Annotated in this window: 39 protein-coding genes and 6 pseudogenes; 17 read left to right on the top strand and 28 right to left on the bottom strand. The window is 69.1% G+C overall.

Translation table 11 applies throughout. The features are described from left to right. On the bottom strand, nt 1-441 hold a 441-nt coding region (locus tag CUT83_RS00325), incomplete at its 3' end, for a DUF2637 domain-containing protein (protein ID WP_143688447.1). 415 nt (nt 442-856) lie between these two features. Then, nucleotides 857-1354, bottom strand: a complete 498-nt coding sequence (locus tag CUT83_RS00320; protein WP_101253858.1) for a hypothetical protein — start codon at nt 1352-1354, stop codon at nt 857-859. 404 nt (nt 1355-1758) lie between these two features. Here CUT83_RS00320 and CUT83_RS31480 point away from each other — a divergent pair. Continuing rightward, a pseudogene (locus CUT83_RS31480) lies at nt 1759-2626 on the top strand (transposase). Nucleotides 2627-2645: 19 nt separating this feature from the next. Here the strand turns inward: CUT83_RS31480 and CUT83_RS00305 are convergent. Further along, nucleotides 2646-2900, bottom strand: a complete 255-nt coding sequence (locus CUT83_RS00305; protein WP_240958550.1) for a hypothetical protein — start codon at nt 2898-2900, stop codon at nt 2646-2648. Between the two features lie 586 nt (nt 2901-3486). Here CUT83_RS00305 and CUT83_RS00300 point away from each other — a divergent pair. The 4 genes and pseudogenes from CUT83_RS00300 (at nt 3487) to CUT83_RS00285 (ending at nt 6404) form a co-directional block, all read left to right on the top strand. Then, nucleotides 3487-3954: a hypothetical protein gene (locus CUT83_RS00300; protein WP_101253856.1), complete on the top strand. Its 468-nt coding sequence runs from the start codon at nt 3487-3489 to the stop codon at nt 3952-3954. 18 nt (nt 3955-3972) lie between these two features. Then, nucleotides 3973-4775, top strand: a pseudogene (locus CUT83_RS00295) (IS5 family transposase). A gap of 40 nt (nt 4776-4815) precedes the next feature. Beyond that, complete coding sequence (locus CUT83_RS00290) at nt 4816-5133, top strand: hypothetical protein (protein WP_240958548.1); 318 nt, start codon at nt 4816-4818, stop codon at nt 5131-5133. Nucleotides 5134-5351: 218 nt separating this feature from the next. Beyond that, complete coding sequence (locus tag CUT83_RS00285) at nt 5352-6404, top strand: ADP-ribosylglycohydrolase family protein (protein WP_240958546.1); 1053 nt, start codon at nt 5352-5354, stop codon at nt 6402-6404. 274 nt (nt 6405-6678) lie between these two features. Here the strand turns inward: CUT83_RS00285 and CUT83_RS00280 are convergent, their stop codons facing one another. Further along, nucleotides 6679-7404, bottom strand: coding sequence for a hypothetical protein (locus CUT83_RS00280; RefSeq protein ID WP_143688446.1), 726 nt, complete (start codon nt 7402-7404; stop codon nt 6679-6681). A gap of 156 nt (nt 7405-7560) precedes the next feature. Between CUT83_RS00280 and CUT83_RS00275 the strand changes: the two genes are divergently transcribed. Beyond that, complete coding sequence (locus CUT83_RS00275) at nt 7561-7749, top strand: hypothetical protein (protein WP_143688445.1); 189 nt, start codon at nt 7561-7563, stop codon at nt 7747-7749. Here CUT83_RS00275 and CUT83_RS00270 read toward each other — a convergent pair. From CUT83_RS00270 to CUT83_RS29940, 12 genes are all read right to left on the bottom strand, one after another. Then, nucleotides 7710-8345 carry a hypothetical protein gene (locus tag CUT83_RS00270; RefSeq protein ID WP_143688444.1) on the bottom strand — a complete coding sequence of 212 codons (636 nt, stop codon included), beginning with the start codon at nt 8343-8345 and terminating at the stop codon, nt 7710-7712. The two genes, CUT83_RS00275 and CUT83_RS00270, sit on opposite strands and share 40 nt — an antisense overlap. Before the next feature lie 157 nt (nt 8346-8502). After that, a complete protein-coding gene (locus CUT83_RS00265; RefSeq protein ID WP_101253851.1) occupies nt 8503-8991 on the bottom strand; it encodes a hypothetical protein in 489 nt (162 codons plus the stop codon). 205 nt (nt 8992-9196) lie between these two features. Then, complete coding sequence (locus tag CUT83_RS29720; protein ID WP_143688443.1) at nt 9197-9673, bottom strand: hypothetical protein; 477 nt, start codon at nt 9671-9673, stop codon at nt 9197-9199. 120 nt (nt 9674-9793) lie between these two features. Then, on the bottom strand, nt 9794-9979 hold the full coding sequence (locus tag CUT83_RS00260) for a hypothetical protein (protein ID WP_101253850.1): 186 nt from the start codon (nt 9977-9979) through the stop codon (nt 9794-9796). A 13-nt stretch (nt 9980-9992) separates the two neighbouring features. Further along, nucleotides 9993-10232 carry a hypothetical protein gene (locus CUT83_RS00255; protein WP_101253849.1) on the bottom strand — a complete coding sequence of 80 codons (240 nt, stop codon included), beginning with the start codon at nt 10230-10232 and terminating at the stop codon, nt 9993-9995. A gap of 142 nt (nt 10233-10374) precedes the next feature. Further along, a complete protein-coding gene (locus CUT83_RS00250; protein ID WP_101253848.1) occupies nt 10375-11229 on the bottom strand; it encodes a hypothetical protein in 855 nt (284 codons plus the stop codon). After that, nucleotides 11229-11708, bottom strand: a complete 480-nt coding sequence (locus CUT83_RS00245; protein ID WP_240958545.1) for a hypothetical protein — start codon at nt 11706-11708, stop codon at nt 11229-11231. Before CUT83_RS00245 ends, CUT83_RS00250 begins: the two co-directional genes overlap by 1 nt. Before the next feature lie 14 nt (nt 11709-11722). Next, nucleotides 11723-12757 carry a hypothetical protein gene (locus tag CUT83_RS00240; protein ID WP_101253847.1) on the bottom strand — a complete coding sequence of 345 codons (1035 nt, stop codon included), beginning with the start codon at nt 12755-12757 and terminating at the stop codon, nt 11723-11725. 89 nt (nt 12758-12846) lie between these two features. Further along, nucleotides 12847-14121: a hypothetical protein gene (locus tag CUT83_RS00235; protein WP_101253846.1), complete on the bottom strand. Its 1275-nt coding sequence runs from the start codon at nt 14119-14121 to the stop codon at nt 12847-12849. Between the two features lie 192 nt (nt 14122-14313). Further along, entirely contained in the window at nt 14314-14562 is a 249-nt protein-coding gene (locus CUT83_RS00230; protein WP_101253845.1) for a hypothetical protein, read from the bottom strand. After that, entirely contained in the window at nt 14517-14732 is a 216-nt protein-coding gene (locus CUT83_RS29715) for a hypothetical protein (protein ID WP_143688442.1), read from the bottom strand. Before CUT83_RS29715 ends, CUT83_RS00230 begins: the two co-directional genes overlap by 46 nt. Before the next feature lie 212 nt (nt 14733-14944). Then, nucleotides 14945-15292: a hypothetical protein gene (locus tag CUT83_RS29940; protein ID WP_158238942.1), complete on the bottom strand. Its 348-nt coding sequence runs from the start codon at nt 15290-15292 to the stop codon at nt 14945-14947. A gap of 228 nt (nt 15293-15520) precedes the next feature. On the opposite strand from CUT83_RS29940, the gene CUT83_RS00220 reads away from it, so the two are divergent. Together CUT83_RS00220 and CUT83_RS00215 are read left to right on the top strand one after the other, a co-directional pair. Further along, the gene (locus tag CUT83_RS00220) at nt 15521-15829 is read left to right on the top strand and encodes a hypothetical protein (protein ID WP_240958543.1); all 309 of its coding nucleotides are present in this window, start codon (nt 15521-15523) and stop codon (nt 15827-15829) included. A 172-nt stretch (nt 15830-16001) separates the two neighbouring features. Further along, on the top strand, nt 16002-17183 hold the full coding sequence (locus tag CUT83_RS00215) for a cell wall protein (RefSeq protein ID WP_101253843.1): 1182 nt from the start codon (nt 16002-16004) through the stop codon (nt 17181-17183). 64 nt (nt 17184-17247) lie between these two features. Here the strand turns inward: CUT83_RS00215 and CUT83_RS30535 are convergent, their stop codons facing one another. The 4 genes and pseudogenes from CUT83_RS30535 to CUT83_RS00195 all read right to left on the bottom strand — a co-directional run bounded on the left by CUT83_RS30535 (nt 17248) and on the right by CUT83_RS00195 (nt 19883). Continuing rightward, a complete protein-coding gene (locus CUT83_RS30535) occupies nt 17248-17619 on the bottom strand; it encodes a hypothetical protein (protein ID WP_206282695.1) in 372 nt (123 codons plus the stop codon). A gap of 9 nt (nt 17620-17628) precedes the next feature. Next, complete coding sequence (locus CUT83_RS30530; protein WP_206282694.1) at nt 17629-18264, bottom strand: protein-L-isoaspartate O-methyltransferase family protein; 636 nt, start codon at nt 18262-18264, stop codon at nt 17629-17631. 745 nt (nt 18265-19009) lie between these two features. Beyond that, a complete protein-coding gene (locus tag CUT83_RS30595; protein ID WP_240958542.1) occupies nt 19010-19231 on the bottom strand; it encodes a hypothetical protein in 222 nt (73 codons plus the stop codon). A 226-nt stretch (nt 19232-19457) separates the two neighbouring features. Continuing rightward, nucleotides 19458-19883, bottom strand: a pseudogene (locus CUT83_RS00195) (DUF4259 domain-containing protein). A 184-nt stretch (nt 19884-20067) separates the two neighbouring features. Here CUT83_RS00195 and CUT83_RS00190 point away from each other — a divergent pair. Both CUT83_RS00190 and CUT83_RS00185 read left to right on the top strand, forming a co-directional pair. Next, on the top strand, nt 20068-20682 hold the full coding sequence (locus CUT83_RS00190; RefSeq protein WP_173914995.1) for a DUF6461 domain-containing protein: 615 nt from the start codon (nt 20068-20070) through the stop codon (nt 20680-20682). A gap of 59 nt (nt 20683-20741) precedes the next feature. Further along, the gene (locus CUT83_RS00185; RefSeq protein WP_173914994.1) at nt 20742-21230 is read left to right on the top strand and encodes a DUF4265 domain-containing protein; all 489 of its coding nucleotides are present in this window, start codon (nt 20742-20744) and stop codon (nt 21228-21230) included. A 391-nt stretch (nt 21231-21621) separates the two neighbouring features. Here the strand turns inward: CUT83_RS00185 and CUT83_RS00180 are convergent, their stop codons facing one another. The 3 genes and pseudogenes from CUT83_RS00180 to CUT83_RS00170 all read right to left on the bottom strand — a co-directional run. Continuing rightward, nucleotides 21622-22536 carry a hypothetical protein gene (locus CUT83_RS00180; protein WP_101253841.1) on the bottom strand — a complete coding sequence of 305 codons (915 nt, stop codon included), beginning with the start codon at nt 22534-22536 and terminating at the stop codon, nt 21622-21624. Beyond that, complete coding sequence (locus CUT83_RS00175; protein WP_240958541.1) at nt 22533-27002, bottom strand: SNF2-related protein; 4470 nt, start codon at nt 27000-27002, stop codon at nt 22533-22535. The genes CUT83_RS00180 and CUT83_RS00175 overlap by 4 nt, the downstream gene beginning before the upstream one ends. 336 nt (nt 27003-27338) lie before the next feature. Further along, nucleotides 27339-27886: pseudogene (locus CUT83_RS00170) on the bottom strand (sugar nucleotide-binding protein); the annotation flags it as partial. Between the two features lie 92 nt (nt 27887-27978). On the opposite strand from CUT83_RS00170, the gene CUT83_RS00165 reads away from it, so the two are divergent. From CUT83_RS00165 to CUT83_RS00145, 5 genes are all read left to right on the top strand, one after another. Beyond that, complete coding sequence (locus CUT83_RS00165; RefSeq protein WP_101253861.1) at nt 27979-29145, top strand: serine/threonine-protein kinase; 1167 nt, start codon at nt 27979-27981, stop codon at nt 29143-29145. A 109-nt stretch (nt 29146-29254) separates the two neighbouring features. After that, nucleotides 29255-32431, top strand: coding sequence for a DEAD/DEAH box helicase (locus tag CUT83_RS00160; RefSeq protein WP_101253840.1), 3177 nt, complete (start codon nt 29255-29257; stop codon nt 32429-32431). After that, on the top strand, nt 32428-37917 hold the full coding sequence (locus CUT83_RS00155; RefSeq protein WP_101253839.1) for a hypothetical protein: 5490 nt from the start codon (nt 32428-32430) through the stop codon (nt 37915-37917). The genes CUT83_RS00160 and CUT83_RS00155 overlap by 4 nt, the downstream gene beginning before the upstream one ends. Continuing rightward, on the top strand, nt 37914-44636 hold the full coding sequence (locus CUT83_RS00150; RefSeq protein ID WP_101253838.1) for a DEAD/DEAH box helicase: 6723 nt from the start codon (nt 37914-37916) through the stop codon (nt 44634-44636). Before CUT83_RS00155 ends, CUT83_RS00150 begins: the two co-directional genes overlap by 4 nt. Continuing rightward, nucleotides 44633-46975: a UvrD-helicase domain-containing protein gene (locus tag CUT83_RS00145; protein ID WP_101253837.1), complete on the top strand. Its 2343-nt coding sequence runs from the start codon at nt 44633-44635 to the stop codon at nt 46973-46975. Before CUT83_RS00150 ends, CUT83_RS00145 begins: the two co-directional genes overlap by 4 nt. A gap of 14 nt (nt 46976-46989) precedes the next feature. Here CUT83_RS00145 and CUT83_RS00140 read toward each other — a convergent pair. Both CUT83_RS00140 and CUT83_RS00130 read right to left on the bottom strand, forming a co-directional pair. After that, nucleotides 46990-47331 (bottom strand): annotated as a pseudogene (locus tag CUT83_RS00140) (sugar nucleotide-binding protein); the annotation flags it as partial. 169 nt (nt 47332-47500) lie between these two features. Then, nucleotides 47501-48300, bottom strand: a protein-coding gene (locus CUT83_RS00130; RefSeq protein WP_101253860.1) for an IS5 family transposase whose coding sequence is annotated in 2 segments (ribosomal slippage) — nt 47501-47952 and nt 47952-48300 — 801 coding nt in all. Because the reading frame shifts where the segments join, the coding sequence is not laid out codon by codon here. A gap of 161 nt (nt 48301-48461) precedes the next feature. Between CUT83_RS00130 and CUT83_RS00125 the strand changes: the two genes are divergently transcribed. Continuing rightward, complete coding sequence (locus CUT83_RS00125; RefSeq protein ID WP_338104331.1) at nt 48462-48740, top strand: Imm21 family immunity protein; 279 nt, start codon at nt 48462-48464, stop codon at nt 48738-48740. A gap of 37 nt (nt 48741-48777) precedes the next feature. Here CUT83_RS00125 and istB read toward each other — a convergent pair whose 3' ends face one another. Next, nucleotides 48778-49569: an IS21-like element helper ATPase IstB gene (gene istB / locus CUT83_RS00120; protein ID WP_101253859.1), complete on the bottom strand. Its 792-nt coding sequence runs from the start codon at nt 49567-49569 to the stop codon at nt 48778-48780. 131 nt (nt 49570-49700) lie between these two features. Between istB and CUT83_RS00115 the strand changes: the two genes are divergently transcribed. Beyond that, nucleotides 49701-50000: a hypothetical protein gene (locus CUT83_RS00115; RefSeq protein WP_101253836.1), complete on the top strand. Its 300-nt coding sequence runs from the start codon at nt 49701-49703 to the stop codon at nt 49998-50000. On the opposite strand, the pseudogene istA reads toward CUT83_RS00115, so the two are convergent. Continuing rightward, nucleotides 49980-51458 (bottom strand): annotated as a pseudogene (istA, locus tag CUT83_RS00110) (IS21 family transposase). The gene CUT83_RS00115 and the pseudogene istA sit on opposite strands and share 21 nt — an antisense overlap. Nucleotides 51459-51526: 68 nt before the next feature. Further along, nucleotides 51527-52719 (bottom strand): IS3 family transposase gene (locus tag CUT83_RS00105; RefSeq protein ID WP_101253822.1). Its coding sequence is split into 2 segments (ribosomal slippage): nt 51527-52455 and nt 52455-52719, totalling 1194 coding nucleotides; the frame shifts between segments, so codons are not numbered across the junction. Nucleotides 52720-52791: the final 72 nt, after the last annotated feature.

Raw genomic sequence — 52791 nt, 5'->3', positions numbered from 1 at the left:
CTTCATCCGGCGCCACAGCCGGAAGGTGGAGGGGAAGGCCAGCAGCCAGCGCGAGATCCGCACGCCCTCCATGTGCTTGTCGGCGGTGATGTCGGCGATCCGGCCGACCGCGTGCCGCGCGGCCTCGACCGCGACGACGAACAGCACCGGGATCACCGCGTGCATCCCGACCCCCAGCGGGTCGGGCCAGGCGGCGGCGCCGTTGAAGGCGATGGTGGCGGCCGTCAGCAGCCAGGCGGTCTGCCGCAGCATCGGGAAGGGGATGCGGATCCAGGTCAGCAGCAGGTCCAGGGCGAGCAGCACCACGATCCCGGCGTCGATGCCGATGGGGAAGAACGGCGCGAAGCCGCCGAAGCCCTTCTGCTCGGCGAGGTCGCGGACGGCGGCGTACGATCCGGCGAAGCCGATCGCCGCGATCACCACCGCCCCGGCGACGACCACCTTGGCAAGGGCTTGCTGGACTCGTGAGAGTGGTCGCCGGGGCGGGCGTGCTCTGGAGTGGACAGGTGCCTGCTGCGGGTAGCCGGGGAGGGGGGCGCGCTCCGGGAAGTTCTTTTCGGTGTTTGCCACTCGGGTAGCTAATCGCGCTCTGGCCTGCGGAAACGGGGCTTCCTTGCCGTCTTCCCGCTGGGTGGGAGGCTCTCTGCTGCCACTCCCCCGCTTTCCCGTGGCGCGGTTTCTGGGAAGGCAGCAGCTTCTTACGTGAGGCCGGGGCGGCACAGGTGGTCGCGCGCTGCTTGTGGCGCTCGCCGGGTCGGTTGTGGTCGGCCTGGTTCCGTCCGTTTGGTTGTGTGGTCGGGGTGTTCCGAGCGGGCTGGGGTTTCGGGTTGGCCCGGTGGCGGCGCCCGGGCAGAAGTCAGGTGAGGAGCCGCACGGCAGGGGCTTCCTCACTGGTGGCGAGCGGGTGATCGCAGTGGCCGCAGGCGTCGCGTGCCGGCCGGACCATGTTGGTCTGGATGCCGAACGCCCCGGACTGCCGGGCCTGCGGACAGTGGTACCCCAGGTGCAGGCGGACCCATGGCGTGAGCGAGAATGCGGCAGCCGCCTGGTCGCGCTTGGCGTCGTGGAACGGCGCCCACCAGTAGTCGACGACGGCCCGCAGTGCCGTCCGCTCCCGCTCGTCGGTGATGTCGAAGGCGGCGATCCGGGCCGCGGCGGGATGCTCGGGACGCTCCCTGTCGGCTGAGCAGAGAGCGTGCTCCTGCCCGTACCGGAAGGAGGTCGTGCGCCCGGTGCGTCCGCAGACGAAGCAGTCCAGGCTCAGTTCCAGTCTCTGCTGCCAGTGCAGGTTGTGGAAGGCCTCGTCTCGCCGGGGGTAGACCAGTTCGGCGGTGATCTCGACACTTCGCAACACCGCGCGATCATCCCAGACGGTGCGGCTTGGCCCCCGCCTAGCGGCCGGCCTCGTACGCACCGGTCCTTGCCTGCGGCGCCCGCGCGGCCTCGTCGTACTTCTGCGGGCCAGGCCGACCTGGCGGGGCAGCTGGCGATGAGAGCGATGCGGGGGTGTTGGATGTGCTGCAGGCAGGGCCGGATGCGGCGGGTGAGGTACTCGGGTGCGGTTGAGCGGTGCTTGGGCAGTTCGGCCGCACTGCGATAGGGACCCGGGTGTCCTCGATCAGACTGGCCTCTGAGCTGGGTGCGTGGGCGGCTGCTGGTCCGGGGGCTTGTAGCGTTGCCGCGTCAGGCAACGTTCGCCCTGTTGTGACGTGTCGTCCGGTGCTGATCCGGGCGGCGCGTGTGCGTCATGCTGTGCGGGTGGCTGAGCGTGTGCGGGTCCAGGGATCGATGGCAACGAGGGGCAGCGACTGCTGCGGATCGTCCGCCGAGGGACCGGGTCGGTGGTGACCTGGAACGGGCCCAGATGGTGCTGGTTATCGGCGCAGGGCGTGGACGTGGCCAAAGTCGCCGAGGGTGACACTCACCAACCCGAACCGGGTCCGAGATGTGATCCACAACTTCAACGCCGACGGCTTCGCCTCGCTCTACCCGAAGCACAAGGGCGGCCGGCCCAGGACCTTCACCCTGTCCGAACGTCGCAAGATCAAGAAGATTGCCAAGTCCAGGCCGGTCGCGAGTTCGGGCCGTTCAACCTCCAGCCCCATCCCGGCCGCCAGTGGGCCGAACACGGCGGCAAACACAAGGACCCCAAGCGCGAGCCACGGCTGCGCCGCCGTGCGACCTACACCCGCCCGCACGGAGTCCGGCACCTGTTCGCCGCCTACGACCTGGGCAAGGGGCAGCTCTACGGCTATATCGAGAAGACGAAGAACAGGTCGAAGTCCCTGGAGTTCTGCCGCTACCTGCGCTCTCTGCACCCGGCGGACGTACCATCGCGATCATCTGTGACAACTACTCGTCCTACCTGACCACCAGGCGCCGCCACCGCGTGGAGGGGCTGGGTCAACGCCAACAACGTCGAGATCACCTACACCCCGACCAACAGTTCCTGGCTCAACCGGATCGAGGCCCAGTTCACGGCCCTGCGCTACTTCGCGCTCGACGACACTGCCCCCCCAGCCACAAGGCCCAGGGCAGCATGATCCGCCACTACATCATCTGGCGGAACAAGAACGCCACGGACAAGCGCCCCAAAGCCCTCGTGAGCAGGACCAACGCTGCCTGACTCGGCGCGGCAGGCGGAGTCACCACAGGTGCAGAAAGCTCTGGACATCGTCATAACCGTCGAGGGCCCGCCCATCCACGTCCGTCGGGTTGACCTCGGCCCGCGCCGCCAACGACTTCGCCAGCGCGAGGGCCTCATCGCTGAGTCGCCCGAAGCGTCGAGCGGTGCGTCCCAGGCACAGGCCGGCCAGCCCGAGCAGTGGACTTCCTGACACAGCCCGCGTCCCGACCTGCACGCACCAGTGCTCGACGAACTTCGCGTCATCGTCGTTCAACGCGGTCCCGACCAGGACATCCGCCGCCTCGCCCTCCGCCGAGCGGTCACGCAGAGCCCGCTCCTCGTCTCAACCACCGCCTCGTGAGGCAGAGCCGGAGGGTTCTCGAAGTTCAGATGAGAATGCACCCCACGAGACTATGCGGACCGCATCCGCATCTGCCTGCCGCCACCTATCCGGGAGGACAGGGCGAACGTTGCCTGACGCAGCACGTGATACACCTCTGGCACTTTTGCCCCGGCTACGGATAGTGCCTTCCTGGCGGAGCCATCGACCGTTACCCCTGGCGTCCCGCCTGCGGGATCGCCACAGGCGGTCGGCGAAGAAGTGCCAGAGGTGGTCGCACAGTTATCTCTACTTCGCGTTACCACGCCGCGCGGCCGCTGATGCATGCCAGTGCTGCATGGACGTTCGGTCCAGGTGTGCGGTTTCGTCGCCGGGAGTTCCTGAAGTCTGGCCGCCGTCCGAAGCGGCATGCCATTGATGTGTGTGGTGGGCGACGGTCGTATTTAGACGTCGTCTCATTTGGTGATTCCGTGCGACGATTCGTCGGCCAGTAGGAAGCCACGAGCGGAGGCGAAGACCAGTGGAGTACGTCAATCTCGATGTGCAGGTCGGCAACCTGTCAGGGATCCTGGACCCGGCTCGGTACCTGGAGCGCCTGCCCTCGATCTCTGGTGATCTGCCGCCGGGCGCCCGGGCCTTCGCCACTGACACGGATCACTACGACTTCCAGAGCAGGCGATGCGTGAAGGACCTGAAGCTTGGGGCCGTCCGGGGCGCCGACGGCGAGGAGATGGAGGTCGAGTTCCAGCACAACTGCTGGAAACATGACCACGACCTCGTCATCCGCTACGCAGGGGTGTCCAGATTCGTCATCGATCCTGCCGACGAGGGCCGAGGGACGGACCTCGGGACTGTGATTCTCGACGAGATCCTGCCGCACGGGGACGGCTGCAGTCACGAGATCGCCTGCTGGGACGGCACGCTCACCATTGTCTGCCGTGACCTCCAGGCGACCTGGACCGAGGCCGACTGCTCAAACAAGTCGTAGGCGCGACAGGTCGTGGGGATTGTTGAGCGGCTGGTGCCGGATGAGCTGTGGGAGCTGTTCCAGCGGGTGGTGCCGGAGGCGCCGTCGCGGCCGCAGGGTGGTGGCCGGCGCCGGTACGGCGACCGGGAGGTGTTGGCTGCGATCGTGTTCGTGGTGACGTCGGGGTGTACGTGGCAGCAGCTGCCCGCCGCATCGTTCGGGCCGTCCGGGGCGACGGCCCACCGCCGGTTCACCGAGTGGACCCGGGCCCCCGGGTGTGGGCCAAGCTGCATCGCCTGGTCCTGGATGAACTCGGCTCCCGCGGTGAACTGGACTGGTCGCGGTGCGCGATCGACTCGGTGAGCATGCGGGCGATGAAAAGGGGGACCTGACCGGTCCGAATCGAAGTCGACCGGGGCAAGTACGGGTCGAAGATCCATCTGATCACCGAGCGGACCGGTCTGCCCCTGTCCGTGGGCATCTCCGGAGCCAACCTCCACGACAGCCAGGCCCTGATCCCGCTGGTGCAGGGCATACCGCCGATCCGCTCCCGCCGCGGGCCGCGCCGTCGCAGGCCCGGAAGGCTCCACGCGGACAAGGGCTACGACTACGCTCACCTGCGGCGATGGCTGTCCCAGCGGGGCATCGGGCACCGCATCGCCCGCAAGGGCATCGAGACCTCGCAGCGGCTGGGCCGGCACCGCTGGACCATCGAGCGCACCATGGCCTGGCTCACCGGCTGCCGGCGCCTTCACCGCCGCTACGAGCGCAAGGCCGAGCACTTCCTCGCCTTCACCAGCATCGCCTGCACCCTCATCTGCTACCGCCGCATGAACACCTGACCTGCACCGAGGACACGGCCGTGTGCAGGATGATGGCTCGGTGACCAGGTCCGAGCAGATGCGGGACGCGGCCCGACTGTGGCGGGAGCACCTCGACGCCGACTTCCCCGCCGACCTGCGAGGTGTTGAGTTCGAAGGCATCGACATGGTGATGCTCGACGCGGATACCGCAGGCTGCGTCTGCACGTGGCTCAACAACGGCGGCGCCCTCGATCCGAAGCGCAGACGCATCCTGCAGGCCCGCTTTGAGGACCTGGCTCGAGTCATTCCGCAGATCAGCGCCCCATCAGGCCGCCAGTACTACCAACGGCTGCACCAGCTTGCCCTGCTCGTTTTGAGCGTTCCGAACGCCAAATGAGATGACCTGTTACTTCGTGCCCGCGCAGTCCAGTGTCCGCGGTCCGGCTGCTGGCCGTCCTTCGAGTGCCGGGTGCGCGGACAGTGACGGCAGCGGTTCGGTGGCCGAGTGGCCGCGCTGGTTTTGGTGGCCTCGACGAGCACTGTCCGCTTCCACTCCTGGTCCGGTCCGGCCGCCTCCCGTAGGGTCTCCGCGTGAGTGTGCAAGGTGTGCCGGCGGTGTCCCGGGTCCGTGGTCTGCTGCTCGGTCTGGCCGCGGGGGATGCGCTCGGGGCCGCCGGGGGCGCGCCGCCCGCGCGGGGTCCGCTGCGCGCCGGGGTCGGTACCCAGTTGGCCTGCTTCACCGTCGAGGGCCTCATCCGCGCCTGTGTTCGCGGCTCCCACAAGGGCATCTGCCATCCGCCGTCGGTGGTGTGGCACGCGTACTGCCGGTGGGCGGCCAGGCAGGGCATCGAGCCCGAGCGGTTCCGCCGCCGCTGGGCCGGCGGTGGAGCCGACAAGGCATGGCCGGACGGCTGGCTCGCCGATGTGCCCGCGCTGGCCGAGCGGCGCGGTTCGGCCCCGGCGACCGTGACGGCGCTGACCGGGCTTGAGCAGGGCACGGTGGAAAGGCCGGTGACGGCCAGCCGGGGTTGCCACGCGCTGACCCGCGCCCTTGCCGCCGGCGTGCTGCCCGCCGGCCGGGAAGGGTCTGCCTGGGTTCGGTGGGCCCGTGAACTGGCCGCGTTGACCCATGGCGATGCCGCCGCGCAGAGCGCCACGGCGGCTGCGGCGGTGCTGGTGGGCCACTGCCTGCACGGTGCGTCGGTACCGCAGGCTCTCACGGCCGGGACCGAGGCCGTACAGGCCGCACGGGACCTGCCCGGTGGTCTGGCCGCCCGGCTGGCCGACGCGCGCAAGGGTGCCGAGAGGCAGCCCGCCGACCCCGCGCGGCTCGCCCTCCTCGCCCCGGATGCCACCGCCGAGGCGGTGCTGCTCGGCGGTGTGTACGTCGCCGCGTCCTTCTCCGGCCGGGCCGATGTGGGGGCCGCGCTGCGCTTCGCGGCCGGTGCCCCGCACGGCGAGGGGGTGGGCTGTGTGGCCGGCGCGCTCCTGGGAGCCGCGCACGGCGCGGACGCACTGCCCACCGGTCCCGTCAGCCGCCTGGAACTCGCCTGGATACTGGACGTCCTGGCGCGTGACCTGGTGGCCGAGCTGACCGAGTCCCCCGGCGGCAGTGAGTACACCGATGCCAAGGATCCTCTCTGGCTGACCCGCTACCCCGGCTGGTAGGAGACGCGGACGATCCCCGCGGCCGCAGCACGGCCGGACGGAGAGCGCTCGGGGTTGTGCAGGAACACCGGGCCGGAGACGCTCTCGGAAGCCGAGATAGGCCTGCGCCACCGTGGCTTGGAGGCTGCTGGGGCTGTGTGAGTGCTTGGTCCCCGGCCGGGAAGGATCCGACCTTGTAGGAGGTCGCCTTCCACCTCCGCCAAGGAGGTGTGAGCAGAGAAGCCTCGGGGGTTGAAGTCGGAGGCCTGCCCGCTTACCGCCGAGTCATCGTGGTCTATCGCAGGACGGGGTGGTTGGCGGATGTGTACTCGTCCGCGATGGTGAAGATGCTGGCGCAGTGGGGGCATTCGGCCTTGCCGAAGAGGTGGGCGATTCCGTCGGCGAGTGCCGCGTGCCCGTCTCGGACGGCAGTCTCGTGCATCCACCGGCCGATGCCGGGGAGTTCTTCGGGGGATGCTGGCCGCAGGCTGCGGCGGTTTACGTCTCCCAGGTGCCAGTCCCGGATCGCCGAATAACGTCCGTGGTCCCCGATGGCGATCGTCACTTCCACGGCGCAGTGGGGGCATGCCAGGTGGTAGAAGTCGTCCGTGAAGTCACCCAGGACGGCACTCCAGTGGTACTGCTTCTTGGCCGCGAGCAGATCGAGGAAGGTCTCGAGGTAGTCGGCCGGTCGCGTTTGCAGGTGCCGGTCCAGCAGCTTGCGGAACTCCGTGATCGCGTCGGCGCAGTCGGCCAGCAGATCGTCGCGGCCGTGGTGTCCTGCCGCGCGTCGCAGGATCGTTCCGGCCAGTTCGCGTGCCTGTGCGCTCCTGGGGGCGAGACGCACCAGGCGCGGCAGGGCGGCAAAGCCGGCGGGGAAGACGAGGTCGTGTTCGAGGACCAGCCGGTACCCCAGCTCCTCCCACACTTCGGTGTTGTCCTCGAGTTCTACCCGCTCCAGAAGCTCGGGGACACGGTCGACGTCCCCGTAGCAGTCGTGCATCTGTGTCCAGTCCATCATCCGGGCATTAAAGCGCCATGCTGGCAGCCGGGGTGGGGGTCTTCTGTTTCTGGTCCGCCGGACAGGCCCTGCCTGTGTGCCTGGTAGCGGCGCTCGGCGCTGGGCCGGTATCTGGTGGTGTTCGGCCGGGTTACGGCGGTTCTCGTCCTGTGCACGGTGCTGATCATGGTGTGCCCCGAGGGCTTGGCGGTGCTGCTGGTCACGCGGGTGGTGGTTCTGTTGTTGATCGCTGGGGTGGTGATGCAGCAAGTCGTGCTGTTCCTGCAGGCGCAGCGCCGCTCGCAGGGACAACCTCGCGGCGGTGGTCACTCGGTGATGGTGCCGGTGAACTCGGGGAACTCGTAGTCGGTCTCGAAGTCTTCGGTGACGCGCTGCACGGTGACGACGATGTTCTTGCCGTACTTTTTCTCCAGCGCCCCGTCCTCGGTCTTCACTGTGGTGATGCCAGGGGCGAGGCGCCCGCTCAGAGGCGCGGCGTCGTTCTCGTACTCGGTGCCATATGCCTCGCCGCCGTTGGTGGCGCCCTCGACGACAGTGGACAGTTCGTCAAGGTTGACCGGTGTCTTGCTGGCGTTGGTGACCTTCAGCTTGAGCCGAAACTCGTACATGCTCGGGTCGGGCTCTTCGTACTCGCTCCAGTCGGTGAAGATGCGCGCTTCGGTGATGGAGACTTTCAGCCCGTCGGGCCAGGAGTAGGTCTTGCCGAACTCCAGGGAGGCTGGCTGCCCGTCGCCGCCGGTGCCGGGCTGGTCGGCGCAGTGCTCCATCCACTCGGCCTGGTCCAGGCTCTGGTCAGTGCAGTCGACGCTGGTGCTCGGGGCGGGGCTGCTGGTCTTGGCGGGCTCGGTGCGGGCTTCGCCGGCGTCGTCGCCGTTGGAGCAGGCTGCGAGCGGTAACGCAGCGGTGAGCAGGAGCGCCGCGATGCTCCGGTTGGTGCGCATGGTGTGGTCCCCCACGGGTGTCCTGTATGGCGGGACCACGGTAGCCGTGAGGTATGTGACCGGTGCCGGAGTGACCTTTTCGTGACGAAGGGTACTAGTTCTGCTCGCGTCTGCGCCTCATTCGGCGAGATGCTCGGGCGGGGCGCACCGTCGGTCGTCAGGCGCTAGGGCAGATGTGGTCGCGCACCAGTTGCAGGATGCGGGTGGACTTCGCTTCACCGAATCCATCGGGGTGGTTGGGGCTGGTGAACCGGGCGTTGGTCAGCTCGATCAGCTTGGCCTCGTCGTTGGGGTTGTCGCGATTGGAGGTGCACTGGTTCCGGCCGCGGTCGACGGCCTTCTCCTCCTTGCCGTGGACGATGTCGGGGTCGATCGTCTCCAGGCCGTTGATGAACGCGGCCCAGTGTTCCGCAGCGGGTTCGGGCGGGAAGGGTGCGCCGTTGTCCGGCCATGTTGTCGCCTTGGGCTCGGGACTCTTCGTGGCGGGCTCTGGCTCCTCGCTCTTTGCCGGCTCCTTCTTCTCCTGCTCGGTCTTCTCTGGAACCGGGGGCGAACTGGCGGCCGGGGCGGAGGTGCTGGTGTCGTCCTCGTTCTCGACGGGGGCGACGATCGAGCCGACGGTGCCGATGAGGAAAAGCAGGGCCAAGGCACCGAGGCAGCCGAGCCCTGCGATCTTCGCCGGGTGGGGCTCCTTCTTCGGCGGTTGCGGGGCGGGCGGCCCCCATCTGGGCGGGGGCGGGGGCGGAGGCGTGGGCTGCTGCTGCATGGTGTTCCTACGGTGCTGTGCGGGCGGTTGTACAGGGGGTCCGGGGATGGTGTGTCAGACCTCGGGTTCCTGCGGAAGGTTGTAGTCATGTCAGTCGTTCTTCGGCTTCGGCTGGTTGTTCTTCGGTGGGTAGTGGCCGCCGCGCTTGGTGTCGTAGACCGTCTCGTACTGCGGTTCCGGTTGGGTGCCGGGTTTCATCGACAGGGTCTTCTTCAGCATCATCTTGGTGTTTTCCTGTCTCGTCTTGTGTGGGATGGGTGGGCCGGGGCGGGTCGAACGTTTTGGCGGATGGCGGCTCGTCCTGGAGTCGGTCGTCGTGCTGCTCGGCGCTGATCGGCGCGTACTGCGGCAGCAGCTGGTCGGCCGTTTGGTGCCAGATCTCGCAGCGCTGCGGGCCGGTGTAGGGGTGGGTGGCGCGGTTCTGCGTGAGGAGTTCGGCCGTGATGGTCTTGGTGTCGCGGTCGCAGAGTTCGACGACGATGCCGCGGTGCAGCACGTGTCGCTCGGGCGGCTGGTTGGGGTCGTCGGTTCGGGTGATCAGGTAGCCGTAGTGGGTGGCCACTGCTCGGTGTCCTGTCCTGGTGTCTCGGATGGGTGTGTCTCGCCCCGGTGTCCTGTCCTTGCTGTCTTGGTGTCTCGCTGTCCCGCCGGGTGTCCTGGCGGGACAGCACGACGGAGCGGGTCAGGTCGGTCCGGGGTTGGGTTGGCGGGTGCGTATTGTGGCCTGGTGGCACAGCTCGCGGTAGCGGGTCTGCGTCTCGCGCCGTGCGGCCGGGTGCCCGCTGGCGGCGGCGTGTCGCAGGAGCTCGGCTGCGAGGAAGTCGGCCTCCTCCTGGTGCTCGAGGGCCTCGGTCTCGCAGATGTCCATCGGGGGTTCTCTTTCAGCTGAGCAGGCGGGCGAGGGCAAGGATCAGCAGGATGGCCAAGACGGTGAAGAAGACCGCCTTGTCACCGGTCGGCGCGTCCTTCCAGGGCTTCGTGGGGGTGAGGATTTCCTCGGCGTCGGGGTGGTGGCCGCCGTGGAAGCGGTCCCGGTGCCGCTGGCCCTCGGCCTGGGCGGCGCGGTGGCTGGGGACGGCGGGCGAGGTGGTGCGGCATTGGGGGCAGCGGTACCGGTACACGGGTTCCTCCTGAAGGTTCTTGGGGTGTCCCTGTGGGCATACCGGCGGCCGCGCGGGCGGGCGGCCGGTGTTCACCCGCCGGTCTCTCCTGAGGTAGTCGGGGTGGTAGATAGGCGGGTAGGCGGGGGTAGCTGGGTGGTATTTATGCAGGTAGACGCGGGGGTAGTTCGGTCGGGTAGATGGGGACGGCCTCGGTTGGGGAGGGGGCCGGTTTGGGGTCTGCGGGGAGGTCGTCGCGGTGGATGCCGGGCCGGTTGCGGCCAGTGACTTTCAGCTGCTGCCGCACGGGGATTCCCCAGCCCTCCAAAGCAGTGCGGAAGGCGGGCAGGTCGAGGTCGGTGAGCAGGTGATGGGCGTGGGCGTTGTCCAGGAGGTCGGCGAGGTGGACGCCGTTGCGGTTGCCGATCATCTGCCGGGCCCAGTCCACAATGGCCGCGTGGACCTCTTCGGGGGAGCGCGGTTCGGTGCCGTCGCGGGGTTCCTTCTTCGGTTGTTCGCGGGGGGCGAGGGCGAGGGCGGCGATGACCCAGGCGGCGGTCGCGACGCCGGCGGCGGGGAGAAGGTAGGGGGCCAGGGTCTGCGTGATGAGGGCGGCCACGCCGGAGAGCAGGGGTAGGGCGACGAGGCCGGCCAGGATGGCGATGGCGAGGCTCTCGAGCCGGTCGGCCGCGCCGCGGGCCGACTGCTTGCCGGGAGAGGCCTTGGGCCGGCCTCTCCCCTCTTTGTTGGTCTTGTCCTGTTCCGGGCTGTCCGGCACGGGCTGCTCGGCGTGCACGGTCAGGGTGTCCTGGCTGTCCTGTCCCGTGTCCCGGCTGCCACGCTGGGGCGGGACAGCCGGGACAGGTGGTGTGGTGTCTCGCTGTCCCGCCTTGCGGGACAGAGCCCAGGCGGCGGCCAGGGCGCGCAGGAGGTGGCGGGCCAGGACGGCCGACCCGGTGAACAGGTCCCCTCGGCGCAGGCCGCGAAAGGGGACGAGGAGTTCGTCGCGCAGGCTCATCACGCCGCTCCGGTGGCCTGGCCGATGGCCATGCGGACGGCGTTGGCGAAGATGCCCCAGATGCCGCCGGCCTGGCCGTAGGAGACGGCGGCCGCGAGCCCGAAGAACGCGGGCCAGACCATGCGCTTCCAGCGCGGGCCGAAGGTGATGAGGGTCAGGGCCAGGGCCATGCCGCCCTGGCCGGGGTCGCCGAGGCCGGAGCCGTCACCGAGGACGGAGGCGGGGATGCTGTTGACGCCCTGGACGATGTCGGCCCAGGTGCCGCCGGCGGCCATCCACAGGATGCCGGTGACGATGGCCGCGCCCCCGGTGCGCTCCTTGGTGTTGAGCTTGATGCGGTCGCTGCCGCGCACGCCAAGGACGAGGATGATGCCGGCGGCGAGGGCGAGACCGGAGAGGGTGATGGCGCCGAGGATCTGGCCGCCGGTGATGCCCTGGACGGCCTCGGGTGCGCCGATGAGGAGGTGGTCGGTGAACACGGTACGGAGGCCTTTCACAGGGAGGGACCGGGGGCGTACAGGGCGGTGGCCAGGAGCGCGGAGGCCAGGGGGGTACGGGCCAGCCAGCGGGCGGTCCAGTGCCAGTGGCGGATGCGGCGGTCGATGAGCCACCACAGGCCGCCGCACATGCCCGCGGTGGTGGCCAGCAGGGAGATGGCGCCCGGACCCAGTCCCCAGGCGGTGCCGTGCTGGTCGAGCCAGACCACCGGCAGGGGGCCCATGCGGCGGGCGACCTCGGCGGCGATGGTGGTCAGGACGATGCGGGAGACCAGCGGCTGGGGCAGGACGACGCGGACGTACTCCAGGCCGGTCAGCTTCCAAGCGGTGATGGCTCCGGCCGCAGTCAGCAGGGAGGCGAACACGCCGGTGGCGGCCTGTTCGGCGGCGGGCAGGGCGCTGCTGAGGAGGGAGACCAGGCCGGTGGCGTATCCGGCGCTGGCGGCGGTGGCGTTGAAGGCGATGACGCGCAGGGTCCGGTCGTCGGTGGCCGCCCTAACGCGGGACTTCGCAGCGGGCGGCGGGGTGTCCGTCCCGGTGTCCTGCCTGGGTCTCTCGGTGTCCGGGGCGGGGGTGTCCTGTCCCGGGCTGCTGTCCGTCCCGGCGGTGTCCTGCGGCGCGGGCTCGGTGTCCTGCTTGCGGAGACGGGCCTGGAAGCGCTGCAAAGGGGCCAGCTGCCCGTTCCCCTCTTTCCCCGTCTCGCTGTCGGCGGGGGCGGTCTCGGTGTCCTGTCCGTCGCTCTGTCGCGGGACGACCGGGACATCGGTGTCCTGTCCCGTGTCCTGTCGCGCTGTCTCGGTGTCGCGCTGTCCCGTCTCGGTGCCCGTGTTCTCTTCTTCCGGAGACAGGGTGGGCAGGGGTGCGGGGCCGCGGCGCCAGTCCGGCAAGCGGCCGGAGCGGCCGGTGACCGGCCGGACCCGGGACCCCTCCCCGACGGTGGGGGCCTGGGGCTGCTCGGTGCCGTCCCGGTTGTAGAGGCGGTCCCACCAGTCGTCGGTACTGGCGGGGGTCTGCGTGGTGTGGTCGGTCATCGGTTCCTCGAGTCAGGGTCTGGGGCGGCCGTCCGGCCGGGAAGGGAGTCCGGCCGGACGGCGGCCGCGCGCGGGGCAGGCCAGAGCGATCAGGCGTAGAAGCCGGTGCCGTGCTCAGCGGCGGCCTTGAGGATCGCGTCGATGGCGCGGGTGCGGGACTTGCGGAAGGTCCCGGCCGGGACGTCGCCGTGCACGGCCTGGACACGGGCACGCAGGACGTCGCGGTCGTTCTCGCCGACCCCGTCGTAGATCGCGTCGACGACGGTGTCCTTCACCGACGGCGGGGTGTTCTGCGGCGGGCGGGGCGGCAGGGCAGCGGGCAGTACCTGCTCCTCCCGCTCCTGGGCCGGGCGGGACACCGCCGTCCTGGGGGCGGGGACAGGGGTGTCCCGGCTGTCCTGGGGGTCCGGCGAGGCGGTCAGGACGAGGGCGGCGCGGTCGGCGATCTGCTGCTCGACCGGGACGGCGGGGATGGGAGCGCGGTGCAGGAGTTCGGGTTCCGGGCGCGCGGCACCAGCCGGGACAGGACTGTCCTGCCCGCTGTCCTGCTGTCCTGTCTCGGTGCCGGGTGTCTCGCTGTCGCGGGTGTCCCGCTCCGCTTCCAGGGCGGGTGTCTCGGTGTCGCGCTCGGTGTCCTGTCCCGGCTGCAGGGCGGGGGCCTCGGTGAGGCCGAGCATGTCCGCCAGGGCGTTGTCGGCGCCCTGGCCGAGGCGGCCGCGCTGAACGGTGACCAGGTGCGCACCGAGCTGGGCGTCGCCGACACCGACCTGCCGGGCCAGCCGCCACGAGACGCGCTCGGAGTACCAGCGCACTCGCTCCGACGGGTGCTTGGCTGCGCGGGCCCGGTGGTAGGCCAGGCGCTGCATCGTGCGCGCGTTGCGGCGCAGCGCCTCCATGTCGATGCCGGTGCGGTGGGTGACGATGCGGCGGGCCAGCAGGCCCAGACCCTCGGCAGCGACGCACATGGCCATCGGAGTGATGGAGTAGACGACGGCCTCGGTGACGGTGTCGGCGACCACCAGGCAGGTGACCGCCGCGGCGATCGGTGCGCCCCACAGGCCGGCGCGGACCGGGGCCGGGGAGGGCTGGCCGAGCATGGTCAGGCCGAGCATCACCAGGGCGAGGATGAGGGTGACGCCCTCCCCTCCGGCGACGACACCGAGGGCGGTGGCTGCGCGGCCGAACTCGACGGAGACGTTGGTGTAGGTGCCGACGGCTCCGGCGATGCCGGTGCCGAGCATGAGGGCCCCGGCGGCGCCGAGGACGAACTTCTGCCCGCCGGTGAGCCGGGGGCCGTCAGTGGGCTGTGCGTCCTCAAGGTCCGGCGCGTCCTCCGAGTCCGGGTCGGGCTGCTGTGCGGTCATCGGGTGCGGTGTCCTCTCGAGGTGGTTCGGGTGCGGTGGTGGGTGCGCCAGGCGAGAGGGGCGACGGCGGCGGCCGGGGCGGGCCGTTGAGGGCGGCGACCGCCGCGGTGGTGGTGAAGCCCCAGCGGGCCAGGCCGGTGCCGAGCTGCCGGTCGGCCGCGTGGCGCCAGCGGATACGTCAGGGCCGAGCGCTCACTGGCGAGCCTCGGCGACGGCCAGCTCGGTGCGGGTGAGCTTGAACCCGTGACCCGAGAGCACGACCTCCGCGAGGGCGTCGGCGGCCTCGGCGGTACCGTGGGCGGAGAAGGGCCGGCCGTCCTCCCGCACCAGCAGGTGGACCCGGCCGTGGTCCGGCCAGGTGCCCTGTACCGGCACGGACCGGGTGGCGTAGTCCGTCAGCGGCTCGTTGTCGCGGGCCGACTCGACCGTGCGGCTCGGCACCCACCCGGACGGCTGGGCGCCTTCGGCCTCGGCCGCGCGGCCGCACGGATGGTGTGGGCGGAGCGGATCTCGCCCCAGCACAGGTACAGGTGCACCGCCGGGCCCAGGCACAGCAGGTCCAGCTCCTCGGCCAGCGCGCCCAGCACCGCCCGGTCGCCGTGCCGCTGCACCAGCCGCGCCGCCTCCTGCCATGCGCGCTCCGCATCCGGCGCGTCACCAGGGCGGAGGCGATCGTCTCCAGCGCCAGGCGCAGCCGGTTGCGCTCCTCCTGCAGGGACTGGACACGCTCCTGCGATGCGGGCGCCGCCCTCGGTCCAGGTGGTCTCAGGGTGACCCTGCGCGCCGTGACAGGTGTGGCACGGAGCCAGCGTCTGGGCGGCCATCAGGCGTGCACCCCCGCGAGGCGGAGGCGGATGCGGGTGGCGTAGTCGGCACGGGTGTCGCCGGGGAGGATCTCAGGGGCCTGGGCGCGGGCGGCGTCGGCGGTGCGCAGCAGGGCGCAGCGGCCGGTGCCCTCGGGGTCGGCGGCGCGGTCGGCGATGACCAGGAGCGCGCCGTGGTCCATGGGCCGGTTCGGGTCCAGGGTGGAGAGGCGGTCGGCGACGGTGCCCAGGATGCGGCGGGCAGCCTGGGCACCGTCGTGCTGGACGCGGCGGAGGGCCTCGGAGGTGATGGGGTCACCGGCGAGGGGGGTGCCGGTGTGGCATCGGGCGCGGATACGATCGCGCATTGGATCTCCCGTGTGGCTTCGTGGTCTACGGGTGGTCTGGCCCCGCTTGCCTGCGGGGCTGGCCCCGGCCCACATGGCGTGTGCAGCGCCGGGCCGGGGCCGTTTTGCTTACGAGACCGAAGAGCGTGGCCCCGCACGCCTAAGCTAGACCCTAGGGTCTTCTCCATGCAAGACCCTAGGGTCTAGCATGGTCGGTGGCCGCGCTCTCGCGTAGAAGGGAGAGCGGGAGTGGCAGAGCAACCCGAGGAGGTGCGGAGGTTCTTGGAAGCCATCGATGCCCTGGAGGCCATTGAGGATGACGCCGCATGTGCGAGCGCCGTCTCTGACCTGCTGAAGACGTGGCCTGATCACCACGCGCGCCTGCGGGAGATCAGGCAGCGGCGGGTCCAGGCGCTGAAGAACAGCGGCAAGACATGGGCTGAGATCGCCACGATCCTCGGCGGCGTTCACCCCACCCGCGCCCAGCAGATCGCCAAGGGTCTGCGCGGCGAGAAGAACCGGCCGAGGAAGGAGTCTGACGGCATGGCAGCCGAGTAGTTGCAGACACAGGTACGGCCGAGCGGTGTGGTGACCGCCCGGCCGTGAGTACCAGCGGGTTAGCGGCCCGCTGATCAACAGTTCCCCACGTAGCAAGTAAGGACTGCCTTTGCGCAGCGTACATGGGCCTGCTTTGGCATGCCCAGATTCTCCCCTGCCCGCGTGGACGCCCGTGCCCCGGGAGGAGCAGGAGGCCACCACCACGGCGTCGCGCCGTGCGCAGCCGCGCCCCTGGCGGCGCGTGGTGCGCTGGCTCGTCGACGCCGGCCTGCACCCGCGCGCCTCGGCGACGACCGTGCGCGTGGCCGAGGACCTCGCCCGCCGCATGGACTACATCGAGGGCCGGGCCATCTACGACCTGGCCGGCACCGCGGCCCGGCTCGGGCTGTCGGAGCCGACGGTGAAGCGCCACGTGCGGATCCTGCGTGAGTTGGGGGCTCTGGTGTGGCTCGAGCACGGCTCCCGCCGCAACCTCCACCTGCCCGGCCAGAAGTACACCGCGACCGCCACGGTGTACGGCGCGGCCGTTCCCCTGTGCTTCGACGAGGCGATGGGGCACCGGCTCGAGGGCGCCGGGTACAGCGACCGCCGGGTGGTCGGCGTGACCGGGGCCGGCCGGGAGCGGTCGGTGGCCGAGGCGCAGCGCGCAGCGGATGCCTGCAGGCCAGCCCATGATCCCCCTTCTCCTGGTGGGTACAGGGGGGTTGGGAAAGCTGGGGTGAGTGGTGGGGTGAAAGACCCCCCGCGCGCGGCGTGCCCCACCGCATCCAGCCCGAAGAAGACCACCAGCCGTCGGCGGACCGGCCGGTCGACAGGTCGCCCCGCATGGCAGGTCGCCCGGGACATCGCCATCGCCCGCCAAGTCCGGCCCCGTGTGGCCTGGACCCAGCGCGAGGGCCTGCGGCGGCTCGCCTACTCGCTGCGGCCGCTCATCGACGCCGGGCTCAACGCCGAGGCGATCGCCGTGGAGCTGCACTCCTGGTGGTTGGACTGGCGTCCGCAGCAGCCGGCCGGGTTCATCACCGCGGAGCTGCGCCGCCGCGACGCCCGGGCCGCCGTGGCGGGCCCGGTGTGCCCGACAGGGCCGACCGAGGAGTTCCTCGAGGCGGGCGTGGCCGCGGACGACGACGGCCAGGAGCCGGGGATCGGCGAGGGCCGGGTACGGCTGGAGGACCTCCCGCGCGAGGCGGTGGTGGCGCTGCGGTCGGCCGCGCTCGAGGACCCGGACCTGGTCGTCACCGCGGTCGAGGAGCTCGGCCTGCGCGACGCCCGCAGGCTGTACACCAGCACGCTGGTGGACCGAGCGCTGCGGCTGAGGTTCCGGCTCAGCGGGCACGCCCGGCTGAATCTGTGATGCCCTGTCAAGGCACGAAGAAGCCCCCACCAAGCGGTGGAGGCTCCGCCGTGGTCGCGGTCTGCTACGGCAGGACCAGCCGCAGGGCCCAGCCGGCCTGCTCCTCATCCCGGACCAGGGACGGCTGGTACGTCTCCGGCGCGGGCCGCCCGGCCGCTTCCCACGCGGCGAGCCAGCCGCGCAGGACCGTCAGGGACGGGGAGTCGGGGGCGTCGGCGAGGATCGTGCCGTCCTGCCGAATGACCGCAACCGACCCCGGAGCGGAGTGCCCCAACCCGAGTTCGTCGACAGCAATCTCGGTCACGGTCAGGTGCATGCCTCCGACCGCGGCCACGTAGGTCCGCCAGCTGTCCCAGTCGATCGCCCCGCCCTGGTAGGGCTCGGTGTAGGCGTTCTTCAACAGCCGCTCCAGGGCAGTGCGGGCGCCGGTGTGCAACCAGTCGTCCTACTCGCGCCAGGCGGTGGAGATCCAGGACGGGGCGGGAATGCGGTTCTCCCAGTCCACCCAGCGCAGCGGCACGTCGAAGTCCACGCGGGGGGAGTTGCCGGTTTCGATGTAGCCGCCGTGGGACACGTCCTCGACCCGTGGCCCGCCCACTCCGACAGTGACCCGGGCGACGGCGGTGACCTTGGGGACGTCCGCGATCGGCAGCGCGGCCACGATCGTGGCTCCGACGGTGAGCTGGTTCACCCACGCCTGGGGGAGCAGCGGCGGAGCGCACCAGGCCACCAGCCGGTCGTACGGGGCGCGCTCGGGGTGTCCGGCGGTGCCGTCGGCGGTGTGGCAGCGGATGTTGGTCAGGCCGCGGCGGTGGTGCAGGAGGTTGGCCCAGCGGGTCATGTAGGGATCGACGTCGAGGCTGGTGACCCGTCCGTTGTCGCCGACGAGGTGGGACAGCAGCGCGCCGGAGTAGCCCGAGCCGGTGCCGATCTCCAGGATGCGCATACCCTCGGCGACGCTCAGGGTGGTCAGCTCGCGGTGGATCGCGGCGGGGTTGGACCGGTTGTCGGTGGGGCCACGGTCGGCGTTGTGGGTGTAGTACCGCTCGGGAACGGCGGCGGCGTCGGGAACAGAGGGCACAGCAGGTTCCCCTCAGGTGCAGGTGGGTGGACTTATGTCCTGCAACCAGCCTGGGCAGGTGAAGGTCACGGGGTGTTCACGAATCGGTCCGGCCTGGGGCTGCGGAGCGTGTTGAAAATCGTTCTCCAGCCGGACGGTGATCGTTCCCCGTTTCTGCCAAGCGGCTGGCCCTTGGGGCCAGCACGGTGAGTCAGTACCGCAGGGGGTGAGGCCCAGGGTGGCGGGGGTCCGAGGTCACGCCTTGGGCTCGGTGTTGTAGGCGTACACGCGGATGGGGTCGAGGTGCAGTTCATGGGGCCCGAGACAGTCCGCGGCAAGGGTTGCCACGAGTGCTCCGCAGGCGCACATCATGTTGCGTCCCCCTGTTCCCAACGGCCCGCAGCACCCGTGGTGTATGCCCAGCGCGCCGGCCAGGCGGAGGCTCGGCACGCCGTTCGGATGCACGATCACCGAGTTCCTGGGGCCGGCGGAGACCGCTCCAGCCAGCTCGGGAGGCATGAGAAGAGCGCGATTCCCCGACACTTCAGAGGCGTGGTCGTGCGCTGGCGGCCGCACAAATGGTGCGCCCCACGGCTTCGGGTCGATGGCGTAGGACCCCATGGGCACGGTTGACGGTGCCAACCAGGTATTGCGGTCGCGGTCTGCGTCGGCTACGCGGGCGTCGGGGACCTCTGGAAGCTCCTGAAGGTCGCGGGTCAGTTGAGCACCGCACCTCGCACAGTAGAAGACCGTCATGTCGGCCGTTCTACCCGACTGCCGCGCCGAGTGTGTGGTCGCGGTACTGCTGAAAGGCGTGCCAGCCTGTCGTCTGTCGTGGAGTGATGAGGTCTCCTTCCATGCAGTCGAGGACCTTGCAGTGCAGGGCTTCGGCGAGGCGGAAGACAGCTGTGAAGACATCATCGCCGGAGCCCCGGACGTGGAGCGTGATCGAGTCCACTGGGTCGTCTGGTCCGATGTTGAGTTCCATCGACCAGGCGGGGCCGAGGATCTCCCCCAGGTCGGGTCGGAAAGGTCGGCTTCGGGGACGGCGCATGGGATGGTCGCAAGGACATCATCCAAGCGGCCGAGTGGAGTCGACTCGTATGCATCGGAGAGTTACTGGACCGAGGTGATGTCGTCGGGCAGGCGGAACAGGAGTAGGTCCCAGCTCATGGTGTCCTTCCAGTGGTGGACGAACGGTGTCAGCAGGCTGTTCAGATCAGCCGGAGCTGTTCTCCGGGAGTTTGCGGCAGGAGCCCGTTCTGCAGCCGGTGGATCTCTGCGCGCCAAGCGCGGCCACGAATTCCGTCCCAGAGCTCGAGCAGCTCGGACGGCTCGGTCATGACACGGTCGAGTGCCTGGAGGGTGAGGTCCCGTAGGCCAGCGAGGTCAGGAAGGGGCTCTTTCGGTCCCTAGACGGAATCGATGGCCGGGCCCTGTGGGCATTGCGCGGCGACGAGGGCGGCTGCGGTCACCGCGACATCGGATTCGGACGCTTCGAGGCACTTCTCTGTACCGATCACACGGGCGAGAGCGCTGCGGATCATGCCCTCTCTTTCGTCTGCGGCTGCCTCGTCGAGATCGTCACAGAAGTCCGCTGCGGTGTCGTTTTCGAACGGGCCGGTGCCCCAAGTGCCCATAGCCCCTCCAGACCGTGGTGTTGACTAGAAGATCCTGACAGCAGCGTCCACACGGTTCCAGTGATGTTCACGGGGCCTCTGCTGAGGGGCCCAGAGGGGAAAGGAGCACTTACCGAACCGGCAGATGCGTTTCCGGTCCGTCGGCGGCCCCCGCGTCCTCCGGCTGTCGGCGGCAGGGGCCAAGATGGGCTGCATGATGAAAACCGGGGCGGATTACGCCTGGTTCGAGAACGACTTTCCAGACATCGCCGAGGCGTACTGCTTCACCCTGGTAAGGGGCCTGGCTCCGGCTGAGGTGGTGTCTCGGCTCGAAGGACACCCAGAGGAACCTTTGCACGGTATAACGGCAGTGGTCGATGCGGCCTTCGCCCAGTTCGACTCGGCGGAGGGCGACCGTCAGCTGGTCGCTATGACGGCGGTGGGGGCATGGACTCTGCTGGTCGAACCCGACGGCTACCTGGGAGTCACCGAAGAACGAGCGCTACCGGCCTCCGCAGGGACAAGCTGGATCTCTCACTTCGTCAACATCAACGGCGTCGGTACGTTCCTCTGGGCGGAGAACCAAGTGCTACGGCTGTGCTTCGACCTCATGTTCCCGGATGACCGCTGGGGCACCACTCCCGATGAGCTCCTGGACGTGCTGCAACGAATCGGCTTCCACTTCGGCGAGGAGACACCCGAGACAGATCCGTCCTCACTCGCGGCGTTCGCGCTGGCAGAACACCTGGCCGATGTCGCCATCACCCCGGGACTACTCACGGAGACCACGTTCGCCTGCGCCACGGTACGGACTCAGTGATGCCGACCGTACGTGGTTCCGGGGCTGAGCAGTGCGGGCAGGATGTGGATGATGTTGCGGTGACGAACATCAGCGACGACCACGTGAAGGTCCACTTCCCCCTGGAGGTGGATGAGGACGGCTGGCCGCCAGCGAGCGTGGAGAGCCTGTGGGCGGTGGACCTCGGCAACGGGATCGTGCGGCTGGACAACACGCCCTGGTTCGTACGCGGAGTCGCCAGCGACGACATCATCCGGGTGGACATCGACGATGAAGGTGTCCGCTGGGCCGGGGAAACGGTGCGGGCTTCGGAGCACTGCACCATCCGTCTGATCGTCCTGAAGGACGGTGGCTCGGATGCCGCTCGGCAGACCGTGCTGGAGACCTTCCACCGCCTGGGCACGACGGGCGAAGGGATCGAGCAGTTCCGGATGGTGGCTCTCGATGTTCCACCGGATGCCGACCTGCCTCGGATACGGAAGCTCCTGGAGCATGGCGAGGCCAAGGGGTGGTGGCATTGGGAGGGAGGGTGTGTCACCGCGGCGTGGCAGGCAACGGAAGCGACGTGACCGCCCTGGCGGCTCGTCTCCCCTGGTGTGGAGGCAGCGTGGAGGACTACAAGTGACCATCTTCCGCTGTGCCAACTGTCAGCATCCCCTGACGAACGACGTGGAGGCTGGGGAACCAGTGCGAGGGCCGGAGCGGTCGGCGGCCCACGCGATCGCCTCTAAGATGCTGTATCACCCGCCCCTTCCGTACCAACCAGCCAGACCTGGAGCATGAGCCACACATCACCGGCCCATCCACCGTCCTCAACCTTCCCCAACAGCTCGCCGACGTGCTAACCGCCGACTCTCCACCTGCTTATGGGCGCACTTCTTGGGTGCAGCCATGACCGGCGTCCCGGGGCTTCGATGTCTCCATCAAACCTGGGACGGCTCAGGCTGGCGCAAAGCTCGTTCACAGCGCGGGTGTGTCTGCGGGCATCTGGGAGACGAGTCGTTCGCGGAGCTGGGCGATGTCAAGGCCGAGGCGGTCGGCGATCTCGGGTAGGTGGACGCGTGGGACGGTTGAGGCCAGTCGGATGGCGTCGTCGTCCCACGCGCATTCAAGCGCAGTGCCGGAGAGCAGGTGGTTTCTGGCCTGTGTTGCGGCGTCGGTGATGAGGGCATGCAGTCGATCCGCGTGGGGGGCCGGGGTGGGTGGAGGGGGCCATGACCGTGCTGCTGTCTCCGCGCTGCGGGGAATACTCGGAGCGTAGTCGGGGAGAACAGGCAGCTCGGCATGTTCTCGGTACCAGTTCCAGGCGTGGTGAGCGGTGACGTGGATCTGGCCGCCGGGAGCAGTTCGGGTGGTGGTCATTGCCGTGTCTGCTCCGGGTGCAGCCGCTTCGTTCCTCGTGGGCTGAGGCAGCAGGCCGCGTAGGGTTGCGAACTCGGCGGGACGGGTGGTCAGCAGCCGAGTGACGGCATGGGCCAGGGCCGCCGCATGTCGGCACGGTGAGATTCCGCAGGTGCAGGCGAAGCCGATTTCCGCGGCGACGGGGGCTACCTGCACGTTGCCGGTGTGGGCACGGTCGGCCAGGCAGTCGGGGAGCTCCCCGTCACGGAGCTTCCGGTGATGACCGCAGTGCGTGGACGCGGCACGGACAGCGGCTACCTGCTCACTCGTCAGGGAGGGCAGGGTGATGACCGTGTGGGCTTCCTCTTTGCTGTGCCGTGCCGTGGCCATGGCGGTGACCTGGCCGGGTGTGATCGTCAGGTGTGCGATGCCGCCCGCTGTCAGGTCGTTGTGGCCGGCGAGCAGCGTCGCTTCATCGGATACGGCGGTGCGCAGGGCCGCCTGCCATGCGCTCGCCCAGGTGTTGGGGGTCATTGCTGTGCTCCCAGGGCGATCAGGTCGCAGATCTGTTCGTCGGTGAGCTCGGTCAGGGCGGAGTAGCCGTCGGCCAGGACGGCATCGGCCAGAGCGCGTTTGTGCCTGAGCAGTTCGTCCACCCGGTCTTCCAGGGTGTTCTCGGTGATGAGCTGGTGCACGGTTACGGTTCGCTGTTGGCCGAGCCGGTGTGCACGGTCGATGGCCTGGCTCTCCTTGGCGGGGTTCCAGGGGCGGTCGAAGAGGACGACGTGGCTGGCTTGTGTCAGGGTCAAGCCGCTGCCGCCGGCCTTGACCGTCATGACCATCGTCCTGCCAGGGCTGGACTGGAAGTGGTCGATGATCCGCTGCCGGTCGCGGCCCGCGGTGATGTCCCCGCTGAAGTACAGCGGGTCGAGGTCATGGGCACGCAGGTGTCGGAGGAGGTGACGGGCCATGGCCCGGTATCGGGTGAAGATCAGTACGGATTCGTCCGGGTCGGACAGGACGGGGAGCAGATCGTTCAGTGCGGCCAGCTTGCCTGAACGAGCCGCGGCGTGCTGCGGGTCGTAGTCGCCGTCCAGGGGTTCGCTCAGGTAGTGGGCGGGCGCGTTGCAGATCTGCTGGAGGCTGTTGAACAAGGTCAGCAGTAGGCCCTTGCGTTGGACGCCCTCGGCGGAGCGGATCTCCTGGAGTGTTGCGTCGGCGACGTCCTGGTAGAGGGCGGCCTGCTCGGGGGCGAGGCTGACGATCCGGGGGCTCACGATCTTCGGTGGGAGTTCCGTCAGGATCCCGGGGTCGCTTTTGCGGCGGCGCAGCATGAACGCCTTGAGGAGGCCCGACAGGCGCGTAGTGAGATCAGAGTCGGTGATGTTCTCCTCGATCGGTCGGGCGAACTGGTCACGGAAGGTCCGAAGAGTTCCGAGCAGGCCGGGGTTGAGCCAGTCCATCACTGACCATGCTTCGGTGAGGTTGTTCTCCACGGGGGTGCCGGTGAGCGCGATCCGGGCAGTGGGCTTGATGCGGCGCATGGCACGGGCCGTGGCCGTTTTGTGGTTCTTGATGATCTGGGCTTCGTCGGCGACGACCATGTCGAAGGGCTGCTCGACCAGGATGTCGATGTCGCGGCGGAGTGTTTCGTAGGTCGTGATCACGACGGTGCGGGGCGTCGCCTCGTCCAAGGAGCGGTCCGGCCCGTGATAGCGCAGGGTGGGGACGCTGGGGGCGAAGCGGTGTACCTCTCGTTGCCAGTTGATCACCATGGAGGCGGGGCAGACGATCAGCGTGGGGCCTGTGGCGCGGCGGTCCTGGTCGCGGCGGTGCAGGTGCAGCGCCAGGGCGGTCAGTGACTTGCCCAGGCCCATGTCGTCAGCCAGCAGAGCGCCGAACCCCGCGTCGGTGGTGTTGGCCAGCCAGGCCAGGCCCAGATGCTGATAGTCGCGCATCGTGGCCTTAAGGCCGCGAGGTGGCGGCACCGGGGAGGTGCGCGAGCCGCTGCGCAGGAACTCGACGAGGTCGGCCAGTGCCTCGGCCGGCTCGCATTCGAACGTGGTGCCGTCGATATTGATCTGGCCGGTCAGGGAAGCCCGCAGCGCCTCGTCGGACGGGATGGGCGGCATCTGGCGGTCAGCGGCCCGCTTGGCCGTCTCCTCGTCCACCAGCACCCACTGATCGCGGACCTTGGCCAGCGGCACAGGAGCTTGAGCGAGAGCGTCCATCTCACCGTCAGATAGGTCACCCCCGTCCACCGAGATCTGCCACCTGCCGTCCAGCACGTCGCCGAGCGAGAACTTTGGTCGCGCGGCGGAGGGTGGGCACGGCGGGCGGCGCCCCAGCACGGCTCGGGTGCGCAGCAGGTCCGTCCATTGCTGGTGCCACTCCACCCGGAGCCCGAGGCTCTGCAGTTGCTGACCGGCGCGTCCCCGCAGCAGGACAGCCTCGGCGGCCCGGAGCGTGAACCTGTCGGGGACCGTCCGCTCCAGCAGCCGTTCGGCCGGCGGCCACGCCGCCGCGATGCGGCGAAGGCGACGGCGAACGAGGGCAACGAACTCGGGATCGGAAGCGGCTTCCGCCACGGGGCGCCAGGCCCGTTGCTCGGCGACTGGTGAGTCCGGCTGGCGCACGCGCAGGTCGGCCCAGAGCAGCTCGGTGTCACCGGGGCTGTCCTTCTTCGGCGCGCGCACCGACAGCACCAACTCCAGGACTGGTGCTGGTGCCCGGTCGTCCTCAAGATCGTCAGCCCATTGGATGAGGGCCGGGTTCCGCTGCTGCTGAGGTACTGGTGCTGTGAAGGGGCCACTGCCCAGGACGACTGGAGTACCTGGGCCGCGCAGCATGGCCTCAGCGACCGCGTCGAGCCCGGCGCGGACCATGAGGCAGGGAGCCCACAACCGGTACGGCTTCGTGTCCGTGACCGCACCGCAGTGCGCCGAAGGCACCATGGCCTGCCGCAACTGTCGTGCCCGTGTCTTCTGCTCTGCTGTGAGGGGGCCCGCCCGCCACACATCCGTGCCGTCCTCGGCCAGCGACGGGAACACCCGTCCAGCGGCCACTGCCTCCAGCCCCAGGCGGATCACCTCTCGCCACACCTGGACCGAGCGGGCCTCCGTCCTCCGGTCCTGGTAGCGCCCGAGCGCGTTCGTCAGCAGCCGCACCGGCGTCTGCCAGCACTCCACCGGCCGAGGGCCGACCGCGACGCCCTGGCCCGTCGGCAGAACGAGTGTGGCCGTGCATGCCCGGATCGGCTTGGGGCACGCCGTCTCCATCGGTAGCCCGTCCTGGCGGTAGACCAGGAACCGGGTAGTCGCGCCCTGCACGTCGATCGTGAGGTCCGCACCCTGCTGCAGGACGGCCGCCAGCGCTGCCTCGGCCATGGCTGTCTCACTTCGAACGGCAACCGGACCCGCGGGACCATGACGCAGGCGATCCTTGTGCACCTCCGTCAGCGACGCGTCCGGCCGCTCTGGAGACACCGGATCGGCGGGAGTGGCCAGCAGCTCCACCATGGCCTCCGCAGCGCCTCGCTGCGCTGCGCGTTTGGTCGAGGCCGTCCCTTCCGTCCGCAGATTCTCGCCCCCCACCTCACACGTGATGGATGCGACGAATCCCACCGAAGGGTCGAGCTCCGGGTCCTCGAACTCCAGCTCGGAGATCTGGCCGGTCTGCTTCAGCTCGTTGAGCACCATCAACGCGTTCTTACCACGGCCTACCGGCACCGCCACCCGACCGAGCCGCACACCCCCGGTAGAGGTCGTGAGCTGTTTGTAGGCTTTCAGCAGCTGATTCGCTGCTTCCAGCCGAGCGCTGGATCGGCCCAGTCCGCGGCCGGCACCAGAGAGCATCTGTCCCCGGCCCACGCAGGCGGCCACGCACACGAAGAGAGGCTCCAGCCCGCTGATGCTGGGCTCGTCCTTGAAGGTCAGCTCGCTGATGAGGCCCGTTTCCTGCATGGAGAGCAGCCGGTCCTGGCGGCTTGCCTTCTCTCGCACGCCGCCCTCACCGACCACGAGGGCAGGCTCCTCTCGGGCGTGCGGAAACTCGACAGGCAGCTCGGCAAGATCGGCCAGAACGCGGTGCGCTGCGGCCCCTCGTGCTTGGCGTTTGTTGGAACGCCAGGGGCCGAGAAGAGTGACGGTTTCACCGTCGATCAGGCACGTCACCCGAGCCCGGAACGGCCCGGAGCCTTCCTTCTGCTCGTCGGTGAAGTTCGGGTTTGGGTGGTTGCGCGTTGACTGGTACAGCGTCAGCACGGCCACGGCCGTGCCTGGCTCTGCGGCCGCCTGCAGGGCCGCTCGGCGGGCTGGCTCCCACGCGGAGGAGAGCGCCCCGAACAGCACCGCGTGAAGGTCCCGGGGAATGAGTGCTCCGGCGGTGATGCGCGTCGCTACTTCCGCCACCAGAGCAGGTGCGACGCGGGGCTGCGCCAGGGCATGCTGCAACCTGGTGGCGAACGATTGATCACGGGCCTGTGTGGGGGCAGAGCCGGCCGAGTACCGGGCTGCGGGCACCCATCCCTTCTCTGCGCCGTTCTGCTCGACCGGTTCGACTCCGCACATGTGCCCGAGCAGGCTGACGGCCGCGTACTGGTGAGCGGCCTTCCTGCTCGTACGGGCGACCGCGGCCCCATGGAAACTGCCCGCGGGACTCCGCCAACCGGCCTGAGCGCTGAAAACCTTCGGCTCAGCGGACCGGATATCCCGTACAACGAAAGCGGCGGGTTCACCGACGTCCTGCGCATGAGAGTGCAGCACGGACGTCGCAACCTCGGTACGCGCCCTGACGAACGCCCAGGCAGAAGCCACCGCTACGTGGGCCGATGCGAACTGCGGCACCTGGAGCAGAAGCATGCGGAGCTCCTTCACTCCCAGGCGGCCGACGCCGGCGCGGACAGCCGCCTCCGCCGCCAGCTCGGCGGGCATGTAACGGTCCGCGCATGCCTTTTCCAGCAGTCGGCAGAACACCTGGGGCTCCAGCGCCCCGAGATCCACGCGTGAACTAGAGGGCGGACGCGGCACGCCGACCGGTTGGGTTGGAGGAGGAGTCGCCATCATGAACCTTCGAGGAGACCAGCACATCACCGTGTGAGCTGGTGCGTTCGCAATCAGCTACGAAGGTGCCTGACGGTACCGGCATTGGCCTGCGGCACAGTGTGTTGATTCCTCTGGAGTACCCGGATGTGTTCAAGCCCTGAGGCAGGTTGACAGAAGCTGTTGGCGACCGAGCTGCCCGCGGAAGGACAGAAGGAGAACGCAGAGGTGATCACCGCGGTTCTTATCCAGCCAGGGGCGTAGCGGGCACCGGGCAGCTGGAGCACAGCGCTGCGTTCAGCGCCCGATCGTGGGTGCAGTTCTATGATCATCTCGACCGGGGTCGCGGCCGTCGGTGGTCGCCTCCTCGCAGAACTGTCGAGCACCTCGAAGTGTGGTGCTCAGCCTTCGCTGGCTCTCCCGGCCGTCGAGGCGCACGTCGGGGGGCCGGACAGTGTGCTGTGGGCCCGGAGGCCCTTGGGTAGCTGGGAGGTGTCGAGACCGTCACTTCTGGCAATGGGGGCACCGAGCTTGTGACGGCTGAGGGCGTCGGCTCCCGCAAGATCGCGCACGCCGCTTGCGTTGGAGAACGCGAGTTCCAGCAGGACAGCCGCCAGGTCACTGGCATGTACCGGACAGTAGGTGCCGTCGGTGAACAGGACGCCGGCTCGCCTGCCAACCACCAGATCGTGCACCAGGCGTACGTGCTCAGACCGCTGGTCGCCGATGATCAGCGAAGTACGAGCGATCACCGCATCCGGACACACGAGGCGTACGCCTGTTTCCGCCGCCACCTTCGCCGCCCCGTAAGGAGTGAGTGCGTCCGGAAGGCAGGACTCGTCGTAGGGTCGTCGAACTGGTGTGACACTCATACGGCCACGATCAGTAAGTAGGCTGTAACGGTTGTACAGTCGTTGCGGAAGTCACGGGGGGTGTGGTGAACGGCGCGACTCTGCCGCCGCGAATCGGTCCGTATCTCGTCGAGCGGCGGCTCGGCGCCGGTGGGATGGGGGAGGTGTACCTCGCCTACTCCATCGCGGGTGAACCGGTCGCCGTCAAGGTGATCCGGCCCGACCGCACGGATCCGCACACGCGCGCCCGTTTCGAGCGCGAGGCAACCATCGCGCGTACGATCTCGGGAACGGGCCGTGTGGCCCGTTTCATCGACGCGGATCCTTTCGCCGAGCAGCCCTGGCTGGCCATGGACTACGTCCCCGGACGCCCGCTCTCCGACATCGTGAAGGATCAGGGTCCTCTGACCGCGCCACTCGTGGCGAGCCTCGGCGCACTCCTGGCCGAGGGGCTCGCCGCCGTGCACGCAGCAGGTCTGGTGCACCGCGACCTGAAGGCGCAGAACGTCATCCTCGGCGACTTCGGACCCGTGATCATCGACTTTGGCCTCGGCGCCTTCGTCGGGGCCTCCAAGGGGTCGCTGACGCAAGCCGGCTCGGTCATCGGCACGGTGCGCTGCATGCCGCCCGAGCAGGCCATGGGTGAGCTGGACGTGACGCAGGCCGCCGACGTGTACGGCCTGGGCACCGTACTCCTGTACGCGGCGACCGGGCACTACCCGTACGACGGCGCCCGGTGGGAGGCGGTTGCCGCGCAGGTGGTCAACCCGGAGGCCGGTCCTGATCTGTCCGGGCTGCCTGATGAACTGGTTCCCGTCGTGACGGCCATGCTGGCGCACAAGGCGGACGACCGGCCCTCCCTGGAGGAGGTGACCCGGCAGTGTGCCGATCTCCTGCGTCTGCTGGGAACGAGTCCAGCCCGTGCCCGGCGCGCTCTGATCCAGGAGACGACGGCGGCGGACCATCCCACGATGGTGTTGCCGCAACCTGATGCGCCGATGCTGGACCGGCTCGACTCGCTGGAGCGGCAGCTGCGCGCAGAGTCGGAATCTCCGGCGGAGAACGTTCCTGCCCCGGCGCCGGGCCTGGAATCGGCTCCGGACGCGGCATCCGAGCACGAGCCGGAGTCCAGGAGGGGGAGCCCGGACAAGCTCGCACCCCGAAGGGGCCGTCCTCTTGCTTCCCGCAGGGTCGCCGAGGAGCTACGCGAGCGCTACGCGGCCAAGCCGACGCTCGCCTGGTCGAAGCGCTGATCCGCTCCCCCGTCTGTCAGCGGCGGGGGCCGGTTCAGGGCGTTGACCACCTCCCGCCCCATATGTGCACACTGCACATCACCGATCACAGTCCACAGAGGAGCACCACGTGACCACGGCGATGCAGCCCGAGGTTCCTGAGGCGCGCGACGCTGATGCGACGGAGTCTGCGTATCCGGCCGGCGCGAGGCCGGTCTTCGCCCCCGGTGCCCAGGTGCGCATCCGGGACGAGCAGTGGCTCGTGAAGTCCGTCGCGAAGTCCCGTGACGGGCTCATGGTCGAGGTCAGCGGGGTCTCCGCGTTCGTCCGTGGCACGGACGCGGTCTTCTACTCCGGCCTGGACCAAATCGACGTACTCGATCCGCGCAAGACCCGGCTCGTTCCCGACGACACCTCCAAGCACGCCAAAGCCCGCCTCTACCTGGAGGCGGTCATCCGCAAGACCGCTCTGCCGCAGACCGAGCACGGCATCGCGCTCACCGACTCCTTCCTCATGGACCGGCAGGAGCATCAGCTGCGTCCCGCCGAGCTGGCGCTGTCGATGCGGAACCCGCAGCCGCGGCTTCTGATCGCCGACGTGGTCGGTCTGGGCAAGACCCTGGAGATCGGCATCACGCTCGCCGAGCTGATCCGGCGCGGGCGTGGCGAGCGCATCCTCGTGGTCACGCCCGCCCATGTGCTGGAGCAGTTCCAGCGCGAGCTGTGGACCCGCTTCTCCCTGCCGCTGGTGCGCCTGGACTCCACCGGCATCCAGCGCATCCAGCAGGAGATCCCGGCAGGCCGGAACCCCTTCGCCCACTTCAAGCGAGTCATCGTCTCCGTCGACACCCTCAAGTCGGCGACGTACGCCCACCACCTGGAGAACATCACCTGGGACGCGGTGGTCATCGACGAGTCGCACAACCTCGTGAACAAGGGCACCCGGAACAACGCCCTCGCCCGCCGTCTCGCCGAGCAGACCGATGCGCTGATCCTGGCCTCCGCCACCCCGCACAACGGCGACGCCGAATCCTTCGCCGAGCTGATCCGGATGCTCGACCCGGCGGCGATCGCCGACCCCAGGAACTACAAGGTCGCCGACCTCGACCACCTCTACATCAGGCGCACCAAGACCGACCGCGAGGTGCGCGACGGCCTCAAGGGCAAGCCGTGGGCCGAACGCGGTCCCTCCCTGCCGGTGCCCGCTCCTGCGACGCCGAAGGAGATCGCCGTCCTGGAGAAGCTGGCGGGCGAGTGGACCCCGGGTGACCCGAATCGTTCGTCGGTCTGCGCCGACCCGCTGGTCGGCTACAACTTCCTGAAGGCGTTCCTCTCCTCCCACGTCGCCCTGCGGGAGTCCCTCGCCAGGCGCCGTGAGTACCTGAACAATCCGAAGAGCGGCACGAGGAAGGGCGGCAAGTCCAAGACCGCGGCGGACGACGCCGCCCGCCGCGCCGCTCTCGCCGCCGAGAGCAAGGCCCTCGCCGAACTGGAGGCGCTGGTCGCGGACTTCACCGATCAGGACTCCGCCAAGCTCGACACACTCGTACGCACACTCAAGGACGTCCTCGGTGTCGGCCCGGCCTCCGAGCGCCGCGTCGTGATCTTCTCCGAGCGGGTCGACACGCTGAACTGGCTGGCCCAGGTGGTTCCGGCCCGCCTCGGCTTCAAGAAGAAGCACCAGCCCAAGCCCGATCAGACGCGTCCGTGGAAGGCGTACGGCGGCGCCGTCGAGGTCATGCACGGCGACACCACCAACGACCAGCAGCAGCAGGAGATCGTCGACCGCTTCGGCCGGCTCGAAGAACCGGTGCGGCTGCTCTTCACCGGAGACATCGCCTCCGAGGGTGTCAACCTGCACCATCAGTGCCACGATCTCATCCACTACGACCTGCCCTGGTCCCTCATCCGGATCGAGCAGCGCAACGGACGCATCGACCGCTACGGACAGGCGGTCAGCCCCGAGTTCCGTGCGCTCATCCTGACCGCCGACGTACCCTGGCGCCGGGACGAGGAGAGCGGCGAGATGCTCACGCTCGACGACCGGCTCGTCGGCACCCGTCTGCTGCGGCGTGAGGCCCAGGCGCACGAGATCGAGACCGGCGAGGGCAGCGCCGAGGCTGTCACCGGGCTCTACAACGACAAGAAGGAAGAGGACCGTCTCACCCGCGACCTCATCAAGGGCGGTACCGTCGAACGCTCCCTGAAGCAGTCCCGGCAGGAGTCCGGCGGTGTCCTCGCCGGACTGCTCGCCGGCGCCAACGCCAGGCTCGCCGACCCGACGGCCGCCCCGGCCACCGTCGGCAAGGCCCCGGTTCCCGAGGCGGACATCCCCCATGTGTTCGCGAACACCAAGGCGTACTTCCAGGCCGCGGTGGAGCTCATCTACCCGCTGGCCGAGCGCGAGGCCCTGGACTGGAAGCCCGAGACGGCGGGTGGGCGCATCGAGTTCACCCCGCCCGACGACCTCCAGTACCGCTTCCGGGAACTGCCGAAGTCGTACCTGGAGCAGGAGAAAATCCTCACCACCCCCAAGCACGAGGGCACGCTGCGCATCACCTTCGACAAGAAGTACGCCGCCGACCGGCTGACAGCCGCCCGCAACGCCAAGCAGGGCAAGACCGGCCAGCCCACCTCCCAGTGGCCCAATGTCTCCTATGTCTCCGACATCCACCCCGTGCTCGACTGGGTGACGGACAAGGTCCTCGCCAAACTCCGCTACGACGAAGCGTTCGTCCTCGCCTACCGGCCCGACGTCGACAAGGCCAAACGGATCGACGCCGCCCTGCCCACGGCCCTCACCGGCCCGGTCTACCTCCTTCAGGGCGTCTACTCCAACGCGGCGGGCAAGCCGACGGTCGTGGAGTGGATGGCCGTCACCGGCCTCGCGGAGGGCGCTCCTCGCGTATGGCGCATGGACTCGGCGTTCCTCGCCGCCTGCGGCGTGGGCCCCGACATGCCCGGTCGTGGTCGGCCCGTCGATCCCGACCTCCTTCAGGCACTGGTCCCCGCGGCCGTCGACGCGGCCGAGACCCACCTGCGCGAGCGCCGCGCCGACTACGACCGGCAGGTCGACTCCTACCTGGCCCCGTACGAGGACCGGGTGCAGGCCTGGGAGCAGGGCGCCCTGATCGCCGTAGGCAACCAGCAGCGCCGCCGCAAGGAGGTGTACGACACAGCCGCCCACCGCCGCGACCTCGTACGCCGCCTGCGTACCGACGGCGACCCGATGCTGCGGGTCCTCGCCGTCCTCGAACCTCTCCACATCACCGCGTCCGCCGCGCAGGCCGAGGAGCCCGCACGATGAGCTACACCTACGACTCCTTCGCCAACCGCGGCGAATACCTCTCCGCCCACTACTTCAGCGAAGAGCTGGAGAACACCCTCAAGAAGAGCAAGGCGGGCGACGAGGGTCTGTTCACCCTCTGGACCAACCGCGAGACCGACCCGCACGACCCGCGCCCCACTCCCCGCGAACTGCTCCCCCGGCTCCGCGGTGAGTACCAGGCCACCGTGCGCCCCTTCCTGGCCTCCCGCGCCCAGCAGGAGGAACCCGGCAGCACCTACGACGACCCGACGGGCGAGTGGGCCGAGCACCTCACCGCCTGGCACACCGCCGTGCTCAAGGCCCTCGGCTACGGCGGTGACCGGCCCGAGCCGATCACCGTGCACAACGCTGGCCGGGACTACGAGCTCCAGGCCGCCTGGCACGGAGACGGCATCGTGGCCGTCGACTGCGGCTGGACCGCCACGCTCGACCACGCTCTCGACCCCGAGAAGGCAGGACGGCTCCTCCGCCCCCTCAAGACCGCCGACGGTCTCCTCGAAGTAGGCGAGAAGCTGGCGGGCTGGCTCTTCCAGAGCGAGCTGCACGAGCCCGGCGGCGAGGCTCCTCGCTTCGTCCTGCTGCTCTGCGGCGGCGTGCTCGTCCTCGCCGACCGTGGCGCCTGGGCCGAGGGCCGCTACCTCGCCGTCAGCCTCGACGCGGCCCTCGCCCGCAACGACACGGCGAAGGCAGGCGAACTCGCCCTGCTCGCCGCCCTCTTCTCCCACGACATGCTCGCGCCCCGTCCCGACGGCAAGGGCCGGCGCATCGACGACCTGCTCAAGGCGTCCCGCGACAACGCCGTCGGAGTCAACTCCGAGTTGCGCAAGGGGCTCCAGCGCTCGGTCGAGATCATCGCCAACGAGGTGCTGGCCCGGCTGCGCGAGGCGGACGTCGAGCCACGGGAGATCGAGGACCTCAAGCAGGGACCGTTCGCCAAGCAGCTCACCCGCGAATCGCTGCGCTACCTCTACCGCATCCTCTTCCTTCTGTACGCGGAGGCACGCCCTGAGCTGGGCATCCTGCCCGCCGAGGACTCCACGTACGAGGCCGGCTACTCGATCGCCCGGCTGCGCGAGTTGGTGGCGCGGGAACGAAAGCTGGTCGACGAGGAGAGCCGCAAGGGCTCCCACTTGTACGCCTCCCTCGACGTCCTCTTCAACAAGGTCAACTACGGCCACCGCCCGCACGGCACCGAACCGGACGACCACAAGCCCGCCGACGAGCGCAGCGAGCAACGCGGCCTGCGCTTCGAGGCGCTGCGCAGCGAACTGTTCGACCCGAAGGCGATCACCCTCATCGGCACCCGCGTCCTCGACCCCCGCTGGGACGAGGACGGGGACGAGGAGCCCCGGTGGCTTGACCTGCGCCTGCGTAATGAGGCTCTCCACCAGGTGCTGCGTCTGCTCACCATGAAGGAGGCCGGTCAGAAGGGGCGACAGGGCGGCTTCATCTCCTACCGCAACCTCGGGATCAACCAGCTCGGCGCGGTCTACGAGGGCTTGATGTCCTACACCGGCATCCTCGCCGAGGAGGAGCTGGCCGAGGTCGCCAAGCCCGGCGCGAAGAAGGGCGGCAAGCAGTACGGCGACCCGGAGAAGGGCTCCTGGCTCATCCCCGCGGACCGGCTGAAGTACTACCCCGAGAACACGCATGTCGTGTACTCCGCCCAGGACGCAGAACAGTACGGCCTGCGCGGCCCGAAGAAGTACCCCCCGGGCACGTTCGTCTACCGCCTGGCCGGCCGCGACCGGGAGACCTCCGCCTCCTACTACACCCCCGAGTCCCTCACGAAGGTCACCGTCGAGCTGACGCTCAAGCACCGCCTCGACCAGGAGAAGGACGCGGAGGGCAACACGGTCCGGACGCGGGCGAGTGAGCTGCTGCGCTACACGATCTGCGAACCCGCCCTGGGATCCGGCGCGTTCCTCAACGAGGCGATCAACCAGGTCGCCGAGGAGTACCTCAAGCGCCGCCAGGAGGAACTGGGCGTCAGCCTGGACACCTCGAAGACCCTGGACGCCAAGCAGAAGGTGAAGGCGTACATCGCCCTCCACAACGCGTACGGGATCGACCTGAACGCGACGGGTGTGGAGCTGGCCGAGGTGTCCCTCTGGCTGAACACCATGCACCCGGGCATGCGGGCGCCGTGGTTCGGTCTGCACCTGCGGCGCGGCAACTCGCTGATCGGCGCGCGGCGATGGGTGTACGAGGCGGAGCGCATCAAGAACGAGCGGACGATCGGTGCCCAGACACCTACCAAGCTGCCTTTCCGAGCGCCCGAGGACGGTGCGAAGCAACCGCTGCCGGAAGGGGCTGTGCATCAGTTCCTTCTGCCCACGCCAGGGTGGGGTGCGGTCGCAGGAGCGAGCGGCGATGCGAAGAAGCTGGTCGAGCAGCTCGCCGGGCCGCAGGTGGAGAAGCTGAAGGCGTGGAAGGGGGGCGTCCAGACCAAGCCCAAGGCGACGGGCGGCAAGAGCAGCCAGCTCGCCCGGTTGCAGGCCGCGGCCCGTCGGGTCGAGTTCCTGTGGCAGCTGGTGGCCAAGCGCATGGAGCTGAGCGAACGGGAGATCGCCCGAACGATCGATGTGTGGGGTACCGACCGTGCGGAGGACGCGGAGGAGTACGCCTTCCTCCGCCGCGACAAGCAGAACGCGGACCGAAGCCTGCCGCTGACCAAGGAGCAGGTCTTCAAGGACCTCTTCGACGCAGAGGGTTCCCCATACTGGCGGCTCAAGCAGGTCATGGACGCGTGGTGCGCGCTGTGGTTCTGGCCGCTGGACAAGGTGGCGCTGCTGGACGGGTCGGACGCGGAGTACGCCACAGCTCCGGTGGTGACGGCACAGGCGGGCGCCGACCTGGATGCGCTGCTGTCGTCGGTGACCGGGCAGACCGTCGAGGCCGGGCATTCGCCTGCGCCTGAGCCGACGCCCGCACCTCAGTTCGTCGAGAACAAGCTGCTGTTCACCATGGACGGTGACCAGATGTCCTTCGGCGAAAGCGGGGACGACGACGCGCTCGTGGTGAAGAAGGAGGTCAAGAAGGGGCGTGGCTCCTCCGGGCCGAGGAAGCCTGCGGGCGTGGCGCGCCGCCGGGACGTCATCCCACTCGCAAGCCTGGACGACTGGATCGCCTTCCTGGAGTCCATGGTGGGCACGGGACCGATCCCGGAGGACACCTTTGCCACGACCGTCGACTCCCTCAAGGAACTGAAGGCTCTCGAAGACCTGATCCAGGCCGAGATGGGCATGGATGACGCCCGGAAGGCGGTGGAGACGCGGTATCCGTGGATGCGGGTCGTCCGTGACATCGCCGAGGAACAGGGGTTTCTGCACTGGGAGTTGGACTTCGCTGGCGTCTTCGTCAGCGAGGCCGGGGGCTTCGACCTTCAGGTGGGCAACCCGCCGTGGGTGCGGCCGGAATGGAAGGAGAACCCGGTCCTCGCGGAGTACGAGCCGTGGTTCATGCTCGCGGAGAAGCCGAAGGCGGAGGACAAGAACCGGCGGCGAGAGGCCGAGCTGGCGCGGGAGGAGGTGCAGGAGTATCTGCTCGGGGAGGTGACGAATACGGTGACGATGGCGAGCTATCTCTCGGCGTCGCCCGTATACCCGTTGATCTCGGGTAGCCAGCCAGATCTGTATCGGGCGTTCATGTGTGAGGTGTGGGACCACGCCGGGCGCGGTGGTACGGCCGGAATGGTGCACCCCGACACCCACTTCGCGGGCGACAAGGAAGCCGAGCTGCGGGCAGCGGCGTACCGGCGGCTGCGCGTGCATGGTGACTTCGTCAATGCGGGCAACCGCTTCTTCCCACCGCCGGTGGGTCGGTCCAGCCACTTCGGCGTGCACATCTACGGGTCCGAAGGCGAGATCGCCTTCGACTCTCTGTCGTGGCTCTTCACAGTCGACTCGCTCCGGTTGTCCGCCTCCGCCGAGGACGCCGGTGCCGATCCCGGCGTCAAATACGACGGCGACTGGGACGAACGCCCCCACCCGAAGCGTGTCATCCGCGTGACCCCGGAAACTCTCAAGCGGTGGCGTCGGCTGGCGGGTGATGAAGGACCCCTGGAGCACACGCGTCTGGTGACGCCGGTGAGCACGGCGGAGGACCCGGCGATCGACGCGCTCGGCACTTATCCCTTGCGCCTCGGTGCGCTGGACCCGGATATCACCCGTGGGTACGACGAAAGCGGTTCCAAGAAGGCGAAGTTCGGCCCGAACAAGGATCAGCGACTGATCGACTACAACACGGGTATCGACGGCCAGGAGGACTACCACGCGCAAGCGTGGAGCGATGTCATCCTCAAGGGGCCGCAGATCGGCGTCGCCAACCCGATGTTCAAGCAGTCCAGCCAGGGCGGCGGCGAGGTACGCGGCCTCGACCCGAGGGCACTCGCGGACGACGCGGTGCCGGAGTCGGAGTACCGGTGCGTGGCTCCGCGTGATGTGTTCCTGGGCGAGCAGGACAGGTGGCCGGACTGGGAGAAGTACGAGGCGCTGCTCGCGTCGGAGGAGGAGCGGGCTCAGGCGCGGCTCCGGGTCGCGGAGAAGCGTAAGGTGCGGCCGGAGGAAGTCGAGGACGAGCAGGTGGAGAAGTTCCTGCTGGCCAAGGCGAGTCATCCGTACAGCGAAGACTTTCGGGTTGCCTGGCGCGAGAGGGTGGCGCCCGATACGGAGCGCGCGCTCTACGGGGCGCTGCTCCCGCCTGGTGCAACGCACGTTCACGCAGTGCGTTCCGCGAGACTGAGGACAACGAGCCTCACTTCCCTCACTGCGGGCTTCCTGGCCGCGCTGCCGATCGACTATCTGCTTCGGACCGCAGGAGTCGGGCACCTCGACGTTGCCCAGGCCCGGCGGCTGCCGGCACCGCAGAGCGAACATCCTCTCGCCTCCGCCCTTCTCCTCCGCACCCTCCGCCTGAACGCTCTCACCTCCGCCTACGCCGACCTGTGGACCGAGCTCTATGACCCCAGGTGGCCCGGCTACGAGCCCTGGGCGATCAAGTGGCCCTATCTCAACACAGAGCTGCACAAGGTCACCCCTACCTGGCAGCGCGACACCCCCCTGCGCACCGAGTACGCCCGGCGCGCCGCCCTCGTGGAGATCGACGCGCTTGTCGCCGTATGGCTCGGGATCGACGCGGACACACTCATCGTCATGTACCGGGCCCGTTACCCCATCACACAGGACTTCGACCCGGTGACCTGGTTCGACGCCAACGAACGGAAGCTGGCCGGAGACCGGTACACCTACGGTTTCGACCAGACCAAGGACCACTGGACCCAGTTCGAGGCCTACCTGAAGGACCCCGAAGCCGCCCCCGTCCCCGATGGCTACACCGCCCCCTTCTACAAAGCCGACCGCGAGCACGAGATGCGGGAAGCGCACGCCTACTTCAAGAAGCGCCTCGACGAAGCCGTGGCGAAGGGTCTCTGGGACCCGGAGAAGATGGAGGTCCCGGATAAGTGAGACCGACCCTCGAAGCACAGGGGCTGAAGGAGAGCCTGCTCCAGTACCTGTCCACGACGTACGGCCTCGCGGACGAGGGCGCCCGCAAGGCCCTGCACGCCTTCCTCGGGGACGAGACGACGGGCATGTTCCGCGGCCCGTACCTGCGGCTGCGTACGCCCTTCACCCCGGCCGAGGACGGCTGGCAGCAGCACCTGGACTGGGTGCGTGCCGACGGCTGGACGCCGTACGCGCACCAGGCCCGCGCCTTCGCCCGGCTCACCTCGAAGGACGGCCACACGCCTCAGCCCACCCTGGTCACCACGGGCACCGGGTCCGGTAAGACCGAGTCGTTCCTCTACCCCGTACTCGACCACTGCGCCCGCGAGCGCGCCGCCGGGAACGACGGGGTCAAGGCGGTCCTCCTCTACCCGATGAACGCCCTCGCCACCGACCAGGCGGCCCGCATCAACGGACTGCTCACCGAGTACGACGAGCTGAGCGGCGTACGCGCCGGCCTGTACATCGGGGACAAGGCGGCCACGCACTACGACAAGGTCTACACCCGCCGCCAGGACATGCAGCTGTCCCCGCCGGACATCCTGATCACCAACTACAAGATGCTCGACCTGCTGCTCCAGCGTGCCGCCGACGCACCGCTGTGGGACAGCAGCGACATCCGCTATGTGGTCGTCGACGAGTTCCACACGTACGACGGCGCGCAGGGCACCGACGTGGCCATGCTGCTGCGCCGCTTCGCCATCGCCGTCGGCGCCACGAGGCCCGGTAGTCCGCTCGGCACGATCACACCCGTCGCCACGTCCGCGACCCTGGCCTCCGGCACCGACGAGGACGGAGTGCGCCGGCTCCTCTCCGTGGCCACCAACGTCTTCGGTACCGAGTTCACCGAGGACGCGATCATCGGGGAGGACCGGCTGACGGTCGACGAGTTCATGCTCGACGAGTCGGTCCCGGACGCGAAGTTCCTGCCCGGCCAGGCCACGCCCCCCGAGGCGCTGACCGCACTGCCAGACCCCGCCTCCGGCCCCGAAGCGCTCGCGGACCTCGCCGAGGCCGTCACCGGAACCCGTACGACCGATCCGTTCACCCTCGGTGCCTCGCTCAAGCGCAACCGGCTCACGTACGCGGTGCTGAACGCCTTCGACGGGACCGTGCACACCTACGACGAGGTGCTCGACGTGATGCGCCGCAGTGGGGCGAAGAGCTGGGACGAGGCGATCACGACACGGCCGCAGATCGCCGCCCTGGCGCTCGCCCGCTTCGTCGCCCTGCTGTCCGTGGCACGTGACCCGGACGCACCGGCCGCGCTCAGCCGTCCCCTCGTGCAGGTGGAGGTGCACCAGTGGGCGCGGTCCGTCACGCGCGTGCTGCGTGGCGTACTGCCGTGGCCGAAGGCCGAGTTCGCCTGGGACACCGCCGGGGCTCAGAGCCGGCTGCGTACCACGCCGGACACGACCACCTCACGCGACACCAAGATCTTCCTGCCCGCCGTGTACTGCCGCGAGTGCGGGCGATCCGGATGGTCGGTCCTCGCTCCGGAGTCGGACCTGGAGGAGCTGGAGTTCGAGGCGCACAAGATCCGCCGCGCCACCGTCACCGCCGAGAGAGCCAAGGTGCGCACCTTGGTGGCAGCCACCGACAACGAGGCCCGTGAAGGCAACGGTCGTACCGCCATGGACCCGGCGGCACAGAGGTCGCTGACCACCGGCGGCGCAGGTGTGCTAATGGTCCTCGACGGGCCCTCGCGGCGCCTGCGTCTGCCCGACCCCCAGGCCGACTACGACGACGAGGGCAACCCGCAGCCCTCCGGCCCCGATTCGGCTTTCGTCCTCGTCCAGCTCGGCGACACCGCGGAACGTGCCGCCAAGGACGACTGGTGCCCGGCGTGCGGCACGCACAACGCGATCCGCTTCCTCGGCACCGGAGCCGCCGCGCTCGCGGCCGCGTCCGTCACCCAGCTGTTCACCGGCGGGGAGATGGACAAGGAGCAGCGTGAGACGAAGACGCTGATGTTCAACGACTCGGTGCAGGACGCCGCGCACCGGGCCGGATTCGTCGCCTCCCGCTCGTACACGTTCTCCCTGCGGGCATTGTTCGCCAAGCACTTGAGCGAGGAGCGGCCCAGCGCGCTCAACGATCTCGTCGCCGACGTCGTCGCGGCCACCACCGATCGCGAGACGCTCGCCGCCGTCGTCCCGCCGGACCTGCACGACGACACGGGTGTGGCGCGTCTGTTGTCGGGCAAGGGCCGGGGCGGAGACAAGAAAACCTGGGACCTGATCGGTGAACGGTTCGCATTCGAGGCCGTGATGGAGTTCGGCCACCGGTCCCGCAACGGCCGTACCCTCGAACTGACCCGCACCGCGGCCGCCTGGGTGGACATTCCCGACGAGCGGGAGGCCGTGGCGCTCGTACGCGCCGCCCATGAAGAAGCCACGCACCGTGGGTTGGCCCTCACCGAGCACGACGACGCCCGCTATCTGGCCTTCCTGCGTGGCCTGGTGGAGCGGCTGCGCACGCGGGGAGCGGTCGGGCACCGGTGGCTGGAGAAGTTCCTCGACGAGGCGGGCACCAGCCGTTACTACATCTGGGGCGGCCGCCCGCGCGGCATGAAGGCCTTCCCCAAGGGCGTCTCCGCGCCGGCTTTCCTGCTCGCGCGGCCCAAGCAAGGCAGTGAGTTCGACTTCGCCGCCGGGCGCCTGTCCTGGTACCAGACCTGGGCGCAGCGCTGCTTCGACATGACCCGTGAGCAGGCCGACGAGTTCTGGGTACGGCTGCTGCCCCGGCTCACCGATGCGGGACTGCTCGCGGCACGCACCCCCGGCGATACAACTGCCCGGCTGTACGGCCTCCAACCTGGCGCCGTCCGGCTTCAGTTGCTGTCGGACTCTCAGGTCAGCGAGGCGTACGTGCGCTGCCCGAAGTGCTTCTGGGAGCAGACCGTCCACCCCTCGCTGCTGGCGCAGTATCACGGTCAGCCCTGTCGGGCGTACCGCTGCACGAACGGGCGGCTGGTCGCCGGTGACCGGTGGCTGGAGACCGTCGACCGGCACGACCGGGACCGCGACTACCGCGACGACTACTACCGCAGCCTGTATCGGCGAGCGGGTACCTACCAGGTCATCACCGCCGAGCACACCGGTCTGCTCTCCCGCGGCAAGCGCGAACGCGTCGAGGAGGCCTTCCGCAGCGGCAAGGGCTTCAACGACCCCAACGTGCTGTCCTGCACGCCCACCCTGGAGATGGGCATCGACATCGGCGACCTGTCCGCCGTCGTCCTCGGTGCCCTGCCGCGGCGGCCTGCCAACTACGCCCAGCAGGCGGGCCGGGCTGGACGCCGTACCGGCAACGCCTTCCTGCTGACCATCCCCGACCGCTCCCGCCGCGACCTGTACTTCCTCGACCGGCCACGCGACATGATCGACGGCCGGATCGTGCCGCCCGGTTCGTACCTGTCAGCCATCGAGATCCTGCGCCGCCAGTACACCGCCCATCTCCTCGACCTCGCGGCGCGCGGCCGGCTGCTGCGCGAGGACGGCAGACCGCTCGCCGCACTGCCGCGCCGCGTCGACGAACTGTTCGGTCCCTCCGGTTACCTAGCCGACTTCACCGAGGCCGCCCTCGCCCACGGCGAGGAACTCGTCGCGGGCTTCCTCGCGCTGTTCCCGACCGGCGTGAGTGAGACTGCCAAGGAGGAGCTGAAGAAGTACGCGGTACGGGGCATCCGCAGCGCGATCGAGAAGGCCGAGCGCGAGTGGGAGCGCGAGAACCAGAAGCTGCGCACCCGTATCCGTACCATCCGCTCCGCGATCGACGAGCTCAAGGAAGGTGACGACGATCAGGCCCGCACGAAGGCGGAGCTGGAGGCCGAACTGGGCGCCATCTCCAAGCAGGGCGCCGCACGTCAGCGTCAGCCCGCCCAGACCGTGCTGTGCGATCTCGGCCTGTTGCCCAACTACGCCCTCATCGACGCCACGACCACCCTCGACGCCACCGTCTTCTGGCCCGAGGGCACCACGCCCGAGGGGCGTCCCCGCTACCAGTCGAAGTCGTTCTCCTACGGGCGTCCGCGCGGCTTCGCCCTGTCCGAACTCGCCCCCGGCAACACTTTCTACGCCGAGGGTTACAAGCACCGCATCACCGGCATCGACATCGTCACCGGCCGGGACCAGGACTGGCGCCACTGGCGCTTCTGCCCCTCGTGCGGCTATGTCCGCACCGAGGACGCCGAGACCGATATGACGCCCTGCCCACGCTGCGGGGAGGCGGACATCGCCGACTCCGGTTGTCTGTGGCAGATCGTCCAGCCCAGTGTCGTCACAGCCCGCGACAAGCGTGAGGACGCCAGGATCGGCGACGAGAGCGACGACCGCGATCACCGCTTCTACTCGGTCGTCGACATGGTCGACATCGATCCCCAAGACTTCGCAGTGGGCAAGTCCTGGCGGCACACCAAGGAGATTTTCGGCGTCGACTACACCCGCAGGGCTGTCATCCGCCGCGTCAACACAGGACCGCTCAGCGTCGGCGCCCAGGACAACGACCAGCTCGCCGGGCGGCCCATACGTATCGCGCCGTTCCATGTGTGCACCGCCTGCGGGGCCGCGAGCGCCGACGGCCGTCCGGTTTTCGACGACGACCGCGATGCCGTGGACAACTCCGCCAACCGCCAGCGCGAACTCAAGCACCACACCCCGTGGTGCCCGCTGCGGCGCGGCAAGAAGGGCGTACCCCAGGAACCGGTCCTGCTCGCCCACGAGCTGGAGACCGAAGCGCTGCGCATCCTGCTGCCCGCGGCGACCGTGCTCGTCGACGAGAAAGTCCACTCCTTCCAGGCGGCCTTGCGCCTTGGCGTGGACGATGCCTTCGGCGGTGACCCGCAGCACCTCGACACCACCCTCGCCACCATGCCGGACCGTGACACCGCGGAAAAGCGGCACTTCCTCGTCCTGTACGACCGCCTTCCGCACGGCACCGGCTACCTCGACCGGCTCACCGACCCCGCGAACTTCCGGCAGGTACTCGAAGGGGCGCGCCGGCTCCTCGTGGAGTGCCCCTGCGAAGGGGAAGGCGGTCCGGCCTGCCACCGCTGCCTGTACCGCTACGCCGACGAACAGCACATCGAGCGCGTCTCCCGCCAGGCCGCCCTGGAGATCCTCGACGAGCTCCTCGGCACCGAGACCGACGCCTGGGACACCAAGCCGGTCGGCAACACCGACCAGATCGGGCTGGACGGACAGGTCGAGTCCGACCTCGAAGCACGCTTCCTGAAGGCCCTGCGCGGGTGGGCCGGACAGCGCGCCGACGCCGTGCTGGAGGAGAGCGGCGACAACAGTGCCTATCTGCGTCTGGACGAGGTCGGCACCGTGCACGGGTGGCGTCTGACCGCCCAGCGCAACGAGGGTTACACCCGTACCGACTTCACCTTCGAACGCACCGACGGGCCCAAGCAGAAGATCACTGTCTATCTCGACGGACACCGCTTCCACGCCACCCGGCGTCACAACCGGCTCGCCGGAGATGCCGACAAACGCAATCGGCTCCGGGCCGAGGGGCGTACCGTCTTCCAGCTCACCTGGGACGACCTCGACACCTTCGAACGACTCACGAACACGTCCGAGTCGTCGGCGGACCGGGAGCCGGCCGAGCCGGTCTGGCCGCCCTACCCAGCCAGTGCGCAGGACCTAGCCAAGCAGCTCTACGCCGACCGTGGTGGTGACGACCTCGCCTCCACCGCCTTCACCGACCCGATGAGCATGCTGCTCGCCTACCTGCGCAGCCCCGACGACGCTGCCTGGGGCAGGCGGGCGGCGGCCGTGGTGGGCGGGCTCCTCGGAACCGGCCAGGAGATTCTCGTCGACAACGGCACCCCCGGCCAGACTCGCCAGATACTCGACCTCCTCCTCAGCGCCTGGGGCCGCGCCGACGGCATCGATCCGGCACCTGTCCAGGGCACGGGCACGCTCAACCTGTTCCAGACCTGCGACCAGTCCGGCCTGCCCGTCGCCTTCCTGGTCGACGGGGCCACCGGCCACTGGACCGCCCTGGCGTGCCTCGACGACACCGAGCCCGACCAGCTCGGCACACTCGAGCACAAGGCGCGCTGGCGCGCCTGGCTCCAGTGGTGCAACATCCTGCAGTTCCTCGCCCACGACGGCGGTGACGGCGTCCAGCTGACCACCGCAACCGCGGGCCGCTTCGACACCTCGATCCTCAAGGCCTTCGGCGGTGTCGGCGAACTCGAGTCCCTCGTTGCGCGGTACGGCACCGGCGCACCCGCGCCACAGCCCGTGCCCGCGGAGGTGTCCCCTGCAAAGGCGTCCAACGACACACCCCTCGAAGCGGCGCTGCGGGATCTGCTGTGGGACCGGGAAATCCTCGTATACCTCGACGAGGACGAACCCGACGCTCCCCTCACCCGCCTCGCCCATGCCTTGGCCGACGGCGGCAAGAAGGCCCCCGCATACGGCTACGAGCTCGGCGAACGCCGTTGGCTCGCCGACTTCGCCTGGGACCGCGGCGACCTGCGGATCGCCGTCATGGCCGAGCCGTACGACCAGGAGGACGACGAGAGCGAGAAGACCTGGCGCGCCTACCGCGACGCCGGATTCACCATCCGCTCGGCCGACGACTGGCTCGCCGATCTCGACGCTCTCCTGGCCACTCTCCCCAACGCCACCGCCCACCCCGCCTCCGACGAACAGAGTGCCGCACGATGACCGCACGCCTCAGCCTCTACCAGAAGGCCGAAAACGAGCTCTACAAGATGGACTCGTCGGTCAAGACGAAGTTCTACGACTTCTGTCACCAGTTCCGCCGCGACCCCGATCACCCGAGCCTCGATCTCAAGCCTCTCAAGGGCGACGGCCGCATCTTCCGCGCCAAGATCGACCGCTCGTACCGGGCCCTTCTCGCCCGGGCCGGTGTCAGCGCCGACGGCGTGCAGCAGTGGCTGATCGTCGCCGTCCGCCACCGCAAGGACGTCTATGAAGAGCTCAGCGTCGCCATCAACCGGATCACCGGTGAAATCGAGTTCGTCGACCTCGGTGTAGTCGGCCAAAGTGTCCTTCAGCGGGCGGGACTCCAGCTCACTCCGGCCCCGGACGAGCAAGCCGCACCCGCGGCGGAGCCCACGCCCGCGCCGGTCGTGGCAGATCAACCGCCCACCCCTGCCGAACCACTTCTCGTCGGCTGCACCCCTGAGGACCTGCGCCGGCTGGGTGTCGCCGACGCCCTCATCGACCTCGCCCTCACCGTCACGACCGATGAGGAACTCGACCAACTCATCGCCGGTGCCCCGCGTCTGACCGCCGAGGTCCTCACCGGGCTCGGCTCCGGCATGTCCGTCGAGGAAGTCGAACGCGAGATCACCCAGCCTGCTTCCACCGAACTCGAACCTGGCTTCGAGAACGACATGGCGGCAGCCCTGACTCGCACCGCGGTCACCACAGTCGACGACGACATCCGCAACGTCCTCGCCGAGGGCGACTTCCGCGCCTGGAAGGTCTACCTCCACCCCACCCAGCGCAAGATCGTCGATCGGAACTACAGCGGTCCCGCCCGCGTCAGCGGTGGCCCCGGCACCGGCAAGACCATCGTCGCCCTGCACCGCGTCGCCCGTCTCGCCGCCGCTCTGCCACCCGGCCACGGCAAGCCGATCCTGCTGACGACCTACACCAAGAACCTCACCGCCGACCTGCGCTCCCGGCTCACCTCGCTCATGGATCCGGCGCTGCTGAGCCGGGTCGACATCAAGCACATCGACCAGCTCGCCCAGAGCGTCCTCAACGAGAACTCGGCCCCTGGCTCTCAGCGCAGCCTGATCACCGATGACGCGGCCCTGGACGTGCTGCGTGAAGTCCTCTTCGAACACGACGAGCAGCGCTGGGACGCCGAGTTCCTCTTCGACGAATGGGAACAGATCGTCCTCGGCCAATCCCTTGCCACCCGCCAGGACTACTTCAAGGCCCGCCGCGCCGGTATGGGGCGCGCTCTCAGCCGTCCCGAACGCGCTGTCATCTGGAAACTACTCGACCAGTTCACCCTGCGCCTGAACGGACTGGGCCGTGAGACCTGGGCGCAGGCCGCCGAGCGGGCGGCCCGCTACGAGATGGAACGCGCCCGCAAGATCCAGCTCCGGGCCGAACGCAAGAGGGACATCGGTGGTGGCGACCTGACCCACCTCGACGACAACAGCTCCGCGATACGCTACCTGCGTCACCGCTACCGGCACATCGTCGTCGACGAGGCTCAGGACCTCAGCCCCGCCCACTGGAAGATGCTGCGTGCCATGGTCGCCCCCGGCTCGAACGACCTGTTCATCGCCAGCGACACCCACCAGCGGATCTATGACCGGCAGGTCACCCTGTCCACAGTCGGCATCAACATCCGCGGCCGTTCCTCGAAACTTACCCTCAGCTACCGCACCACCCAAGAGATCCTCGATCAGGCCGCCAAGGTCGTCCGCGGAGTCACCTACGACGACCTCGACGACGGTACCGAGACCCTCAACGGCTACCACTCCCTGCTGCACGGCCCGGCCCCCGAGTACGTTGCCTGCGACGACTGGACCGACGAGATCACCCAGCTCGCCGAGGCCCTCAAGAGGTGGCGCGAGGAAATCATGCACCCCGCCGAGGACGGCACCGTACGTGACCCCAGCGGCACCATGGCGGTCTGCGTCGCCGACGGCGACATGGCCGGCCGCGTCGCCGCCGACCTGGAGCTCAAGCACGGCATCACCACGGCCACCCTCACCAAGGACGGCCCACAGGGCAGCGGCGAGGTCCACATCGGCACGATGCACCGCTTCAAGGGGCTCGAATACCAGAAACTTGCGGTCGTCGGCGCGAGCGCCGGCATCCTCCCGCGCACTGCAGTTGTCGAGAAATACGAGACAAGCGACCCCAAGCGGTACGAACGCGAACTCAAGAAGAGCCGTAACCAGCTCTTCGTTGCCACCACGCGAGCCCGCGACGCGTTGCGCATCTCGTGGCACGGCAGGCCTAGCCCCCTCCTGCCCTTGCAGGGGCAGAAAGGCTCTGGCCTCGGTAAATAGGGAGCGGCAGACGAGGCGGGCTGTACGTGGGCGCCGGAAAACACCGCACCGCTGGACACATGGGCCAGGCGGCTGCCGTACTTCACGGCAGCCATCGCCAGGCGGACTGGGCCTTCAGTCGTGACCGCCCAATCGGCACCGCCGCTCGACGCAATGACGACGACGCGCGGCTTCACCTCCGCCATGACTGCTTCGATGCGGCTGCGGTCCCGCAGGTCCAGCGGGTGCCAAGCGATATCTGAAGCGCTGCCGGGCCTGGATGAGAAGGTCGCGGCCGCCGCATGTCCTGCCGATCTCGACTGACGGATCGGCTCAGTGCCGAGGAAGCCACTTGCGCCGACAACCAGGATTGTCATGGGGCGCCAGCGTAGGCCCGGGGCCGTGGCGGAGTTCGGCGCGCAGATTCTCCGGCCGGTGACGCCTCAAAAGGCGAGCGGACGTCCGGCTCGGGTCAGGCGGGCGACGGTGTTCCAGCTCATGGGCTCCCGTGTCCCGCACACGCCACGTACGCCCTTACAAGCCATCTCATTTGGCGAGTCGGCGGTAGCGGATGAGGGTGCAGGCGATGCTGGTGAAGGCCAGGAAGTGTTCGGCTTTGCGTTCGTAGCGGCGGTGGAGTCGACGGCAGCCGGCCGACCAGGACACTGTTCTCTCGACCACCCATCGGCGGCGGCCGAGTCGTTGTGAGGAGTCGACGCCCTTGCGGGCGGTGCGGTGGCGGATGCCGCGAAGTCGGAGCCATCGCCGCAGGTGGTCGTAGTCGTAGCCCTTGTCGGTGTGCAGTTTCGCCGGACGCCGACGGCGTCGCCCGCGACGTGAGCGAATGGGCGGGATACCGCGCACGAGCGGGACGAGGGCCTGGCTGTCGTGGGTGTTGGCTCCGGAGATGCCGACCGAGAGGGGCAGACCATTCCGGTCGGTGATCAGGCGGGCCTTCGAGCCGTACCTGCCCCGATCGACAAGAATCAGGCCGGTCAGCTCCCCCTTTTCATCGCCCGCATGGTCACCGAGTCGATCGCGCAGCGGGTCCAGTCCAGCTCGCCGCGGGCGCCGAGCTCGTCCAGCACCAGGCGGTGCAGCCCGGCCCACGCCCGCGCCCGGCTCCACTCGGCGAACCGCCGGTGCGCGGTTGCCCCGGACGGACCGAACGACGCAGACGGCAGCTGTTGCCAGGTACATCCCGAGGTGGTCACGAAGATGATCGCGGCCAGCACCTCCCGGTCACCGTGTCGGCGGCGGCCGCCGCCCTGCGGTCGTGTCGGAGCGGGCGGTACCACCCGCTGGAACAGCTCCCACAGGTCATCCGGCACCAGTCGTTCCACGATCGTCACGTCCGCAGACTAACGACTACACCAAATGAGATGACCTGTAAAGGCTGTCCTGTAACCGCTGATTGCGGCAGGCGCCGGGCTGTTTGTCTGTGCTGGGCGCCATTGAGCAGGCGCGGGGCGCGGGCGTTGTCAGTGGGCGAAGGCACACTGACGGCATGAGCGTCTCTTCGTCCACCGCAGCCGACGCGTCCCACACCTCTCTTGTCTGGGTGGAGTCGATGAGCGAACCTTTGATCGTCATCCCCGTCTCCGCTCTGGCTGCATGGCGCGGATGCACGCAGACCGGGGCCATCGTGGGAGACGCCACCGCTGCAGACGACTACGACCGGGCCTGCGCGGTGGACGGTCTGGCCGGTGTGATCACCGTTGGCTGTCAAGGGACAGTAGGAGTCCCCCGCTCGCGGACAGTTGATCTCCCCACTGATGGACACTGAAAGTCCCCGGTGGACAGTTGATCTCCCCGCTTGTGGGTCAGCCGAGGGGGACGATGCCTCGGCCGGTAGTGGCCTCGGAAAGACGGTGGCTGTCGCCCTGCGTGACGACGACGTGGGCGTGATGCAGGAGTCGGTCGACGGTCGCGATGGCGAGGGTCTTGGGCATAATCTCGTCAAATCCCGATGGATGAAGATTGCTGCTGACGGCCAGACTCCGCCGCTCGTAAGCAGCATCGACCAGACGGTAGAAGCCCTCGGCTGCGTCCGGCGAGACGGGCAGAAGCCCGATGTCGTCAACGATGATCAAGTCGGTCCGGGTGGTCCGACTGATGGCCTTCGAGACGGAGTCGTCGACGCGGTGACGGCGGATCAGAGCTCCGAGGTCCTCGATGGTGAACCAGGCGACCGTCATCCCGGCGTCGAGGGCCAACTGGCCGAGTGCCTCGCTGAAGTGCGATTTCCCCGTCCCCGAGGGGCCGACGACGCAGAGATTCTCGCGTCGGCCGACCCATTCCAGGGTCCGCAGCGCGGACTGTGTCGGGATGGGGATCGAGGACGCCTCCTCGTTCCAGATGTGGAAAGTCTTGCCGGTCGGGAAGGCAGCGCGGGTGCGGCGTGTGCGGAGGTTGGCCGCGTCGCGGCCGGCGGCTTCTTCCGCCAGCAGGGCCCGGACGGTCTCGGCGGGATCCCAGCGTTGGGCCTTCGCGGTGGGGATGATCTCCGTCATTGCCCGGCGGATGTGCGGCAGCTTCAGTCGCCGGGTCAGCGCGATCGCCTCGTCGAACGCGGCGCCGGACGTTGCGGCGACCACCGAAGCGGGTGCTTGCATGCGGGGCAGCGTCGCGGCGGGTTGGGCAGGGCTGTCGTTCATGAAACTGCTCTTTCCAGGTCGAGGCCGGTGCGGGATGCCCGCCGGCCAGGTGATGATGGTGCTGTCATGGGGGCAGATAGGTTGCCCGGATGGCTGACACTGACCCCCTGGTGCCTGTCCTCGCCGGACTCGTCGTCGATGTCGTCTGGTTCCTCGACAACTGCGAGGACGACGAGGTCGACCCCGACTCCGCGGTGAAAATGATGGAGAGCGTCGCCTGGGTGCTGGGGCGGCTGCCGCAGGACCAGCGCGACCGGTTCCTGACCGTCCTCGCGGACCTGGCCGAGGCCGAGCAGGACGCGGGACGACGGGAGTTCCTGGAGGCTTTCCCGTTCTCCTGCGGCCTGGTCGACGAGGAGCCCGAGGGCTCAGGTCGAGCCGAAGCCTGACCAGGCCGAGGTGCCCGGCTGCAGGCTGTGGGTCTCGCTGTGGCGGATCGGCTCGGAGTGGCGTGCTCATCCTGGTGGTCCAGGATCGACAGCAGGTCGCCCTCGGCGAACCGTCCGACCGTCGCGGCGGTGCCAAGAGCGCGGTCGACGTCGGTGGTGCCGTAGAGCTTGGCGAGCGCGACCGCGTCGGTCATCTTCGCTCTGATCCGGCGGACACCGGTCACCGCGGCCTCGACCAGCCAGGCCGCCGCCCCGGGGCCGATCGCCAGGAACCGGGCCTCGGCCGGGTTCGTCGGCTTCGGCGTGCGCTCGCCGCGCGGGGCGTCGGGATAGTGCTCATCCGCGATCCGCGGACTGCCCGGCATCGAGCGCGGGTGGCGAGCGACCTCGACCGCGCTGCCTCCGGTCATCGCGGTGACGATCAGCTCGTCGCCGTGGAATCGGACCCAGACGCGCTCGTCGACGAGCTGGTGCGGGAACGAGTAGCGGACCGACTCGACCGAGATGGTGGAGTCCTTCGACCCGGCGGGTTTCACCGAACGCGGTGGTGAACGGCTGCTCGGGAACCGGGTGCAGCCTCGGCCGTTCCTCGGCCAGCAGTTCGGCCGGGATTCGGCGGGTCTCGCGGTGGATCCGGCCGTTCACCTCGGCCATGAAGTCCTCGCAGACCTCCTGGAGTTCGGCGAAGTCCACGTACTCGGTTCGCAGGTTGACCGCGGTGGGGACCAGGTCCCGCTTCGCGATCCGGACCGTTGCCTCCGTTCCTCCCTTCGAGGCCGGGTCAGCCGGCATGCACGACCTGACGACCGTGCCGTAGTAGCGGGCGATCGGCACCAGCTCGGGGTTGCGGACCGCGATCCGGGCCACGTGCTCGACCGTGACGGTCTTCTCGTTGTCGGTCAGGCAGTAGGTCGGGGCCCCGCCCAGCTGCCGGAACGTCGTGTCCAGGCAGGCCGCCACGGTGGGCAGGGTCTTGTCGAGGACCGGGATGACCACCCGGAAGCGGGACCAGGCCAGCCACGCGCACCACAGGCTGGTGCGTCTGCCGTCGATGCGTGGGCCCTCGCCCCAGTCCCACTGCAGCCACATCGCCGGTTCGGGTATCCACGGCCGGAAGACCCTGCGGTTCCCGGCCCGTTAGGATTCCTTCGACGCGGCGACGGCCCGGCGCGTGGTGCGGTCGGTGCCGGTGAAGCCCATCGCCGCGATCTTCTTGTGAACAGCGTCGGCGCCGACCCCGCCGCGGGACCGTTCGACCAGTTCCTCGACCTTCGGCAGGAAGTCGTCGATCAACTTCGACCGCACCGCCCGCTCGGTCGGGTCGACCCCCTGCCCGCGCAGCTGCACGTATCGACGCACGGTGTGGTGGTCGCAACCGGCCAGCTCGGCCGCCTTCCGGTAACTTCCAGTGAGGTCGTAGGCCTCAAGAATCTCCATGATCTCCTCATCGCTCTTCACCCCGCCCACTGTGCGTTATGGGCTGGGTGTGAGCTGCCCCGAGTTTCGTAGAGTCCGCGATCGTGTGATCAAGCGGTCTGCGGGACTTCCTCCAGGTACGCCCAGTACGTCTGCTCGTACTCGTCGGGCGGCACGTAGCCCAGGGCGGAGTGGAGTCGTTCACCGTTGTACCACGCGACCCACTGGAAGACGGCCCGCTCGACCTGGTCGAAGTCCCGCCATGGCCCCTGATGTTCGATCAGTTCGGCTTTGAACGTGCCGTTGAGGGCCTCGGCCATCGCGTTGTCATAACTGTCCGCGACGGACCCGACCGACGCCGAGGCACCGACCTCGGCGAGACGTTCCGTGTACCGAATGGATACGTACTGCGACCCGCGGTCGCTGTGATGGATGAGATCGGCGTCCTTCTTGATCCTCTGCCGCCACAGCGCCATCTCCAGTGCGTCCAGCGGCAGGTCCGTGCGCAGGTGCGTGGCGGCCTGCCAGCCCACGATCCGGCGTGAGTACGCGTCCAGGACGAACGCGACGTAGACCCACCCCGACCAGGTGCGGATGTAGGTCAGGTCCGCCAGCCACAGCTGGTTGGGCCGCTCGGCGGTGAAACGGCGGTTGACCAGGTCCGGCGGGCGCGGCGCGGCCGGCTCGGGGACCGTGGTGCGGCGGCGCTGCCCGCGGATGACGCCCTCGATGCCGAGCTCGCCCATCAGCCGCTCGACCGTGCAGCGGGCCACCGTGTGTCCGGCGCGGACCAGGGCGCGGGTGACGCGGCGTGCGCCGTAGGTGCGCCCGGAGTCCTCCCACGCGGCTGTGACCAGCGGGATCAGTTCTTCGTCGCGCAGGCGTCGGGCCGACTTCGGCCGCGTCTTGCGCGCGAAGTACGTCGACGGCGACACATCCAGCACCCGGCAGACGGGATCGACCCCGAGGCCCTTGTCGCGCAGGTGGTCGATCACCTGCTCGGCCTCGTCCGGGGACGGTCGATCTCCTGGGCAAAAAACACCGAGGCGGCCTTCAGGATCTCGTTGGCCCGCCTCAACTCGGCGTTCTCCTTGCGGAGTTCCTTCAACTCGTCGCGCTCGGCGGTCGTCAGCCGGTCGTCACGCTCGCCGGCGTCCGCCTCGGCCTGGCGGACCCAGGACCGCAGGGCTTCCTTGTGGATGCCGAGGTCGCGGGCGACGTGGGCCACAGGGCGGCCGGTCGCGCGGACCTCGCGCACCGCCCGCTCACGCAGCTCATCGGGGTACTTACGGGGTGCTGGCATTGCTCGTGGTTCTCCTTACGCCTGGAAGCGTAACCCAGGCTTGAGGGACTCCACGAAGATCAGTACAGCTCA

Source organism: Streptomyces barkulensis (assembly GCF_002843305.1).
Classification (GTDB): domain Bacteria; phylum Actinomycetota; class Actinomycetes; order Streptomycetales; family Streptomycetaceae; genus Streptomyces; species Streptomyces barkulensis.
The sequence above is the reverse complement of the archived record's forward strand: the minus strand, read 5'-3'. Positions and strand labels throughout refer to the sequence as shown.

Coding starts and splice junctions, on each gene's coding strand:
- CUT83_RS00280 (WP_143688446.1), bottom strand. CDS start 7,404: ATGATGGACTGGACACAGATGCACGACTGCTACGGGGACGTCGACCGT.
- CUT83_RS00270 (WP_143688444.1), bottom strand. CDS start 8,345: ATGCGCACCAACCGGAGCATCGCGGCGCTCCTGCTCACCGCTGCGTTA.
- CUT83_RS00260 (WP_101253850.1), bottom strand. CDS start 9,979: ATGGACATCTGCGAGACCGAGGCCCTCGAGCACCAGGAGGAGGCCGAC.
- CUT83_RS00250 (WP_101253848.1), bottom strand. CDS start 11,229: ATGAGCCTGCGCGACGAACTCCTCGTCCCCTTTCGCGGCCTGCGCCGA.
- CUT83_RS00240 (WP_101253847.1), bottom strand. CDS start 12,757: ATGACCGACCACACCACGCAGACCCCCGCCAGTACCGACGACTGGTGG.
- CUT83_RS00235 (WP_101253846.1), bottom strand. CDS start 14,121: ATGACCGCACAGCAGCCCGACCCGGACTCGGAGGACGCGCCGGACCTT.
- CUT83_RS29940 (WP_158238942.1), bottom strand. CDS start 15,292: ATGCGCGATCGTATCCGCGCCCGATGCCACACCGGCACCCCCCTCGCC.
- CUT83_RS30595 (WP_240958542.1), bottom strand. CDS start 19,231: ATGGAACTCAACATCGGACCAGACGACCCAGTGGACTCGATCACGCTC.
- CUT83_RS00190 (WP_173914995.1), top strand. CDS start 20,068: ATGGGCTGCATGATGAAAACCGGGGCGGATTACGCCTGGTTCGAGAAC.
- CUT83_RS00180 (WP_101253841.1), bottom strand. CDS start 22,536: ATGACCCCCAACACCTGGGCGAGCGCATGGCAGGCGGCCCTGCGCACC.
- CUT83_RS00155 (WP_101253839.1), top strand. CDS start 32,428: ATGAGCTACACCTACGACTCCTTCGCCAACCGCGGCGAATACCTCTCC.
- CUT83_RS00145 (WP_101253837.1), top strand. CDS start 44,633: ATGACCGCACGCCTCAGCCTCTACCAGAAGGCCGAAAACGAGCTCTAC.
- CUT83_RS00125 (WP_338104331.1), top strand. CDS start 48,462: ATGAGCGTCTCTTCGTCCACCGCAGCCGACGCGTCCCACACCTCTCTT.
- istB (WP_101253859.1), bottom strand. CDS start 49,569: ATGCAAGCACCCGCTTCGGTGGTCGCCGCAACGTCCGGCGCCGCGTTC.
- CUT83_RS00115 (WP_101253836.1), top strand. CDS start 49,701: ATGGCTGACACTGACCCCCTGGTGCCTGTCCTCGCCGGACTCGTCGTC.